Here is a 56954-nt window from a genome sequence, read left to right as displayed (position 1 = left end):
GCACCTCCAGGCCCAGCACCTCGGTGTAAAACCGTTTTGACGCGGCGTAATCGGAGCAGATGATGGCAATGTGATGGACGCGGAGCAGGGAAAGCATAGGAAACGCAGCAGGAGCGAGGCCGAAGGTGGCCCGGCAATATCGGCGAAAATGCGTTTCTTACTCCTGTCACTAGCCGCTGCCCCCATGAAACGACTCACCTCTGCGTGTCTGTTGGTTGCTGCCCTCTGCGCGAACCCGGCACCAGCGCAGGCACAAAAAGCCGTTACGTTTCAGACCCTGGATGGGCGCCGCCTGCGCAGCCCCAATATCGACCGGCTAGTGCAGCAGCTCATGGACTCAGCCCGCATACCGGGGCTGGCCCTGGCTCTGCTGGAAGACAACAAAGTGCGGTATCTGCACACCTACGGGCTGCGCAACCTCGAAACCCGCGCCCCCTTGGAGCCCAGCACCGCCATGTACGGCGCGTCTCTGAGCAAGGCGGTGTTTGCCTACCTCGTGATGCAGTTGGTGCAGGAAAAGCGCCTCAACCTCGATAGGCCTCTGCATGAGTATATGCCTAAGCCTCTGCCCGAATACGATGCCTACCGTGAGCTGGCCGGCGACGAGCGGTGGCGCCAGCTCACGGCCCGTATGGCCCTCACGCACACCACCGGCCTACCCAACTGGCGCTGGATTGAGCCCGACAAAAAGCTGCGCTTCAAGTTTGCGCCCGGTGCCCACTATTGGTACTCCGGCGAAGGCCTGCAGCTGTTGCAACTGGTGGTGGAGCAGATAACCGGGAAAAGCCTGACGGAGCTGAGTACCGAGCGAGTTTTTCAGCCCCTAGGCCTGTCGCGCACCAGCTACGTGTGGCAACCAGCCTTTGAGGGCAATTACGCCCTGGGTTACGACGAGCAGGGCCAGCCCCTGGAAAAGCGCAAGCGCACCAAGCCCGGCGCAGCCGGCTCCCTGGAAACCACGCCCGCCGACTACGCCGCCTTTCTGGCCGCCGTGATGCAGGGCCGCGGCCTGACGCCCGCCGCCAAACAGGAAATGACCCGTGGGCAGGTGCACATTCCCTACAAGGCTCAGTTTGGGCCGCTGGCCACCGTGGCCGCCCCCGACAGCAACCGTACCATCCGGCTGGCCTACGGGTTGGGCTGGGGCACATTTGAGTCGCCAAAGTATGGTCACGCCTACTTCAAAGAAGGCCACGACGACGGTTGGGAAAACCACAGCGTGGTGTTTGCTAACCAAAAAAAGGGCCTATTGCTGATGAGCAACAGCTCTAACGCCGACGGCATTTTCAGGCAACTTCTGGAGCGCCTACTCGGCGACACCGACACCCCGTGGCAGTGGGAAAACTACGTGCCGTACACCGCAAAGCAGGAATAGTACCCGGAAGCTGTGGCACCCAGGTACAGGCACTTCCGCGCATCAGCCTGACGTAAAATGAACCTGCTAGGCCACTCGTCTGGCTTCGCTGGCGGGTATCCACCTATCGGCTTGGCAGTTGGGGCAGGTGGCAGTGCCCCCGCGCGGGAGCTCCTGCACGTGGCCGCAGGTAGCACAGGCATATTTCCCGGCTTCTTCTACTCGTTTGCGGGTATGCTCCACGCGTTCCGGCCAAATAGGCATACCGGGCCGCACGGGTTCCTGCTCGTCGAAGAAGAAGATGCTGAGGTTGCCGGTGGCCTCAATGTAGGCGCGGCGTACCTGGCCTAGGTGTTCCACTTGGAGCTGGCGCAGTTCCCCAAACAGCTCCTTTTGCGTCAGGTTCTGCTTGCGAAAGTTTTCAAGTTGAATAAGCCCATTTTCTACCAGCAGTACCGGCTTGCCCTCCAGCCAGTCGCTGAACTTGGTAAACCTCTCTGTGAGGCGGTTGAAGAGCAAATAGAGCCCCGTAACCACGGCAAATACCACGACGGCATACAGCAGGGGAGTATCGTGGTAGAGCATGGCGTCGCCGGCGGCGGAGCCCAGGCCCAGAATAATGCTCAGCTCAAAGATGGAGAGCTGCCGCACGCCCCGCCGCCCCGTAACGCGCAGGGCGCCCAACATGAGCAGGTACGTTACCACGCAACGAAATACTACTTCCAGCAGAAAGAGCGGGGGCGCATCAACAGAAAAAAGGATTCGGTCCCAATCAAAGGGCTTGATATCAGCGGCAAGCAACATACAGGATAGCAGCAGGTAAAGAAGGGAAGCAGCCCCATTCTCCAGCCCTAACGCAACTGCTGTGCTTCCGGTTAGCGGAGTAGCACGCTTTATTAACGGCTACTCTAAGCTTACTCTTCCGGCGGCTTGGGCAGCGGCTGCATCATATGGAACGTGGTAGGTGCAAAACCCTGGGATTCCCAAAACCGGCGGCCGGCCGGGTTGGCTACTGCTACCTGCAGCTCCAGGTGGTCGGCACCCTGGGCTGTGAGCCACTCTTTGGCAACTCCAAACAGCGCCCGCCCCAGGCCCTGGCGCCGGTGAGCCTCCCGCACAATGGTCTCGGCAATGTAGCCGCGCCGGAAGTAGTGCATGCCGGTGCTGCCCACTTGGTACGTAGCCACCATCAGGCCTAGCAGACCGTAGCGCCCCTGGGCTACAAACATGCGGGTGTTGGTCTCGGCCAAACGGGTGCGCAACACCCGCTTCAGCTGGAAATCGGCGCTGGGGTGATACCCAAATACAGGATGAAACGTCTGGTGCTCATCCATTAGCTCGCACCACAGGCTGTAGAGTTCATCCAGGTCCTTGTGGGTAGCAATGCGAATGGTCATGCAGGGGTGAATATGATTAGCGCATAAGCAAGCTACAACCAGAACTCGACAGTACAAATTGAGCAGTGCGCAATGAGTAGTATACTCCATTGCGCACTGCTCATTATTCATTACTCATTGATTATGCGCTGGCCTGGCCTAGCTCCGAGAGGTCTTCGGGGCTCAGCTGTAGCTCAGTGGCTTTCAGGAGCTCCGTCACCTGCTCGGGGCTGGTGGCGCTGGCAATGGGGGCCGTGAGGCCGGGCTGGGCCATGATCCAGGCCAAGGCTACCTGGGCTTGGGTGGCCTGCAGGCGAGACGAAACTGCATCAAGAGCACCGAGGATTTTCAGGCCTTTGTCGTTGAGGTATTTTTGGCCTACGCCGCCGCCACGGGCGCTTTTCTTGAGGTCTTCCTCACGGCGGTACTTGCCGGTCAGGAAGCCTGCGGCCAGGCCGTAGTAGGGAATCACGCCAATGTTCTGCTCCTGCATGAGGGGCAGCAGGTCCTGCTCAAACTCGGTGCGGTCGTAGAGGTTATACAGGGGTTGCAGGCTCTCGTAACGTGGAAAGCCGTGCTTGGCGCTGGCCTCGATGGACTCGCGCAGGCGGGCCGCCGAGAAGTTGGAGGCCCCAATGGCGCGCACCTTTCCTTCCTTCACCAGCTGGGCATAGGCCTCCAGGGTCTCCTCCACGGGCGTGGTGGGGTCGTCTTTGTGTGATTGATACAGATCGATATAATCCGTCTGGAGGCGCTTGAGGGAGCCTTCCACGGCCCGCAGAATGTAGTCTTTCTTAAGGCCCTTGTTCTCGGGGTTTACTTCCCAGCCTACTTTAGTGGCGATGATGACGTCGTCGCGGCGGCCGCGCTGCTGCAGCCACTTGCCGATGATAGTTTCCGACTCGCCGCCCACGTGGCCCGGCACCCACACCGAGTAGCCATCGGCTGTATCAATAGTATTGCCGCCGCCCGCCACAAAGGCATCCAGGATGCGGAAAGAAGTGGCTTCGTCGGCGGTCCAGCCGAATACGTTGCCGCCCAGCACGAGGGGCGCAATCTGCAGGCCGGAGCGGCCCAGTTCACGATGTTGCATACTGTAGAATCGAGTGGATGATATAGTTAGCATAAACCCATTTGAAGGCTCCTGGGTTATGGCGCTTCGGTGTATTTTAGGGCATGGCCAGCAAGCTCGATACCCTGAAAGTAGTAGATGTGCCCGACCGAGCCACGTGGCGCGCTTAGCTGGAAGTGCACTACACGCAGCCTGCCAGCGTGTGGCTCACGCTGTATAAAAAGGAAAGTGGCCAGCGCCTCATGACCTACGCCGACACCGTGGAAGAAACCCTTCGTTTTGGCTGGGTTGACTCTTACCCTCGCGCGTAGATTGGGGGTAGGTGCAACATACCCGTCCGTCATGTCGAGCTTGTCAAGGCATCTCGCATGCTGACGCTAGAACGAGTAGAGGCGCAATATTTTGCGGCTCGTCGTTGAACGACCGGCTTATAACGATTGGCCTAGGACGGCTCAAGCTGCACAACATCAGCAATTAGCAGACGCAAAATATTGCGTCTCTACCCGTTCTGGCGTCAGCACGCGAGATGCCTTGACAAGCTCGACATGATGTTCTCTTTCAGTTGTCCCCACAGCTTGGTGTAGTACCTTCACTGCCATGCTACGAATCTGCCTTCTGCTTCTGAGCCTGGGGAGCATCCTGCTGCTGGGAGCCACGCCGGCGCCTATCATTACGGAGCGCAACTTTCAGGCGCACTTCGACCACTATGGCGTGAAGGGCTCCATCTTACTTTTCGAGAAGCCGGCCGGCCGGTATGTGGCCTATAACCTGCAACGCTGCCGCCAGGGTTTCCTGCCCGCCTCGACTTTCAAGATTCCCAATACCCTAATCGGCCTACAAACCGGCGCCCTTCCCGACACGGCTACTATGTGCAAGTGGGATGGGGTGCAGCGCAAGTTTCCGCAGTGGAACCATGATATGACGTACGCCCAGGCCTTGCGCGTATCGTGTGTGCCGTGCTACCAACAGCTGGCCCGGCGGGTAGGGGTGGAGTCCTACCACCAGTGGCTCCGGAAACTAGCCTACGGCCACATGGATGTTACGCCCCAGAATCTGGATGGATTCTGGCTGGATGGCAACTCCCGCATCACGCAGTTTGAGCAGCTCGATTTCCTGCAGCGCCTGCACGCTGAGAAGCTGCCCATTGCCACTCAGCACCAGCGGGCTGTGAAACGGATTTTACAGCTCCAGAAAACGCCTGAATACACGCTCTACGGCAAAACGGGCTGGACCTTCAGCTCTGCCACCAACGTTGATAACGGCTGGTTTGTAGGCTGGCTCGACCGCGCCGATGGCCGCACGATCTATTTCGCGCTAAACATAGAGCCACAATCAGGATCCGCAAATGACCAGTTCATCAACGCCCGCCGCGCCATCACCGAAGCGGTGCTTCGGGAAATGAAGTGGCTGTAGCTGAATTTCCTTATTGTAGAAACAAGAAAATATTATTTAGATGGATGATGTGATATATTTATTTCGAGGTGTAAGTATTAGCGGAGATAAATTAATTGGTGTATTAGAGTCAAAAGAATATGATGAAAGCGATGTTAGTGCTTTGCTTTATGTATTAAGGAAAACTGTTGATAACAGGCTCATTAATACAATATGCCTTGCCTTCGCTGGCCTAAAGTACAATGAATCTATACCAGATATGATGAGGTTATTGTCAAGTGAGATGACGAGAAATAAAAAGGGAACTATCTTATATTCAATGAAGGCGTTAAAGTATGAAAAGTATCTGCCGGATATATTTCGAATGCTCAATGATGATTTTTCCTTTGAGGCTTTTAATATGATTTACCTAATGATAGATGAGTGCAGTGCTACCAAGAATAATAAGATGTATTTGCGTGAGGTGCTAATTAATATTGAATCTAGGAATTTGAGAAGTGTTTTTATTCACCAAATAAGGCGTGAAATAAAATTGAAATTGTCTAGCCCTATCTCTTTTCCAATCAAGAAAGTGAGTAGAGCGAAGAGGAATTAATCCAGCAAAGAGAGTATACTGTACATTTACTCTATGCGCATACTCGCACTGCTTGGCTTTCTACTCCTCACGCGTCTAAGCTTGTCCCAGACGACGCCGGCGGATGTGCTCATTCGCAACGGCCGGCTCTACGATGGCACCGGTAACGCCTGGACGTATGCTGATGTGGCCATTAGGGCCGGGCGGATTGTGGCCGTAGGCCAGTTGCCCGCCGATTTTGCTGCTACTACCGTCATTGATGCGAAAGGCTTGGCCGTGGCGCCGGGCTTTATCGACGTGCACACCCACATTGAAGACGATGAAGTGCGCCAGCCTACGGCCGATAACTTCCTCTACGATGGCGTAACAACGGTAGTAACCGGCAACTGTGGCTCGTCAAGGTTGCCGCTAGGCCAGTATTTCCGAACCCTCGATAGTCTGCACCTCTCCGTGAATACGGCCTCGTTTGTGGGGCATGGCACTGTGCGCAAAGCCGTGATGGGCCGGTCCAAGCGGGCTCCTAGTGAGGCGGAACTGCGGCAGATGGAGGATCTGGTGGCTCAGGCCATGCAAGACGGAGCCGTGGGCCTATCCTCGGGGCTGATTTACGTGCCGGGTACGTATTCCCGCACGCCCGAAATGGTGCGGCTGGCCCGGGTGGCTGCCCAGTACCACGGTCTCTACGCCACCCACATGCGCAACGAAAGCGACAGTGTGACCTTTGCCATTCAGGAGGCGCTGCAAGTGGCCCGTGAAGCCGGCCTGCCCCTCGAAATATCTCACTTGAAACTAAGCGGTCAGCAGAACTGGGGCCAAGCCGATAAGCTGCTAGGCCTCATTGAGCAAGCCCGCCAGGCCGGTCAGCAAGTCACCATCGACCAGTATCCGTACACGGCCAGCTCTACCTCACTTAGCACCCTGCTCCCCGATGATGTACAAGCCGACGGTCGCGACTCCCTGCGCGTGCGGCTGCAGCGCCCGAAGGTGCGCGCCGCCGTGGAAGCCGATATGCTCCGGCGCCTGAAGCGGCGCGGCCTCAAGCACTTCAGCTACGCCGTGGTGGCCAGCTTCCCGCCAGATACCAGCTACCAGGGCCTCAGCATTGAGGAAATCAACCGCCGCCGAAAGCGCCCCCACAACGCCCGCGCCGAGGCGGCCACTATCATGGAGCTTGTGCTGGAGCATGATGCCGGCATGGTGTTTCATGGCATGAGTGAGCCCGATGTGCAGCAGATTATGCGTTACCCGCAGAACATGGTGGCTTCTGATGCCAGCATCCGGGTGTGGCAGCAGGGCATGCCGCACCCCCGCGGTTACGGCTCCAATGCCCGCGTGCTAGGCCACTACGTGCGCGAACTGCACGTGCTCACCCTCGAAGACGCCATCCGGCGCATGACCAGCCTGCCCGCCCAAACTATGGGCTTCACCGACCGTGGCCTGCTGCGCCCCGGCTACGCCGCCGACATCGTCATCTTCGACCCGGCCACGGTGCAAGACCGCTCCACCTTCACGCAGCCTCATCAATATTCGGTGGGTATGCGCTACGTGTTGGTAAACGGCCGCCTGACGGTGCAGGAGGGGAAGCATACTGGCCTGCGCAATGGGCAAGTGTTGTATGGGGGCGGTAAGAGGTAGTTTGCACATCGGGGCGCCTCACCCCCCGGCCCCCTCTCCGGAAAAAGAGAGGGGGAGCCGAGAGCCGAACATTCTTACTGCGTTGTGCGGGTGGATGTGCTGTTAGGGACAACAGGCTTTACCGTTTCTCCAGCACCCGCCAGCCATGAGCGGGTACGGGCAGGGTGTTGTTAGGCTGGAGTAGAAGTTGCTCTTCGCTGAAAACGTCGAGGTAGTTTCCGGCCGCTTCTGCTGGCAGCTCCAGCGTTTGTGGCTCTGCACTGATGTTTACGGCTACCAATACTGCCGCTGCGCCGTGGTGGCGGATGAAGGCATACACATCGGGGGCGGAGGGCAGGCGTTGGAAACGGCTTTCTAGCTGGCCGTTGTGCAGGGCGGGGTGGCGCTTTTTGAGCTGGAGCAGGCGGGTGTAGAAATCCTGGAGTGGGTAGCCTCGCCAGTCAATGGTATCCTTGTCGAAGAACTCCAGTCGCTTGTTTAGGGCTGCCTCCTGGCCTGAGTACACTAAGGGCATACCAGGGAGCAGGCAGGTAAGTACGGCAAATGGCAGTACGTTGGAGCCCAAGCGCTCGTACTCAGTACCGTCCCAGCTATTCACGTCGTGGTTGCTGGTGAAGTGCATGAGGTACACGCTGGGCGGGTACTTGGCGCGCTCGGCGGCTAGGTACACATCGATATCGTGGAGGGGCTGCTTTCCCTCAGCAATATGGTCGAGGAGGTAGTGCAGGCGCAGGCCAAACGTCATGTCGAAGGCGCGCTCCAGTAGCTTGGTGTCGCTGTTAAACTCCGCCCAGGTCAGGCCGCCGGAGGGGTAGAGCTCATCCCACTCGGCTAGCATAAACACTGGTTTCAGCTGGTCGAGCTCCTGGCGGGCCGCATCCCAAAAGTCGGTGGGCACCAGGCCGGCCACGTCGCAGCGGTAACCGTCGATATCGGCCTCGCGCACCCAGTAGAGCAGGGCGTCGGTCATGTAGCGGCGCAGGGCTGGCTGGTTGTAGTCGAGGTCGATGACGTCGTGCCAATCGGCTACGGGCGGCACGAACTGGCCTAGCGCATCTTTGGTGAACCACTCGGGGTGTTGCTCGGCCAGTGGGTTGTCCCAACTGGTATGGTTGGCCACCCAATCGAGCAGCACATACAGGCCTAGGGCGTGCGCAGTCTGCACGAGGTGGCGCAAATCATCTAGCGTTCCAAACTCAGGGTTTACGCCGTAGTAGTCCTGCACGGCGTATTGGCTGCCCAGGGTACCCTTGCGGTTCACCTGCCCAATCGGGTGAATGGGCATCAGCCAGACAATGGTGATGCCCATGGCCGCCAAGCGCGGCAGGTGTTCCTCGAAGGCCCGGAATGTGCCCTCGGGCGTGTATTGCCGGATATTTACTTCGTAAATGCTGGCGTGCGCCGCCCAGGCAGGGTGCTGCAATTGAAACAGGTGCGCGTTTGGGTGTAGCTCGGAGTAGGTCACGGAAGGAAGCAGAGTTGCGAAACAAACTCGTGTGCCTACGCAGAAATGCCCAAGCCGGCTACCGCCAGGCCAGGTTAGGTGCGCACTACGTCGGTATCAATGGGGGTATAGCCCAGCTGCCGGCTCATGCTCAGGACCTGGCCTTTGTGGTGAAACTCATGCGTTATTACGTGCGTGAAAAGCGCCAACGGCGTTAGCAGCACTGGCTCAGCGCGGTGCGGCACCCGCCAGGAATACTCCGTTTGCCACTGACCTTGAAAGTGTTCCAGAAAGTCTGCAACCAGCTCATCTGCCTGTGCATACAACTGGCCTGCGGCAGCTACATCCGGCACTGTGGCAGCATCAGGCAGTGGCCCCGACTGGCCGAGGGCCACATTCACAAGCCAGTGCTGGTAGGTGGCAGCTCCATGCACCAATACATCACGGATGCTACTGTGGTTGAAGTCCGGAAGAGGAGCCATAAAATCAGCTGGAGCCAGGGTGGCGCAATAGGCCAACAAAACTCCGCGGGCACTCCTGACTAGGTCGTATTGGGCAGTGAGAAGCTGGTGCATGATAGTTAGGCTACCTGTGTCGCCAAAAGGAAGTGAAGGGGTACTGCGAATCGCCAGCCCCGCCTGGCGCTAGGTGGAGCATTTTTGTGGCGGCTGGTTCAGGGGCTTCAGCTCTTCTGGGCAATTACCAGCACCGATTTTCCAAAATTGTGCAGCAGCAGCTTATCCGTGAAGCGGGAGATGGGCACCATCATTGTATCCCAGAACTTGATCTGCTTTAGCGTGGGGTTGCTTTGCTTCAGCAGCAGCTTGTTGGCGGTAGAAGCCAGCATGCCCACGCTATCCAGATAAGAAGCCTGCAGAATTTTGCTCTGAGGCGGCATTACGCGGAGCAAAGAGGTCCGCGAGTACCGGCGGAAGTGACCAATAGCTTTGTCAAACGGGCTGAACAGCCACTGGTGAGCCGGCACAATAATAAGCAGTACGCCACCGGGTGCCAGGTGCTCATAGGCCCTGGCCAGCTCAGCAGCATCGTGCTCAATGTGCTCAATCACATCAATGTAAAGAATGGCATTGTACAGATCAGTGGCGGGCAAATCGGCGAGTAGGCCAGTGTGCAGGCGGCAGCAGGCGGGCAGCTGCCCAGAGTTCAGCAGGTCCTGAATATTGGCCGCGAGGTCTGCATCGGGCTCCACGCAAAGCCAGTCGGCTTGGGTGCCATCGCACAGGGAGAGGGTGGTGCCGCCAATGCCGGCTCCTACCTCCAGTACACGTCCTTTTAAATGGGGCTTGAGTTTATTGCCGTAGTAGCTCTTCCAGTTGGTGGCTTTTTCAAAAAGCGTTAACTCATCACCGATATAGTGGGTAACGTCTGGTGCAGGCATGGAAACAGGCAAAATAGAGTAAGCAAAGGCCTCTTAATACTACAAAAAGTTTTGTCTGAGGCTTGGTGCAAGGGCAAAAGTAGAATAAGCTTCGGGATGAGGCTTACTTCTGATCTGGCAGGCGCTCATATACCCGGTAGCTGTGGGGCGGCAGCAGCACCCGCGAGCCCGAGCCCAGCTTCAGCACCTGCTCACTAAACAACTCCCGGTACACGCCTGGCCCCAGGGTGCGCATCGTGATTTCATGAGGAAGGCGGCTGAGGTTGGTGGCCACCACCACACCGGTTTCGCCCTTGCGCCGCACGAATACCACCACTTGCCGGTCGGTGCTGGCGGGCAGGCGCTCAAACTCGCTGCAGGCGTCGCCGTTGCGCAGGGCGGGGTGGCGCTTTTTAAGCTGCAGCAGGCGGGTATAGAAATCCTGCAGTGGGTAGCCGCGCCAGTCAATGGTATCCTTGTCAAAAAAGCGGAGCCGCTTTTTCAGCGCCGCTTCCTGGCCGCTATACACCATGGGCATGCCCGGCAGCAGGGCGGCCAGCACGGCCAGGGGTTGGGCATTGGCGCCCACGCGCTCATATTCCGAGCCATCCCAGCTGTTGATGTCGTGGGAGGTGGTGAAGTTCATCAGGTACACCTGAGCGGGGTAGCGGCGGCGCTCATCGGCCAGGTACTTATCGAGGGCGGCTACGGGCTTTTTATTGTTGGCAATGCTATCGAGCAGCGCGTGCAGGCGCAGGCCATAGGTCATGTCGAAAGCCTGCTCCAGCAGTTTGGTCTCGGGGTTGAAGTCTTCGCGCTTCAGGAAGGTGGGCGGAAACAGCTCGTCCCACTCCGCCAGCATAAATACCGGCTTAATCTTCTCTAGCCGCTGGCGGGTGTCGTTCCAAAAATCGGTGGGCACCAGTCCGGCCACATCGCACCGGAAACCATCAAACCCGACTTCGCGCACCCAGTAGGCCATGCTTTCCTGCATGTATCGGCGTAGTTCGGGCTTGCTGTAATCAAGGTCAATAACATCTTGCCAGTCAGAAACGGGGGGCTGAAACTGGCCTTGCTTGCTCTTGGTGAACCACTCAGGGTGCTCTTTTGAGAGCTTGCTGTCCCAGCTGGTGTGGTTGGCCACCCAGTCAAGAATAACGTGCATGCCCCGTTTGTGGGCCTCGTTAACGAGGTGGCGCAGGTCATCTAGATTGCCAAACTCGGGGTTTACGGCGCGGTAATCCTGAATGGAGTATTGGCTGCCCAGGGTGCCCTTGCGGTTAAGCTGGCCAATGGGCTGCACCGGCATCAGCCACAAAATGCCCACCCCCATTTTCTGCAAGCGCGGCAGGTGGGCCTCAAACGCCCGAAACGTGCCTTCGGGCGTGTACTGCCGGATGTTGACCTCGTAAATACTGGCAGAGTCGGCCCAGGCGGGGTGGCGAATGGTGTAGGCCTCCGGCAGGGGCACATCGCAGGGCGCAGTGGCGGCGTTTTCTGAGCCGGAACAAGCGGCTAACAGGCCTAGCAGTAAAACGCTGAGCAGACGAAAAGAGGCGGTTGACATAGCTGCAACATACCAGTTTTCTGGGTGAGGAGGCGGGAAGGCCTGTTCCGCCAAAACCACCCGAACGCGGCACTGCGGTAGCCAAAAGGCTACAACAGCACCGCGTCCGGCTGGTATATAGTTGGTATGGAGTGACCTATGAAGAGGTAGTAGCCCCGCTCGCGGAGCGGTTGGCGCGTTCCGGCTGATAGCGCACTCCTCCAAACAGATACAGCATTAGAGTGCGGGAGTAGCGCAGGCTGAGTGGGGTAAGGATAACAGCAAAAAAAGCCACCGCTGACACATACACCCAGGTGTCGGGGTCGTGGAGGAGGAAGTATACCAGAAAGCCCACTACCAGCATAATGGCGGTAGAAAAGGCGAAGGTGATATACATGGCTCCCCAGTAAAAGCCAGGCTCGGGCTCGTAGCGCTGCCCGCACACGGGGCAGCCCTCGGGCATATCGGCAAACTTCGTTACGTTGAAGGCACTGGTAGAAAACAAGGGCCCTTGGTGGCAGCGAGGGCATTTCTGCTCCAGCATAGCCAGGAACGTAGAATCGGTCTTTTGCATAGTAGTAAGCGCATCAGGAGCGTTGATACAAAGCTACTACGGCCAAACCGGGCGCGATAGATGCGTTTGCGGGATTGTTTGGTACAAATCAATTCTTGTTAAGTAATAGGGTGGTTAAGTAATGGAGTGAGGAAGTAAGGCGGGAGGTAAAGGGTGAGTCAGGGTTTGGCTAGCTCTACACCTCTCTATTCTTTATCATCACCTCATCACCCCATCACCTAGTTACTTAATCACCCTTCACCAATTACCTCATCACCTCCCCCGGCGAGTACCCGGTGTGCTTACGGAAGTAGCGGCTGAAGTAGGAGGCATCTTCAAACCCCAGGGCGTCGGCTACCTGGCCTACAGTGGCTGCGGTGTGGCGGAGCAGGCGGTGAGCTTCTACCAGTACCCGCTCCTGAATAAGCGCGCTGGCAGTTTTGCCCAGCTGGCGCCGGCAGAGGGCGTTGAGGTGGTTAGGCGAGATGTGGAGCAGATCGGCGTAGTGCTGCACGCTGCGCTGGGTGCGGAAGTGCTCATTGAGGAGCAGCCCAAACTCACGCAGTATTTGTTGCGCGTGCCGGGGCTCATCGGGCGCGGTGGCGGGCGGCGCGTGGTAGTGGCGGGCGGCCAGCTCCAGGCAAATGTGCAGGTAAGACCTGAATACCTCGTCTTGCTGCGGAGCCGGCGTGGTGTCTTCAGCCCACATCCGTTCAATAAGGGGCCCAATAGACGCATCGGTAGCGCCCAGGTGCAAGACGGGAGAGTACGCAGACGTGAAAAATGGGTAGTAGTAAAGGCGGGAGCCAGGGTAGCGGAACAGGTAGAACTCGGCCTCAAAAAACACCACGTAGCCTTGCGCATCCTCGGAGAGATCCCAGTGGTGCACCTGGCCCGGCGTCATGAAAAACAGGCTGCCCGGCTGCAGGTCGTAGGTTACCAGGTCAATGGTGTGCGTGCCGTGGCCCTGCGTGACGTAAAGCAGCAGGTAGAAGTTGTGGGAGTGCGGCTGACTGATGCCGGGGAAGTTGGCCACGTGCCGCTCCAGCCGCTCCAGGTACCAGGGGCGGTGCGGCCGGTTCTGCGGAAACGATTCGAGGGTGAAAACCGGAAGGCCAGGTGGTTTCATGAAGGAGGTAAAGAGGTAATGGGGTGATGAGGTGCGTTGGGGGCAAGCAATAAGTCTTCCTGACGCTGAGACGATCTTCTCAGGCGTAACCGACTGGCCTAGCTCCTCTTCTGGCCGAAGCATTTGCCTGCGCTGATGCCTGATGCGCAGGTTGCGCAGGATATCGTGCGAGAGCAACCGCTATAGTATTACCTCAGGGCTAGTCAAACTTACGCAGGCGCTTTTTGCTGAGCTCGTAGCTGATAATGGCGGGCACGTAAAAGGTAACATCAGCCAGCAGCTTGGCCAGCAGGATGCCCGCGCCAAAATGGCCTAGCCAGCGGGGCAGGTAGTACATAAGCGCCGGCCGAATCAGAAAGCTGTCGGCTACTTCAGCCAGCCCGAACTCTACCACCAAGGCCCGCACGTTCTGCCCAAAGGTGCCGGCGGTGTAGCGCAGTCCGCGGGCGCGCCGCAGTCGGTAAGCCAGCCAAACATCCTGCCCCAGCAAATACCCAAAGTAGGCCACATTGCCCGCCCAGGTGCCCGCCAGCGCCGCGCTAAGGGCACTATGGGTGACGTGCATAGCCACCAAAGCCCCCACCAGTGTAGCCACTACCGAAAGCCCTTCGGCGGGCAGGTAGCGCCGCAGCCATTCCCGAATTTTTTGCTTCATGTGAGCAGTAGGCTACGCCAGGCAGGAAACCAGTATTTTGGCAGTTGTTGGGCAAAGATACCAACTGGCTGCGGGCCTGTTGCCCGCTCTTACCTTTCTCAGTGTACTGCCATGCAGCTGCCGCTTACGCCCCTGGTTGTTGTTCTGTTTGCCGTGATAGCGCAGGCCGTATTTGCGGCGGGGTTGCTCTGGTTTGCGCGCCACAACCGGCTGCCCAACCGTTTTCTGGCGCTGCTTATGCTCAGTATTGCGCTATGGCTGCTGGATGGGCTATTTCGGGTGGGGAATATCTATGCGCAGAACCCCAACTGGTATTTTGCCCCTATCTATTACTCGCTCGGGTTTGGCCCCCTGCTATATTTCTACGTTCGCAGCCTGGTAAACCATGATTTCCGGCTGCGGCCGCAATACTTCTGGCATTTTGTGCCGGTGCTGGCGCAGGCCTTGTTGTATGGGTGCTTGCGGATACAGACCTACGAAACCCGCAACTGGTTCTGGCAGCACGTGCACCGGCCGTTTACCTACCGCCTGGAGTTTCTGGGCACCTGGTTGTCGCTGATAATCTACCTGGGGCTGAGCTTGCGTCTGCTAGGCCAGTACCGCCGCTGGCTAGCCGATAATTTCTCCGAAACCTCCCAGCTGCGCCTGTTGTGGCTGCGCACGTTGCTGATGTTGGTAGCACTTGTGAGTGCGCAATGGCTATTGGAGTTGGTACTCCGGGAGTTTTTCGGGCTATATTATAGCTATGACTACTCCACCGAGCTGCTGGGAGGAGTGGTGTTTCTGATTGGCGTGGTAGGCCTGCGGCAAGCCGATATGCAAGCCATCCATTTTGAGCCGGCTACCCAGTTGGCTGAGAGAGCAGAAGCCCTAGGCGGTCTGCCGACAACCGCCCCGGAAGCGCGCAGCAACGAAACGGCTAGGCCAGTTGAGAGGCCTGTGGCTGTAGCACCAGCAGAGCCAGAAGTAGCGCCAAAAGCCGCCGTAGATGAGGCCGCGGTGGCGCGCATCCGGTGGGCGCTGGAAGAAGAGAAGCTTTACCTGAATCCCACACTTACCCTGGCCGAGCTGTCGGCCCACACTGGCCTAGCGCCCCGCCTGATTTCTTTTACCGTCAACAACGGCTTCGGCCAATCCTTCAATGACTTGGTCAATAGGTACCGCGTGGCGGAAGTGAAGCGGCGCCTACGTACCCCCGACGCCCAGCGCCTCACGCTACTGGGTATTGCGTTGGATAGCGGCTTCAATTCTAAAACCACATTCAACCGCATCTTCAAACAGTTCACCGGCTACGCTCCGCGCGACTACCCCCTGGCCTAGCCACTGCCGGATAGCCGTTATGGCATAGTAAACGATAAGTCGGCGCTAATCAGGTTGGCGGTTAGGCCGGTGGTTTGCCGGTAATAGGCGTAGCGTAAGTCGAGGGCTTTGAACTTAGCTACCCGACCACCAAAAGGCGTTTTAAACCGCCCCAGGCCATATACGGGCGAATAGCGCAAGCCTAGGCCTGCTTTATGGGCTGAGAAACCTGCCAAATCATAATCAGAGGTATAAAACTCATCAAACACCGAGTGCTCTAAGTAGGGCGCGAAGTAGTTGGCAGCCGTTTGGGTATGGTAGCGGTAGAAGGGATACAGCACAAAAAAGGGCGTCACTTTCACGGGCGTTTCCAGCTCCAGAGTGTGCGCCGTAATGCCAAAGTTGTCGTTGTAGAAGCGGTAGTAGCCGCGCAGCTGCACCAGGTCGGTGGCGTAGTAGTTCAGGCGCAGGCCTACGGGATACTTGTAGCGCTGGCGGGGCAGGCGTTCGGTTTTGGCCTTACCCAGGGCTTCGCCCGTCTCGCGGAAATATACCCGGTGGAAGGGCGTACTCAGCAGCCCCCGCTGAGCTACCAACTCTGTGCTAATGGCCAGCTGCAGGCGCTGGGTGAGCACCTGCGAATACACCAGGTTCAGGTTGAAGCTTTGGCGGGTATCGAAGCCCGAACCGTGCTCCTGGCCGCCGCCCGTGCGGAGCTCCGCCGGCAAAATCAGGGTAGCCCTGTCAAAAAAGGCCTGGCCCGCTACGCTGAGCTCCCGGTTGCCATCCAGCGAAGCATGCGCCCAGGAGCCCGTAATGTTAAAGGAGAGGTAATCATACTCCTTTGAGAAGCCCCCGCCAACGCCTACAATAGTGCGCTTATCGGCCAGCTGCCGGGAGTAGCCCAGGTCTACGTGGTAGCGGGCATCGTGCGCGGAAGGCGACGACAGCACCTGATCAATCCGGTCGGTAGAGGCCGAAGCGTAGTAATCGACGCCCACGTTAGCCGACACGCGCGTGACCGAATCAAGCGGCACATTCAGGATGATGGTGGGGGTGAGGTCGGTAAGGTACTGAGTGCCCCGGCCGCCCTGCACGGCCCCATGGTCGCCATCCTGCTGGTAGTAGCTGGAGAGAATATTGACCTCGGTTTCGCCATGGTTGCTGGGGTCCGGTGGGGTTGGGGCCGTGGTGCTGGGGGCGCCGTAGCCATCTACGCGGTTGGGCGTAGGAGTGGCCTGGGCCCACACAAGAGCCGGCAGCAGTGCCAAGAGCGTGGCCGCCATAATGCGCTGAGTGAGTGAGTAGAAGCTGGAGGGCATAAGGAGAAGAGGTGCAGTACAAGAATGAACAATGAGCAGGGGGCAGAGAGCAATTAATCGGTGCCGAGATATACTTTTTTATCTTCCTCGACGCTTTTCACCGCTTAATTGCAGCCGCAGCCGCCGCCTACTTTACCGCCATTGGCCCCGCCGGCGCCTTCGCGGTAGCTCTCGAAGTTGGTTTCGTATACCTCAATGCGCTTGTTGGCCAGCTTCATGTCCTCATCGTTGAGATACATTTTTTGGTAGGCCGCCACCGATACGCAGCTGCTGAGGCCACTGCTGCCCACGAGCAGCAGCCCGCCCAGCACCACCCGCACCCGCGGAGAAAAAACAGTAGGGAGTATCATGGAGTAGGGGCCGCAGCGGTCTGCGGTTGTTGCGTGGAGTAGTAATTAACCGCCATGCCCCGGGAGGCCAGAGTGCGGCCATCGTTGGTAATGAGGGTGCAGTCAACGCCCTTGAGCTTGTTGATGAAGGCCAGCCCTTCTTCTGGTCCTTTCACAAACACCACTTCATCGAGGCCGTCGGCCAGCTCCACATCGGGGCAGATGATGGTGACGGAGCGAAGGCCCGTGGCGGGGTAGCCGGTGTGCGGATCAATGATGTGGCCGTAATACTTGCCCTGCACCGTGAAATACTGCTCGTAGTTGCCGGCCGTCACCACGGCCACATCCGTCACGGTGAGCCAGGAGGAAACAGACTGCGGGTAGACGGGGTCGCCAATGGCAATGCGCCACAGCGAGCCATCACTCTGCCGCCCCCAGCACGATACGTCGCCGGAGCCATTGATGAGGCCGCCCTGAATGCCCATTTGCCGCATAAGGGCCTGGGCCTTGCGCACGCCATAGCCCTGCAGAATGCCCGCCAGGTTCATGCGCATACCCTTGTCCTGGAGCATCACGGAGTGGGTGGCGGGGTCCAGCAGCACCTTCCGGTAGTCGATGCGGGCCACCGAGGCTTTCACCACTTCCGGGGCCGGGAGGCCAGCGTGCTCCTTGCGGTCAAACTTGTAGATTTTCTCGCCGCCGGCAAACGTAATATCGAAGGCCCCATTGCTGAGCGCCGAAAGCTTTAGGGTGCGCTGAATCAGGTCGTACACTTCCTGGTCTACCACCACTGGCTTGATGCCCGCCTGGCGGTTTACCTGGGTAATTTGGGAGGTGGAATCCCAATAGGAAAAAAGCCGGTCGATGCGCTGCGTTTCCCGAATGCCGGCCCGGATGGCGCGCCAAGCCAGGGAATCATCCTTCGATACGGCCGTGAAACTGAAGTGAGAGCCCATCAGGCGGGCATTGCGGGTAAAGTTGCGCGCTTTACCGGCCGGGGCCTGAGCAAAGGCCGCACCGCTGGCTACCAACAACCAGCCCAGTACCAGTAACTGGCCTAGGGCACTATAAACCAACTTAAAGGGGCCAAAAGAGGTGCGCATTCCCCTAGCGTTTAGTTAGCAGCTGAGACAGATAGGCATCATAGGCCGCTGGCCCACCCGGACGGTAGCCGGTTTTAGCCAGCACCTTGCCTTCCGGCGAAATGAGCACTACCAGCGGGAAAGAGCCCTCTTTGTTGAATTGCGCGGCCGCCGCCTCATTGAGCTTGGTCTGCTCAGCCGGAAGCTTATTTTTCTTGCTGCGCGGGAAGTCGAAGCGGGCCAGCACCAGCTTTTCCTGGGCAAACTTCTGAAACTCCGGCTGATCGAATACCTCCTGTTTAAGCATGATGCAGGGCTTGCACCAATCGGAACCTGAAAATACCGCCAGGATAGGCTTATTGGTAGCTTTGGCCTGTTGCAGCGCCTGGGTTAGGTTGGCATTCCAGGTCACGGCGGTTGTTTGAGCCTGACCCGTGAAACCAGCCAGCAGTGAAATCAATAAAACGAGCAGAAAACGCATAGGAAGTGGAAAGGGGTTGTGATTAAAACCAGATTAAAACACAAACCATTCCACCATACGGTAGCGGTTACTTTTCGGTGGCCTTAAGCACTACCTTTTCTCCCACTTCAGCCAGTTCTTGCTGATACCCCAAGCCGTTAGTCGTCGTTGCCCTGCCCTTTGCCCCGTTCGGCATCCAGAAAATAAGCACCGCGTAGCACCACGCGGGTGGTGTCGGGGATGGGGTCGAGGGGAGTTACGGCCACGTCGCCGTGGGCAGCGGCACCGGCTTTCATTTTTATGCGCCGGAAGGCGGCGGTGCTAGTAGAGGTGGCGCCAGTCTGCACGTAACCATAGCTCAGCTCCCCGGCCTGAATGAGCGCTTCTTCGGGTAGCGTGCGGGTCCGCTGCCCGGCCGTTTGAATGCGGGCGGCTACGTACTGACCGGGCAGGAGCGTTTCAGTTTCGGGACCTTCGAGGTGGGCATGCACGGTTACGGTGCGGGCGTCGTTTTCGAAGGCTTTGCCCACCAGAAACACTCGGGCCCGCATGATTTCCTGCGCCATCCGCCGGCTAGGCACCGTGAATAAGATCGACTGGCCTACGCGGATTCGGGCCACATCGCGCTCAAACACCTTGAGCTGCAGGTGCAGATCGGAGCGGTCTACTATTTCCACCAGCACATCCTGGGGGTTTACGAACTGACCGGGGTTGGTATTCACCGTGCGCACGTAGCCCGAGAGCGGGGTAGTAAGGCTCACGGTGGGCTGAATGCGACCTGAGGAAGCAAGGCGCTCGGCTGAAATATTCAACTGGCCTAGCTGGGCCGCCAGGCTCCGTTGGGTGGCCTGCTCGGTGGCGTAGTCGGCCTGGGCTTGCTGGAGTTTGCGCTTGGCTCCTACATCCTCCACATCCAGAATGCGCTGGCGTTCCAGCTCCTGGCTCAGGAACCGCACCCGCGCCCGACTTTGCAGGTAGGCTTCCTGCAGCTTTAGGTAGTCGGGGTGACGCAGCACGGCTACGGTAGTCCCCTTCTTCACGAACTGGCCCGGCAGCACCTGCACCTGCTGCACGTAACCGCCCAGCACCGCCGAAATAGAAACCAGATTTTGGGGCGGCACATCCACCACGCCGTTCGCCTGCACCTCCGAGGCCATGTTCTGGCGCGTGAAGCTGCCCAGGGCAATGCCAGCGGCCTGCGCCTGCGCCGCCGAAATTGTCACCTGCTCCGGGTCGGTGGGGGCCGCTGGGGCTGCGGGGCGCGCGGGCGTAGCGCCTTTCGCCTCGGAGGAAGCATCCTGTTTGCAGCCCGTAAGGCAGGAAGCCAGCAGGAGGGAGGCTAGCGGAAGCGAGATAGAAGGCGAAAGGAGAAACTTCATGGAAGCCAGCACCGAAGTGCAGGATAAGCGTGAAAAGAAATAATGGCCTAGCAGCTCAGGCGGTTACTCATCGGTGCCCGCCAAGGCTTGCAGGCTAATTACCAGCTCATTGTACTGGCCCACCTGGGTAAGGTAGGCCTGCTGAATTTGCCAGGCCGGCTCGGTATTCACCACGTAGGTCACGTAGTCGATGTCGCCGGCGCGGAAGCTTTTCTCCGCGGTAGTCAGAATGAGGCGGGCCTGGGGCAGGGCGTCGCGCTCATAGTAGTCAAGCGAAGCGCGGGCACGGCGCAACTGCTGGCGCAGGGCGGCTTGCTGGCCGGTGAGCTGGGAAGTGGCGTAGGCCAACTGGTTGTCGGCGGCTTGCTCACCGAGGCGGGCGGCGGCAATGCGGGCCTTTTGCGCCCCGCCCAGCAGCGGCACCGAAAGACCCGCCTGTGCTACCTGAAACCCTCTCTCCTTGTTAATGCTCTGGTTGAAGTAGCCCACGCGTACATCGGGGAGGCGGCGCAGCTGCTCCACCTGGGTCTGGCGCTGGCTCTGCGTCAGCTCCTGCCGCAGGAGGCCTAGCGTGGGGTTCGAGTCGGGGGAGAGGCCAGCGGTATCGGCGGGGGCCAGCACGGCCACAGCGTTTTCGGTGGTATCAATGCGGGTGGGGCTGGTGCCTAGCAGGAGGGCCAGCTGCTGCTGCTGCACGGCCACCGCGGTGAGGGTGTTGGCCAGCTGGTTTTGCAGCTCCCGCGAGCGGGCCTCCGCCGACACCTGCTCCAGTCGGTTGGTTTCACCCACCTGGTACCGGATTTTTGCGGCCCGGGCGGCGCGGCGGTAGAGGCTGTCTTGGCGGCGCAGGAGGGCGGCACGGCGGTACGTGAGCAGGAGCTGGTAGTAGCTGCTGCGGATGTTCTGGCTGAGCTCCCGGCGCTGCACGCGGCCGCGCTGCTCAGCCGTGAGGGCCTGGCTTTCCAGCAAGCGGCGCTGGGCGGCGTACACGTTGGGCAGGGAAGTCTGCTGAATTACATTGAAGCTCTGGTCAGTGAAAGGGCCGGAAAGCTGCCCCCGCTGATAGTCCAGCACGGTGCGCGGAATGTCATAGCCGGTGCGGGTGAGGGCCCGCTGCTGCTGGACCTGCAGAGCCGACGACTGCAACGACAGGTTCTGCCGTAGGCCAGTCTGCAGAGCTTGTTGGAGCGTGAGCGGAGTGCTAACAACAGCCGAAGAAGCGGAAGTAATTTGCGCCTGGCCTAGGCTGGGCAACGTGAGCAGCAGAAGCAGCAAGCTCAGCGCGGCCACTGGCCTGGCGGGTGGGCCGCTTGGTTCAGGGGGCGTACTGGGCGCCGGGTCTTCATCATCGGCGGTGAAGAAAGTGTAGAGCACCGGCAGCACCAGCAGGGTCAGAAGAGTGGCCGTAATCAGCCCGCCAATAACAACCGTGGCCAAAGGCTTTTGCACCTCCGCGCCGGCTGAGTTGCTCAGGGCCATGGGCAGAAAGCCCAGAGATGCCACCGAGGCCGTGAGCAGCACCGGTCGGAAGCGCTCAGCAGTGGCCTTCAGTACCCGTTCGCGCACGTTGCGCACGCCGGCCTCGGCCAGCTCGTTGAGGCTGGCCACCAGCACAATACCGTTAAGCACGGCCACCCCAAACAAAGCAATGAAGCCTACACCCGCCGAAATGCTAAACGGCATTCCGCGCAGCCACAGGGCCAGAATACCGCCAATAGTAGCCAGCGGGATACCCGTGAAAATCAGAGCGGCCTGCTTCACAGAATTGAAGGATAGGTACAATAGCAAGAAGATGAGTAGCAGGGAAATAGGCACCACCACGCTTAAACGGGCCTTGGCCTGCTGCAGGTTCTCGAAGGCCCCGCCGTACCGGATGCTGTAGCCCGTGGGCAGCTTCAGACCGGCATCGAGCTTGCCCTGAATTTCCTGCACCAGGCTCTGCACGTCGCGGCCACGCACGTTCACGCCAATATTGATGCGGCGGCGGGCATCATCGCGGGATATCTGGGCGGGGGCGCTCCGGTAGGCCACGGTGGCTACTTCCTCCAACGGTACTTTCTGGCCTAGGGGCGTATCCACGTACAGGTTGCGCAAGTCGCCGAGGCCCTGGCGGCTGGTGCTGTCGAGGCGCAGGACAAGATCGTAGCGCCGCTCCCCTTCGTACACCTGGCCGGCCACGTCGCCTGCAAAGGAAGTGCGCAATAGGGCGTTCAGGTCCGACACGTTCAGGCCGTACTGGGCCAGCTTCTGGCGGTCGTAGGTGACGCGCAACTGGGGCAGGGCCACAATCTGCTCCACTTTTAGGTCGCCCACACCCTCCAAGGGACGAATAAGAGCGGCAGCGTGGTTGGCTTTCTCGAAGAGCACGGCCAGGTCTTCGCCATAAATTTTAATGCTGATGTCCGACTTCGCGCCCGAAATCAGCTCATTAAAGCGCATCTGGATGGGCTGCTGAAACTCCACGTTCACACCGGGAATGTTGGCCAGGGCCTGGTTCATCTTGCCCGCCAACTCCTCCCGCGAGTCTGCCGACGTCCACTCGCCCTGGTCTTTCAGTACCACAATCTGGTCAGAATCCTCAAACGACATGGGGTCGGTGGGGATTTCGGAGGTGCCAATTTTGCCCACTACCTGCTCTACTTCGGGGAACTGCCGCAGCAGAATCTGCTGGACTTTAGTGGTGGTGGCAATGCTCTGGCTCAGTGAGGAGCCCGGCGAGAGGGTCACGTTCACGGCAAAGTCGCCCTCATCAAGCTGCGGAATAAACTCGCCGCCCATGCGCCAAAATAGCACACCCGCCAGCACCAACAGGCCTAGGGCCAGCGCCACCACGGCCCCGCGCATCCGCAGCGCGCCTTGTATCAGGGGCTGGTAGCCGCGCAGCAGCAGCTGCATAATGCGGTGGGCCAGCGTGCCTTCTTCCTTGATATCCTTGCGCAAGGCCCACGCCGACACGGCCGGCACGTAGGTGAGGCAGAGCAGCATGGCGCCCACAATGGCGAAGCTCACCGTGAGGGCCATGGGCCGGAACATCTTGCCCTCAATGCCGGTGAGAGCCAGGATGGGGAAGTACACAATCAGGATGATGAGCTGCCCGAACAGGGCGGAGCGCATCATGCGGGTAGCGGCGGTTTCGGCCACCTGGTCCATGGTTTCGTGCTCGGTCTGCTGCCGGAAGTGCACAATATGGAAGATCATGGCTTCCACGATAATCACGGCCCCGTCTACAATCAGCCCGAAGTCCAGGGCGCCCAGGCTCATGAGGTTGGCCGATACACCGAAGGTGCGCATCATGCCCAGCGCAAACAGCATGCACAGCGGAATCATGGAGGCTACCACCAGCCCCGCCCGGAAGTTGCCCAGCAGAATCAGCAGCACCAGAATCACGATAACGCCGCCCTCAATCAGGTTTTTGGTGACGGTATGAATGGCCTTGTCGATGAGTTTAGTGCGGTCAAGAAACGGTACTACTTCCAGGCCCGGCGGCAGGGTTTTCTCAATTTCCGCCACGCGGGCCTTTACGCCCTTGATAGTTTGCTCCGAAGAAGCGCCCTTGAGCATGAGCACAATGCCGCCCACGGTTTCGCCGGCGCCGTTGCGGGTCATGGCGCCGTAGCGCATGGAGTGCCCGAAGCGCACCTGCGCCACATCGCGTACCAGCAGGGGGGCGTTCTGGGTAGCCTGCTTGATTACGATGGCGCCAATGTCGTCCAGGGAGCTCACCCGGCCCTCGCCCCGAATGAAGTAGCCGTTGCGGCCGCGCTCCAGGTACGAGCCGCCCGTGTTGGCATTGTTGTCTTGCAGGGCGGTGAACAGCTCCGGCATGGTTACGCCGGCCGCGTTGAGCTGGTCGGGGTTTACGCTGACCTCGTACTGGCGCACGTAGCCGCCAAAGCTGCTCACATCTACCACGCCGGGCACGCCCGCCAGCTGGCGCTTAATGAGCCAGTCCTGTACGTCGCGCAGGGCGCTGAGGGAGTATTTCTGTTCAAAGCCCTTCTTGATGTGGATGCTGTACTGATAAATCTCGCCCAGGCCAGTGGTGATGGGGGCCATCTGGGGGGCGTCGCCGGTGCCTAGCTCGGCCTGGGCGGTGGTGAGCTTTTCGGCTACCAGCTGCCGGGTGCGGTAGGTGTCAATATCGTCCTCGAACACCACCGTTATCACCGAGAGGCCAAACCGCGAGATAGAGCGGATTTCCGTCACGCCCGGAATGGTGCGCAGCTGCAACTCCAGGGGTACAGTGAGCAGCTGCTCCACTTCCTGCGCGGCCAGGGCCGGGCTTTGCGTGATAACCTGCACCTGGTTATTGGTGACGTCGGGAATGGCATCGAGGGGCAAATGCGCGGCCGAATAGCCACCCCAGCCCACTAACGCTACCAGCAGCAGCACCACGAACAGCTTGTTATGAATGCTGGCTGCTATAATTTTTGAAAGCATCGAAAGTCGATTTTGCGTTGACAAAGAACGTAACCCCGGCCCTGGCGGGTGGACATAGTCGGCTTAAGATTGTCTTAAAATCACGGTGGTGGCTCACCGGGCTCTATCATCAACGGCCAAGAAGCAGTAGGTTCACAGCCTGAAAACTGTGGTGGTTTGCTCAAGCTAGCGGCTAGTTCTCCTCCTTGGAAAGGAGGGGACAAGGGTGGGTAACCTGTCATCGTTTATCCTGACGGTTATGTCGGGCTTGTCGGTACATCTCGCGTGCTGACGTTGCACCTCACCCCCCGGCCCCCTCTCCGGAAAAGGAGAGGGGAAGCCAGACGAAGCTGTAGAGATGTCTCGACTCCGCTCGACATGACGGGCTGGAGTAGTCACTCTAGGCCAGTCAACCACCCCTAACCCTTCCTTGCTTGATGCGCAACATCATCTGAGGAGGGGAATTAGCGTAGCCTCTAACACTACTTGCCTTTCCTCTGCTCTTAAATTCCAACATATCCTATGCGCATCCTGGTCATTGAAGACGAGCCTGGCATTGCCCGCTTCCTGAAGCAGGGCCTAGAGGAAGAGGCCTACGCCGTGGAAGTAGCTGATAACGGCATCGAGGGGTTGGCGCTGGCCCTGGAACAGGCCTACGACCTGCTGCTGGTGGACTGGATGCTGTCCGGCCTTTCGGGCCTGGAGGTGTGCCGGCAGCTGCGGGCTGCTCAAAATCACACGCCGCTGCTCTTTCTCACGGCCAAGGACACCGTGCAGGATACCGTTGCAGGCCTGCAGGCTGGCGCCAACGACTACATCAAAAAGCCTTTCCACTTTGAGGAGCTGCTGGAGCGCATCAGGGTGCAGCTGCGGCCGGCGGCGGGGCCACCCGAGCGGTTCACCGTGGGCCCCATTGCGCTGGATGTAGCTACCCACCAGGTGTTCCGCCACGACGAAGAAATACCGCTGACCCAGAAGGAGTTTGCTTTGCTGGAGTACCTGCTGCGCCACAAGGGCAATGTATGCCGCCGCCAGAGCATCATTGAAAACGTCTGGGACATTCACTTCGAGTACAATACCGGCGTGATTGACGTGTATATGAATGCCCTGCGCAAAAAGCTGCGCCTCAGCAAAGACGAAGACTACCTGCAAACCATCCGCGGCATTGGGTATGTTGCCCGCGACTAAGTGGGGAGTAATGAGTGGTGAACAGTGAGTGAGCTGTTCTTACTTCTCACTTCTCGTTTCTAATGATCATGGCCCTAACGTTTAAAAACCGCATTGCGCTGCACTACATGCTGGCCACCGCCGCGCTGGTGGCCGTGGCCTACACTCTGGTATTTCTGGTGGTGCGCCAGCAGGTGTACGCCGGCCTGGATGCCCGCTTGCGCTTTGAGGCTGCCAAGCACAGCAAGGAGCTGACCATTGTTGGGCATACCATTCACTTCGCTCATAAAAATGAATGGGAAGAGCGTGAGCACCGCGAGGTAGACGTGGACCCGCTCTTTATTCAGATAAACGACCTGTACGGGCACTTGCTGGACCGCTCCCCCAACCTGAAGGCCGATAAGCTGGTGTTTGACCCCCAACAGGCCCAGCAGCGGCTCCTGAACCTAGAGCTGCGCGGGAAAGCGGTGCGGCAGGTGCAGGAGACCGTGCTGCGCGATGGAAAGCCGGTGGGCTACGTGGTGGCGGCCATTTCCTCCGAAGCGGCTCAGCAGGTGCTTGACAGGTTGGGGGTGGCGCTGCTGCTCTCATTTCCGGTGGTGCTGCTGGGCCTGTTTGGCAGCGCGCGCCTGCTGGCGGGGCGCAGCATTGCGCCCATCAATGCCATTACGGCCACCACCAACCGCATCACGCGCAGCAACCTCGCCGAGCGGATTGCCCTGCCGCCCCGCCCCGATGAGCTGCACACGCTGGCCACCGCTATTAATGGGCTGCTGGAGCGAATTGAGCAGGCCGTAGAGCGGGAAAAGCAGTTTACCGCCGACGCCTCCCATGAGCTGCACACGCCCCTGGCCGTGCTCAAGGGTACCCTGGAAGTGCTCGTGCGCAAGCCCCGCACCGCCCCCGAGTACGTGGAAAGCATTACGCTCAGCATCCGGGAGATAGACCGCCTCACCCACCTCGTAGATCAGCTCCTGCTGCTGGCCCGCTTCGACGATTCCGGCATGCTGAGCCTGCGCCGCCAGGAGCTTTCGGTGCTCAGCAGTGTGCATGATGTACTCCACCGCCTCCGCGCCGACCTGGGGGCCAAGCGCATTCGCGTGGATGTGCAGGACCACGCCACCCAGGCCGTGGTCTCCGACCCCTTTATGGTAGATCTGATTCTGGATAATGTGGTGTCCAACGCCGTGAAGTATTCGCCGGCTGGCGCTACCATCGTCATCGAGCTGGCCGACGTGGCGGGTGGCCTGCGCTGCACTATCGCCGATGCTGGCATTGGCATCCGGGCCGATGATCTGTCGCGCATCTTCGACCCGCTCTACCGCTCCGACGCGTTGGCCCACAAGCATATTGGCGGTACTGGCCTAGGCCTCTCCATCGTAGCCAAAGCCTGTGCCCTGCTGGGCATACAGCTCTCCGTAGACAGCACGTTGGGCCAGGGCACCGTATTCACATTGCTGTTCCCGGCAAAATAGGGGCATGGCTTCTGCATCATACGCTAGGCTGCGCATAAGAGACTGAGCCTTGGGAAAGGGCTGAGGCTTTTACGCACGCAACAACGGCACCGCAACGAGTGGTAAAGCAGCAGGCGTTACAGCAGTAGCTGGGGCGGCTTAGGGCAGGAGTTGCTTGTGAAACTCAGCAAGCCGTAGCTAACGCTAGCAACCAGGGGTAGGGCAGCAGTAATCCGTTTGGTGGCAGCAGCACCTGATTGCTGGTGAAACTGAAGCAACCCGCCAGGCAAATGAGGGCTTAGCTGTGATGCTATAAGAGCCTGAAGCTGCTAGCCGTTTTGCCTGGGCTGCCGCGTGCCGCGCCAATACACCCCGGCCAGTGAGAGCACTGCCATTAGCAGAACCAGGAAGAATAAGGAAGTGGGTATCATGGTAGTGGGCATTAGCTGGGCCACGGGGCCGTGGAAAAATCAGGATACAGTAAAGCTCCTGCAGTAATAGGTATAAAATACTGATAATAATTGAGTTAAAGTATAGTATGGGCCGTGAGAGGTGACTCCGGAGCAGGCGGTTGCTTCCTGATTAGGGCCCAAATCATGATGTGGGGCGCCCCGATACCGGAAACGGGGCGTTTGGACGGCTGGGTGCTGTCAGCTTTGGGCCATTGTTCACCCCACATCATGACCATGAAAAAGCTTCTGCCTGCCGTAGCGCTCCTGGCAACTCTCACTCCTGGCCTGCGCGCCCAAACCACTCCGCCTCCGGCCTGGACCGACCACGCCCGTGCGCTGCCCGATAAGCTGCGGCAGGTGCCCGTGGGCCTCACGCTTTGGCACACCCCCAACCCCATTTACCCGGAGCCCAACCCCGCCCAACCCGGCGGCTACGTCTGGAAACACAGCACCATGCTGCGCTCCGAGGTAGGCGAGCTGGAAGTGGTGGAGTGCGGCAGCTTTATCTGGTACAGCGAGGCCGGCTGGCAAGCCAACATGCGCGAAACGCCCACCGAGTTTGCCGAGCTATTTCAGTGCCCCGGTGGCCGCTTGCTGCCCGGCCGCACCTACACCTTCGCGAAAAACTACCGCTACGCCGACAACGCCCAGCGCCTCTACGGGGGCGACGCGCTCTGGTACATTCTGGCCAAAGACAAGGCCGGCAAGCTTTATAAGGGCATGGGCCTGGTTGAAACCGAGGCCACCGTTCGCTAGGCCGGGTAAGTGCTTATGCGCAAGCAGCACCTCACGTAGCCGTGCTGACGGGCTCAAAAAGCAAACGGATATCCATTGACTTTCTTCTCAATTCTCATGAAACCATACTGCTTCTTACTCCTTCTACTAAGACTCTGGGCTTTCCAGCCCGCGCCAGCCACCTATCAACTTAACCCTGCTACCAGCCGCATCACCTGGACGGGCTACGCGGAGGTGGGCGGCTATGCTCCCAGTGGCACCGTGCAAATGAGGCAGGGCGAAATTGCCTACGATGGCCGCCGACTACGCCATGGCCGCGTTGAGTTAGATATGCGCACCATCACGCAGGAGCAGGCCCAGTTAGCTGAGCACTTGCGCGGCCCCGATTTTTTTGACGTGGCCCGTTACCCGGCGGCCGTGTTTGTGCTGCAAGAGATGAAAGGCAACAAAGCGCTAGGCCAGCTCACGCTCAAGGGCGTCACGAAGCCCGTGCAGTTTCCACTCACGCTTAGTGCGTTGCCCAATGGCCAGCTGCACCTGCGAGGCGTAGCCACCCTCGACCGCACCCAGTTTGGGGTGAACTACAACTCCAGCAGCTTTTTCCAGAACCTGGGCAGCTATGCTATTCGCAATGAGTTTCGGCTGGAGTTTGACGTGGTGGCCTCGAAGCATTGAGCCGGAGTGGCCTAGCGCTACGCAATGCCGCAACGCGCAACGCCGGCGGCTCCCTTGGCGTACAGTTTAGCAACATCTCACTCTACAACTCCCTTTCTGTACTATGGACCACGCTGCCCGCATCGAAGAAACTATCCAGGGTATCTACCACGCCTTTGAGCATCCTGGCCAGCACCCCGCCGACTCCGGCCTCACCGCCATCGACAACTGGATTCAGGCACTGGATGGCTTAGGTGGCTCGGCGCTGGCAGGCCTGCAGGGTGAGCTGCGCAACCTGCGCGGCCACGTACAGAACGACGACCGCCCAGCCATTGCCAACTCCCTCCAGCACCTCGGGCAGGAAACGTCCCTCATGGCCCGCAACATGCACGACGGTGTGGGTGACCACCTGCGCCACCTGGGCCAGGTGCTCATCACGGCCGCCGGCAACCTGAAAATGTCGTAAGAGGTGTAGTGGCTTCCTAGGCCACTGCGCCGCTGTGTACAAGCCTTGCCTCCCGTAGGCAAGGCTGTTTTTTGACGGCTGAAATCGGGCGCATTGCCTGAGGTAGCGTCGCCCTTTAATCAGCATTACCTTCTTTTCCATGGACTCCACTCACTCTACCTCGGGCCAGGAGCAGCCCGCCGGCTCCGTACTGGCGGGCAGCCAGCCTCACCTTGAAGCCACCCTCCACGCCCTGCAAACCACCCAGCTGCCCCACCTGCTGCCCGCCGCCGGCGACAACCTATACCGCTGGATGAACCTGCTGCAGACCGTGGAAGGCAACCAGTTTGCGCCCCTCATTCTGGAGCTGCAAAACCTCTACAACGCCATCGACCACGGCAACCCTAATGGCCCGCAGGTAAAGGACTCTCTGCAGAAACTAGCCGAGCTTACCACCCAAGCCGCTACTACCGCCGATGCCGAGTCGGGGGGTAAGTTGCGGGAGCTGGCTCAGGCGCTGCAAGCTGCCGCCAGCACGCTATAAGGTTCAGCTTCATGAGGCAAGCCCTATGTGGTATTCTTAGCCGGGGCCAACCCTGGGCGGAAGGATAGAGTACATAAAGGCTCCTGTTGTTTCACCCAACCCTTACCGTATGTCTATCTCAAATTCTGCCAGCACTGACCAGTTGGAGGCTTCCCTCCGTATTCTGCGTACCGAAGACTTAGGACAGGCGCTGAACTCAGCCTCCGAAAACATTGATAGCTGGATTATAATGCTTCGCGCTACCGGCGAGGCTGCCCATGCTACTCTTGCCTCCGATTTGCTGCAGCTGAAAGGCTACCTCAACGGCTCCGATCCTGCCCCCATCAGCGACATGCTGCAAACCTTGGCTGAGCATATCAATAGCTTCGTCGACAACGTCAATCCGCGCTTCCTCAGCTCCCTCGATGAGCTATCAAAAGCTCTCAGCAGCATAGCCCGTAAGCTGCAGTCAACTCAGGATGCCCAAAATTCCTAGAGTATCTTTCCATAAAGCAAGAGCCCCGCTGCTGGTTAACCAGTAGCGGGGCTCTTGCTTTATGGAAAGTATCTGCATCTAATACCCAGCGGCGGTATCGTCGCCGCGGGGGTCGGCACCGCCTTCTAGCTTGCCGCCGGGCAGCACCCGAATCACCTCTACCCGGCCCCAGGAGCCGCGTGGGTTCAGGGTATAGCCACGGGCCCGGAGCGAGTCTTGGGCAGCAGGGACTAAGGCACCGGCTTCCACGTCAATCTGGTCGGGGAGCCACTGGTGGTGCAGGCGCGGGGCGGCCACGGCCTGTTGGGCGTTAAGGCCGTAATCAACGGTTGCCAGAATCGACTGCAGTACGCTGGTAATGATGGTGCTGCCGCCGGGCGTGCCGGTTACCAGGGCCAGCTTCTTGTTTTTGGTCAGGATGGCGGGCGTCATGGAGGACAGCATGCGCTTGCCGGGCGCAATGGCATTGGCCGCGCCACCCACCAGCCCATACGAGTTGGGCGTGCCGGGCTTGCTGCTGAAATCGTCCATTTCATTGTTGAGCAGGAAACCGGCACCGGCTACTACTACTTTGCTGCCGTAGGCGCCGTTAAGCGTGGTGGTGCAGCTTACAGCGTTGCCCTGAGCATCTACCACGTTATAGTGCGTCGTCTGATCTGACTCATAGCCCGGTAGGCCACTCCCCGCCGATACCTGGGCGCTGGGTGTGGCGCGGTAGGCCAGTGTGGTAGCCATGCGCTGCTTGTTGTAGGGTTTCTCCAGCAGCTGCGCCACGGGTACTTTGCCAAAATCCGGGTCGCCGAGGTAAGTGGCACGGTCGGCGTATACGCGGCGCTCGGCTTCGGTAATCCAGTGCGTGGCCTGGGGCGAGTGCCAGCCGGCTTTGCCCAGGTTGTAGGGCTCCAGCATCTGCAGCATTTGCAGCAGCGCCACGCCGCCGGAGCTGGGTGGCGGAAAGGTCAGCACGTCGTAGCCGCGGTACTCGCCGTGCAGGGGAGTGCGCCACTTAGGCTGGTAGTTCAGCAGGTCTTGCTTGCTGATGATGCCGTTGCCGCGCTGCATTTCGGCTACTAATAAGCTGGCCGTTTCTCCCTCGTAAAAACCAGCCCGACCCTGGTCGCGGATGCGCTCTAGCGTACGGGCCAGCTCAGGATTTTTTGCCACATCGCCCTCATTGAAAGGTGCTGGCTTTAAGTAGGCATTGTAGGGATTGATTTTCGCGAAAGTTTCCCGCTGCCCGTTCAGGCCTGCGGCTTCCTTGTTCGTCAGTTTAATTCCGTTTGAGGCCAGCTCTACGGCGGGCTGCACCACATCTTTCCAGGGTAGCTTGCCCAGCTTCTTGTGTAGCTCCACCATGCCGGCCACCGTGCCGGGTACGCCGGCCGCGAGGTGGCCTAGTGTGCTTAGGTTGGGCACCACATTGCCCTGCTTATCGAGGTACATGTCGCGGGTAGCGGCGGCGGGGGCCGTTTCCCGGAAATCCAGGGCACCTTCCTGCCCATCGGCGCCGCGGTAGAGCAGGAAGCCACCGCCGCCAATGTTGCCCGCCACCGGAAAAGCTACCGCCAACGCAAACTGCACTGCTACGGCCGCATCATACGCATTGCCCCCCTTGCGCAATATCTCTACTCCAATGCGCGTAGCCTCGGGGTGGGCTGATACCACCATGGCCTGGTCGGTGACTACGGGCGTGGCCGCCGGCACGGGCGCCGTTAGGGAGGTGGCAGCAGTAGGGGAGGTAGTGGTTTGGGTAGTGGTGCAAGCAACCAGTACGGCCAAAGCCAGCGGGTAGAAGAGGCGTTTCATACAGGCAAGGTACGAAGAAGGAGAAGTCGTGAAATTGTGATGTGGTGAATGAGAGTAGTGCCATTGCCCGAACCCAGGACGACGCAATCATTCCGGCTCGTGTGCGCAGAGCGTTGACCTGTTTAGAGGGCAGTACGGCTACCATGGAAATACGAGCTTTTTTGTTTTTTCAGAAGCTCTGACACAGAAATAAGGAACCATTAGCTACTCTGGGTTACGGGGCTTTGCTCCGCTCGAATGGCAGGCGGCCTAGGCCTAATCTACTCTATCACTGTATAACCATTTCATCAATCGATATCCTAAATTCCTCAATCCGCGTAGCTTTGGACCACACCTACCTGTGCCTTTCGCTATGACGACTGATACCACCACAACCGCCACCGATGAAGTTGCTGACCTGCTTCCCATGGTGCAGCAGGACCCCTGGCTGACGCCCTTTGAGCCAGTGCTTCGGGCGCGACAGCAACGTTTGCAGCAGCGCCTCGATGAAATCAGGCAGCAATGCGGCTCCCTGAGCAAGTTTGCGCTGGCGCATCAGCGGCTAGGCCTCAACTACGATGCGCGCCGCAAGGGCTACTGGTTTCGGGAGTGGGCCCCGGCCGCCGAAGCGCTTTACCTGATTGGTGACTTTAATGGCTGGGACCGGCAGGCCACTCCGCTTACGCGCGGCACCGATGGCGTGTGGGAAGTGTTTCTGGCCGATAAGGAATATCAGAACCGCTTTACCCACCACTCCCTTTTCAAGGTGCATGTGGTAACCAGCAAAGGCAGCAAAGACCGCCTGCCGGCCACCCTGCGCCGGGCCGTGCAAAACTCCGAAACCCACGATTTCGCGGGGCAGGTGTGGCGCCCCGAAACCGCGTTTGAATGGACCGACCAGAAATTCCGGATTCCGAATTGCGTGCGGGAGCCGTTCATCTACGAGGCCCATGTGGGCATGGCCACTGAGGAAGGCCGCATTGGCACCTACCTGGAGTTTGCCGAGCACCTTCTGCCACGCATTCAGGCGGAGGGCTACAACTGCCTGCAGCTCATGGCCATCATGGAGCACCCGTACTACGGGTCGTTTGGCTACCACGTGGCCAACTTCTTTGCCGTATCGTCGCGGTTTGGTACGCCCGAGGAGCTGAAGCACCTCATCAATGAAGCTCACCGCCGCGGCATTGCGGTGCTGCTGGATGTGGTGCACTCCCACGCCGTGAAGAATGAGGCCGAGGGCTTGGCCGATTTCGACGGCTCAGGTGGGCAGTACTTTCATGAGGGCGAGCGGGGTAGCCACCCCGGCTGGGACTCTAAGCTCTTCGACTACGGCAAGCCCGAGGTGCAGCAGTTTCTGCTCAGCAACGTGCGCTACTGGCTGGAGGAATTTCACTTCGATGGCTTCCGCTTCGATGGCATTACCAGCATGCTCTACCACCACCACGGCGAGGGCGTGGCCTTCGGGAGCTATGAGCAATACTTTGGCGCCGATGCCGACGATGATGCCATCCTGTACCTGCAGCTGGTGACTACGCTGGTGCGCGAGCTGAAACGCAGCGCTATTCTCATCGCCGAGGACATGAGCGGCATGCCCGGCCTGTGTAGGCCTATTGAGGAGGGCGGCATTGGATTTGATTACCGCCTGGGCATGGGCATTCCGGATTATTGGATCAAGCTGCTCAAGCACACCCGCGATGAGGACTGGAACCTGCATGACCTCTGGCACGTGCTCACCAACCGCCGCTTGGGCGAGAAGACAGTGGCCTACGCCGAAAGCCACGACCAAGCCCTGGTAGGCGACAAAACCCTGGCCCACTGGCTACTCGACAAGGCCATTTACGAGCACATGCACAAAGACGACCCCGACCCCATTGCGGCCCGCGGCATTGCCCTGCACAAGCTCATCCGGCTGATTACGCTCAGCCTGGGCGGCGAGGCCTACCTCAACTTTATCGGCAACGAGTTTGGCCACCCTGAGTGGGTGGACTTCCCGCGCCAGGGCAACGACTGGAGCTACCATTTTGCCCGGCGCCAGTGGAGCCTGGCCGATAACCCCGACCTGAAGTTCCAGTACCTGCTGCGCTTCGATCAGGAAATGATTAAGGTAGCCAAAGCCACGCGCCTGCTCAGCCCCACCGCCGCCGGCATTGCCCGCGAGCTGAACATCGATACGAACAACCAGGTGCTCATCTTCGAGCGGGGTAACCTGCTCTTCGTCTTCAGCTTCCACGTAGACCGCAGCGTGCCCGACTACCGCTTCTACGTGCCGCTGGGTGGTCGCTACCGCATCCTACTCAACTCCGATGATACCCAGTTCGGCGGTTTTGGCCGCATCGATAACAGCCTCACCTACGAAACCTTTGAGGAAGACGGTGTAAACAAGCTCAGCCTCTACGTAACCAGCCGCACCGCCCTAGTGCTAACTAGGATATAAAACCAGGAGTGGCCTAGAACGACCAACGGCCAGAAATGAACGTCATGTTGAGCCCATCGAGCCATCTTGCGTGCTACGATTGTAAAGGTATCCGTCGTGCTGAACCCAGCCGAAGCATCTCTACCGCTTCGTTGTTGTTCTAGGCCAGGTTAGTAACCAGAGGTTGAGATGCTTCGGCTGCGCAGACGCCAGATCAAGCATGGCGTAGCTCCAGATAGCCTACTCTGGCAACATCAGTACGCGAAACGCTTCAGCTTCGCTCAGCCTCTCGTTCTTGGCTAACAATCAGAAGGCCCCGTTGCGACTAGCGCAACGGGGCCTTCTGATTGTTAGACTAGCCTGGGCCACTATTTAGCGCCGGTCTTGATGCGCTGTACGGCTTCCTGGGCGCGCTCGTCGCGGGTGTCGCCTTTCTTGGCGCGGCCTACCCAGTTGGCCAGCTCCTTGCGGCGGCCGTAGGGCAGCTCATTAAATTTCTGCTGCAGGCCAGCATATTCCAGGGCGTCGGTGAGCTCGGCGGGTACTTCTACGGGGCGTTCCTCGGTGTCGCGCTCCAGAATTACGTGCACCGTGCTGCTCCAGCTTTTGCCAATGGCGTTCCGAACTTCTTTGCGCACGGGCAGCATATGCTCGCCGTTGCCCAGCGGCAGCAAGCTCAACCGAATCGGGAAGCCATCAATGGTGCCGCGTATGGGCAAGGCCGCCGTGGTGCCGTACAGCTCCTGCACGTTAAAGGGAACAACCAGAAAAACACCATTGTCGGAGGCATCCATTTCCAGGTCGGCGTCGAATTCGTGTTGGGCGGTAGGTGTACTCATGTAAGGGAAAGTAAAAGACAGTCTAACGGCGGGCCCAGCCTGATTCCAGCTGGCCCAGCACGCGTTGTAAAGCAGCAGTATCATCAGAAGATACTACCTGAAGGTTTTGGGCGGCTGCCGGGTAGGCAGCGCGCACGCGCTCGGCTACGGCTTCAGACGCGGCCAGCACCACGTCGGCCCGGCGCATGGCAATGCGCTCCAGCTCCAGAATCCAGCCGCGGTCGGCGGGCGTATTGCGGTCCTGGGCCAGGCTGTGCACGTGCAGTACCAATGGCCGGCCCGTTTGCTGCCTGATTTCCATAGCCGCCAGCCACGTAGGCCAGTCCGAGGCATATATCACGGTAACGTCTTCCGCCGCTACCTGCCGGGAGGCTAGGCGGGCGTACTGAATTACCTGGTAGTTAAGGTCGGCCTCAGCAGTTGGGGTTAGTTGCAACGCCGCCAGGCTATCGGGCAGGCCATTGGTGGGGGCTGCTGGCGCTGAGTTTTCAGCGGCTGCAACGTTTGGCACCAGATCATCCTGCGGCTGCGAAAGGTCCTGTGCCTCAGTAGCGTCAGGCTCCGCCCCGTCATCCTCAAACTCATCGTGGTTTAGCAGGCCGCCCGTAGGGATAACTGGCTGAGGCAGTGACTGGGGCGTTTGCAAGGCAGCAATGCCGGCAGGCGCTGTGGGCTGGGTACCTTCAGTAGTACTTGGCGCAGTGGATATAGACGCTGACTGCGCCGAGCGGCCAATGTAGGGCTCAACGGGCGTAGCCAGTGGCGCTTGCCCACCAGCGGTGCCCGCTGCACCCGCTGAACTACCCAGGTAGGGCGCGGTCGGAACTTGCCAGCCGGCCGCATGATCCGGACGAGCCGGAAAAGCCTTGACTTGCTCAGGCGTGAGCTCCGATAATACGGTGATGTTAGCGTTCGGAGCGGCCGTGAGCGTGATGGACCGGCGAGGCAGCACAATGGCCAGTGGCGTGTGGGGCGCCAACGCCTGAACGAGCGTCAATACGGGCGGAGCAGACTGCTCGCCGGAGCGGGGAGAATCGTCCCAGCCGAGTAGCAGTACGTGGGATGCAGCAGGCGTCATAAGGGGGCATAACAGAAGGCGGGCACTAACCTAGTACGGCAAGGTAGAGAAAAATGCCGCCCGCCGTGTCCTAAAAAGGCCTTTTTCCGAAAAACTCAACCGTAGCCCACCCGAAGTCGCAGGAATCATTTTTACCTTGCAGGCTTAAACAGACTCTGCTGGCGCGGCCAGTGCTGGGTCTGTGTTACTTTCTCTCTCTTCATTACCATGGCCGATACTATTCAGGAGAACAATTACATGGTAAACGACTTGGCCGCACGGGCCAAGCAGGAGTTTTATCCTGGCCAAGTCGTTTCCTGTCAGCAGTCTGGGGCTGATTTTCTCTTTCAGTGCGACAACAACGTCCAGCTCCAGCTTCAGGTAATTACTGATAAAGTTCTGCGCTTCCGGTTCGCTACTGATAACGGGTTTGCCCCCGATTTCAGCTACGCTTTCCCTGAAGGAGTGCCGGCCCGGCAGGAGCCCGAGTTCCTGGAATTTCGGGAGAAGCTCGACCACTACCGCATCACCACCGACCGCCTCATTTGCACCATCTCGAAAGCCAACCTGGCCAGCCGCGTGCTCGACCGCTCCGGCTCGGTGCTGAGCGAAGACGAGAAAGGCTTTCACTGGGAGTATGAGTACGAAACCGGCAACGACATCGTGAAGATGAGCAAGCTGGTGCAAAGCGGCGCCCACTACTACGGCCTCGGCGACAAGCCCGAGAACATGAACCTGCGCGGCAAGCAGTTCACCAACTGGGGTACCGATACCTACGGCTACGTGAAGGGCTCCGACCCGCTCTACAAGAACATTCCGTTTTTCCTGGCCTTGCACCAGAAAATTGCGCACGGCATCTTCTTCGATAACACCTTTAAGGCTTCCTTTGATTTTGCCGCTGAGCGGGCCGACGTAGCCAGCTTCTGGGCGCAGGGCGGCGAGATGAACTACTATTTCATCTACGGCCCCTCGCTGCTGGAAGTAACCGAGGAGTACACCCGCCTGACCTGCCCGCCTGAGCTGCCCCCGCTGTGGGCCCTGGGCTACCACCAGTGCAAGTGGAGCTACTTCCCCGAGAGCCTGTTCAAGGGCATTGCCAAGGGCTTCCGCGACCGGCAGATACCCTGCGACGCGCTCTACCTCGACATCGACTACATGGATGGCTACCGGTGCTTTACCTGGAACCCCACCCACTTCCCCGACCCCAAGCGCATGGTGCGGGAGCTGGCCGAGGATGGCTTCAAGACCATTGTCATCATTGACCCCGGCATCAAGATTGACCCCAACTACAGCGTGTATCGCGAAGGGCTGGCCAATGACTACTTCTGCCGCCGCGCCGATGGGCCCCTGATGAAGGGCTCTGTGTGGCCCGGCCTCTGCAACTTCCCCGACTATACCCGCCCTGAAGTGCGCGAGTGGTGGGCCGGCCTGTTTAAGGGCCTGATTCAGGAAGACGGGGTGAAGGGCGTGTGGAACGACATGAACGAGCCCGCCGTGTTCGAGAAGGGCACCTTCCCCGACGATGTGCGCTTCAGCTACGACGGTCACCAGGCCTCGCACAAAAAGGCCCATAACATCTACGGCATGCAGATGGCGCGGGCTACGGCGGCCGGTGTGAAGCAGTTCAGCTACCCCAACCGCCCGTTCACCATCACGCGCAGCACCTACTCGGGTGGGCAGCGCTACTCCTCCGGCTGGACCGGCGACAACGTGGCTTCCTGGGAGCATCTGTGGCTGGCCAACATCCAGTGCCAGCGCCTAAGCATTTCGGGCTTCAGCTTTATTGGGTCTGATATCGGGGGCTTTATTGACACGCCCGATGGGGAGCTGTACGTGCGTTGGGTAGCGCTGGGAGCGTTCCATCCGTTCTTCCGGACCCACAGCTCCGGCGACCACGGCGACCAGGAGCCCTGGAGCTTCGGGGAGCAGTACGCCGAGCTGGCCAAGGGCTTTATTGAGCTGCGCTACCGCCTGCTGCCCTACATGTACACCACTTTCTGGCAGTACACGCAGCAAGGCACGCCCATGCTGCGCCCCCTGGCCTTCCTCGACCAGACCGACACCGATACCTACCTGCGGATGGCCGAGTTTGCCCTCGGCGACCATCTGCTGGTGTGCCCCATTACTACGCCCGGCGCCGATGGCCGCTGGATGTACCTGCCCCGTGGCAACTGGTTCTATTACTGGACCGATGAGGCCAAAGCCGGCGGCGCCGAAGTGTGGGCCAGCGCCCCCCTCGACCGGATTCCGCTGTTCATTAAGGCCGGTGCCGTACTGCCCATGTACCCGCTGATGCAATACGTAGGCGAGAAAGTGGTAGAAGAAGTGACCCTGCACGTGTACTACAAGAACGGAACGGAAACCAGTGTGCTCTATGAGGATGGGGGCGAGGGCTACGGTTACCAGAACGGCCAGAGCACTACGCGCCGCTTTAAAGTGAAAGGCACCGAAACCGGCCTGGTGCTGCAGCAGGAAACCGAGGGCGACTATCAGCCCACCTTTACCACCTACCGCGTGGTGCTGCACGGCCTGCCCTTTGCGGCCGCCGCGTTCAGCCTCGATGGTACTCCTGCAGACGGGGAAGAAACTATTACCGAAACCGGTCTCAGCCTACCGAGCGTAGTGGTTGGGGCTAGTTTTACGGAGTTGGTGATTGGGTAGAGGAGCTTGCTACTGCTTACAAAAAGGCTTTCAGCGCAGTGCTGGAAGCCTTTTTTGTGCTGCTGGAGGCAGGCGCAATCAGAGCAATAGAATAAATAATAAAGCAGCTAGAACAGTACTTCAGATAAACCAGCTGCGAAATAGATATATATTCGGCCTGCTTTATTTACTGATTGTTACGTGCTATCCATGATGCGTTTACCTGTGCTTATAGGAGCTGCTGCAGTGCTTAACTGCTATTCCGCTACTGCGCAAACACCCGATTCGGTGCCCGCAGCGGGCAAGTGGTATGTTGGGGCTGGGGCCGGGTACCACTATTATTATTCTATTAACCGGCCCTACGTTCGGGCTCGGCCAGTGTACCTGATGGGGGGCTACACCGTCACCCCTAAAGTGTCACTGCAGGCTGAAGTGCAGTATGGCCGGGTGGTCAATCAAACCCATAACCAGGGCCAGGTTGACGGGGAGCTGTATGATTTCACGTATCGTGAGGAAACACGCAGCACTGCGGTAACGCTCCTGGCTCGCTTTAACCGAAGCCAGCCGAGCCACCATCTGCAATTTGATTGGCTGCTAGGTCTGGCAGTGGTGAGCGGAATGCAAAAAGATGCGGCTTACCGCACCAGCACCACAACAGGAGCTAGCTCGGCCTATTATTATCAACCCATTCGTGAAACCACGCCTCACCTAGTGGGTGGCCTGGGCCTACGCTACTTGCTGGGGCCGCACCTTTCTATCGGTGGAGAACTGCTAATAAGCAAGAACACGAAAATTCCACCTGTCTCGGTTTGGGGATTAGCCCCCGGGTTCGGGGCTAATTTGGGGGTTAGCTACCGGTTTGGAGCCCCGGCTTACTAGGAGCTGATTACACAAGTAGCCGTACGTTGCCGCCTACGGGGTGGCCTACGCAGGTCAGCGTGAGGCCCTGGGCAAGGTCACGCTCAGTCAAGACCTCGTTGTAGGAAAGCCACACGTGCCCCGATACGCACCGGGCTACGCAATTGCCGCACACGCCGGCCTCGCAGCTGTAGGGCAAGGTCAGGCCTTGCTTGCGGGCGGCTCGCAAAATGGTATCGGGGAAGGCGACGGGGAGACGGTGCGTGTGCCCGCCTACTTCCACCTCCACAGTGCGCGTGGCCGTATCAGGCGGAAGAGCAGGCCGGGTAGAAGGGGGCGGCACAAAATTCTCTCGCCGAATGCGGTCGGCCGATAGGCCTAGGGCATGCAAACCATACGTGCACATCCGCATGTAATCGAGGGGGCCACATACGTAGGCCAGCATTCGGGCCGGGGTGGTGGTAGCGTGCTGCTGCACAAGTGTTACGAGCAAGTCTTTGTACAGCCGCGCCCTTGCTAGATCAGGGTAATTGCTGAAGAGAAACTCCACGTGCAGCCGACCGGGGTAACGCGCTGCCATCTTTCGTAACTCTCGCCCAAAAATGGCATCCTCGGGGGTGCGGTTGCTGTAGATGAGCAGCACCCGCACTTCGGGCTGAGTGTGCAGCACCGACTTTAGCAGGGAGAATACCGGCGTGATGCCGCTGCCGGCGGCAAACAGCAGCAACTGCTCGTAGGCCACTTCTGAGTGCGTGGGCAGCGTAAACAACCCGCCGGCTCCCAGTGTGAGCACCTCATCGCCCACGGCCGCTTCATCAATCAGCCACCGCGAGAATAACCCATTGGCCACCCGGCGTAGCGTGATGGTCAGGCCACTATCCACCTCCGGCGCCGATGACAGCGAATAGGACCGCCGCAGCCCCGGGTGGCGCGGATGGAGCAGCGTGAGGTATTGCCCGGCCCGGTACTGAATAGAGTAGGGCGGCTCCAGCCAGAACGTTTTGGCCTGCGGGGCTTCTTCTTGAATATGCGTAATGCGCAGTGGAATGGTCACGAAAGCATGTGTTCGGTTTCTTCTGGAAGGGCAAGAGCTGCCACGTATGAGTAATCAACAAAGTGGGAGGAACCTTATCCGAGACCTGATAGCGTCACTCATTGCTCATACCTTGTAGGGGGCCACTTGCGGTGTGAGTCAGGTTTACGATGTGCGTTATTGTGCCACCACATCGCGCAGGTAGGCATATACTTCGGGGTTGCTGAGCAGGGTGCCGTGGTGGAGCTTGGGGTACACTTGCGTGCTAATACGCAGGTCGGGTGGGGCGGCTGGGTCGCGGAAGATGCGGCCGTGAGCACTGCCGGCCCCCACCAGCCCGTCGCCGAAATACTCATGCAGCACCGAGGTAGCCGACTTCAACAGGGAGCCCACCAGAATGTGGTAGTGCACGCCGGGTAGGGGCGGCACCACCGTGCGGGGCGGAAACAGGTCGTCGGCGTGTGGGTTCTGCCAGTCCTGCTCCACCAGCCGGGCGTGGCGCAGGTCTTTGATGCCGTTGCTGCGCTGGTCAATCAGGCCACTCACAAACCGCGTAGGCCACAGGTTGATTTTGCGCAGAATCAGGGAAGTGAAAAAGCTGTTCTGCTCTAAAAATGAGCCATCGTTGGGTACGCCCAACAGTAGCACGTCGCGGAGGTGGCCTAGCCAGCTGGCGGGTTGGGTAGGCTCCAGACCAGGCCCTTCTGCCGTAGCCGTCTCACTGCCGCTCCGGGCCTCCTGCTCAGCGTAATACCCGGCGCTCCGGATAACCAGGCCGCCCATGCTGTGGCCTACCAGCACCAGCTCGCCCACTGCAGCCGGAAAGGCGCGCACCAGTTCGGTTAGCAGTTGGTGTAGCTGCTGCCCATTTTCTGAAATATGCAGTCCCGAGTTGTAGCGCACGTAGAGGCAGCACGCGCCTAAGTCCTGCTGAAGCGCGGGGCCGTAGCGCGGGCCCGTGGTAGAACCCGCCTGCCAGATAATTTCATCGCCCATAAGGCCGTGCAGAAATACCACCGTTTTCTGGGGCCGCCCCGTAGGGCCTGGGGTGAGGCGCAGATCTGCCACGGGTACGTCCGCCTCATGACGCCGGAAGCTCATCTGAATGGTCCGGGAATCCTGGCGCGCCGCAAGCTGGTCGCCGAAGGCACCGTTGAGCACCGGCAGGGTAAAGTGCATGTTCTCCTGCCCGGCCCGGTACAGAAACTCGGCCCCCACCAGTGGGGCCCGCGCAACGCGCCCGGCCGCGGCGGCCACCCGGCGCCACCGGCTGCCGCCAGCTGCGGAGGTAGATGCGGTAGAGTCTGGCGTTTCTGACACGGGGTAACGAGTTGCGGGTGATAGAGGAAGCAAGTAAGTATTACTTCGGCAGAACATGCCCCACGGGGCGTGGGTCACTGAACAGCAAACAGTGCACCCGTAAAAAAGTCCGGCCGCTGCTAACTGCAGTGGCCGGACGAGAAGAGGAAACGGAAACCGCGGCGGCTATTCAACTACCAGTTTACGCACAATGTGGCCTTCTGGAGTTTGCAGGCGTAGAGTGTACAAACCAGGGCGTTGGCCGCGTAAGTCTACCAGTCGGCCGTGCGAGTCGGCGGGGGAGGCTGCCGCCTGGCGCAGTACCTCACGCCCCGTAACGTCAGACACTATGAAGGGCGCCGTTGAGATGGCGGCATTACCCAGAGAGGCCAGCGAGAATTCTCCGCCTTTGCTGGGGTTGGGGTAAATCTGCAGCGCCGACTCGGTGGCCGGGTTGCGGGAAGCCGTAACTACGCCCGCCAGGGTTATATCATCCACAGAGAGCTTGTTACCAACGGTGACGTTCTGCAGGTGGCTGCTCGTGAAGAACATCTGCATGGTGTCGGGCGCAAAGGTTTGGTAATAGGTAATGGGCACATCTACAAGCGTGTAGGTAGATGCCTCCGGCAGCAGCCCGTCAATGTAGGCCACCTCCTGGGTAGTGCCACCGTTCGTTTTCAGCAGCTGAATGGCAAAGGCGGGCTTATCGGCCGCATTAGGCGCAATGGTGGCTTTATACCAGAACTGCAAGCGCGTAGGACGACTGGTGTAGGGGATACCCCCAAAAAAGTCGCCGCTGCCATTAGGGTTAAGCCGGGTGCCCAAAAACATCTGGCCTGGTACCGACTGCTGAATGGCGGCAAATACCTTGGTTTCCAGCTGAGCGGCAAAGCTGCCACCATGCGCATCCGAAGACTTGGTCATGGTGAGGGAAGACACCGGCAAGCTGGGCACGTCGGCGAGGTAAGCAATAACGTCATCCACGTTAAGCCAACTCTGCGGAACCTCGCCACTGTTGCGCGTTACCCAAGTCTCCATTGCACCGTTGGGCACGGTGGGGGCCGTTTGCGCTAGCGCCGCAGAAGAGTAAAGCAGCGCTGCCAGCGCCGCCGTCACAGTACGTAGGAGTAGTTTCATAAAATGGAAGGGAAAATAAAAAGCCCAATGGCCTCTTGTACGGATGATAAGGTAGACGAGCAGTATTCGTGGAAAATATACAACACAGACAATAAAGTGTTCTGAAAGCTGCACAATGTGTATGCTCTCACAGACTTATCCGAACGGCATTGCCTCCACCAATTACAGATTATAACGAGTTATAAATGAACTTGTTTACCAGGCCAGATCCAGCCCAGCACAAAACCCGTGAGGAGGCCGCCCACGTGGGCGGCATTGTCGGTGGAGTAGGCCTCCAGGCCACCCGCGAGGCTGCTGGCCATCAGATAAAACACCAGAACTAGCACGGTGCGGCGGGCAGAGCGGTCGAAGGATGTAGGGTGCCCCGCCAGCGTAGCCAGAAGCAGCCCGTAGAGCCCAAAAATGGCGCCCGAAGCTCCTACTGACAGTACGCCCTGGCTGTGCCACCACAAACTGAGCAGGCCCCCACCCACCCCGCTTAACAAGTACACCAGCAGCAGCCGGCCGCGCCCCGTCAGGCTCTCCGTCATCAGCCCCAGAAACACCAACGACGACATATTCATAAGCAAGTGCCCCGGCCCGCCATGCAGGAAGCAGCTGGTAAGCAGGCGCCAGGGCTGCCCATGCAGGGTAAGTGGGGTGAAATTGGCACCCCAGCGCACCAGATCAGGCGCGGTGGGGTTGAGGGGGTTCTGCCCAACCAGGGCCAGCAGCACGTAGGCCAGTAGGTTAAGCCATAGCAGTAGAGGTGTAACAAAATAGCCGGGGCGCGGCCAGAAAACCCCGCGGCTGATCTGGCGCAGAAAAGCCCAGCCCGTTAGGTCTGGCGAAGCCGAAGGCTGCGGCCGAACCGGTGGCCCCTGCGGCAGCTCCTCCGGAATCAGGCCCCGGCGCTGCAGCTCCTGCACGGCCGCTTGCGCTACCGCCGCCGGATAGCGCTGGGCGTGCTGCGCCAGGTAGAGCAGCTCGGCATCGGTTTTTTGCGCAAAGTAGCTGGTGGGGTCAGGGGCCGACATGAGCGAAGGGCGCGGAGTAGCACGCCAATACGTTTGGGGTGCTACTTCGCGCCCTTAGTGGGCGTCATAAATCCTGCCAGGGCCAACGCACCTGACAGGATTGCGGGCGCAGTGGCCTAGAGGTCGGTGATGTTGCCCTGAATAGGGGCCCGCTCAGAGGCTTTGCCCCGCAGCTCATTACTGATGTCGCGCGCCTCAAAGTCGGCCCGGTTCATGTCGCGGTCCATCATGGGCTGGTCGCTTTCGTAACGCGATTTAAAGTTCAGCAGCGAGTTTTTGCGCAGTACCAGGGCCTGCTGCATCAGGGTCAGGCGCTTTTCCATGATGGGGTGCAGGTGCTGGTTGTAGGCCTTGGCTTTCATAAACCAGCTGATGCGCTCCAGCGTGAGGTCAATTTGGCCAGGAAACGTGGCGGCGGCAGAGTCGCCCTGGGCAATTTGCGTGAGGTAAGCGGCCTGGTTTTCGGCCAGAAAGTAGCGGCGGGCCATGCGTAGGTAGCGGCCGGTGGCCGTTGTATCAGCACGGTCGGCGGCGGGCAGCTGCTGGCGCACCTGCTGTACCTGGGCCTTGGTGGTGGCCTCAAAATCAGGGAGGCGCTGCGTTTTTACGGCTTCCAGTACCACCGGGGCCGTACTTGCCGGCTTTATAGCGGCAACGTTCTCTTTGGGGCGTAGAATGAGCCAGCCCGCCAGGCCTAGTAGCACCAGCCCGAGCGCCACGGGCAGCCAGCGCCGCCAGGCCGCCGGCTCCGGTTCCTCATAGTCATAGGGGAGGAGGGCGGGGGAGGGCTCTGCGGGAGCCGTGGGCAGTGCAATGCCGCGCCGGCGCAGCTCCTGCGTGGCCGCCATTATCAGGGCAGAATGGTAAAACTCAGAGTGCTGCACTAAGTAACGCAGCTCGTCATCGGTTTTTTGCAGGAAGGTATCGTTGCCGTGGGCAGACATACTGACTAGAAATAGAAAGCGGTAGAGTAGCAGGCAAGTGGCCTAGCACGCGCAGAAGGCCCTGGCAGGCAAGATAAGGCGTGCGCCGCGGCAAAAAAAGCAGCAGAGCCCCCAGAGCCCAACCGCAGCCCGGCACTGGCGTATAGCCAAAGCCAGGCCCGGCCTGGTTTTCCTGAGGCATCATCATTTCTTACTCCTTTTCTATGAACACGCCCACCCCCAACTCTGCTGAACAACCCAATAAGCAAAAAGCTGAAAACCAGTCCGGTGAAACCCCGCAAACCCACCAAAGCGACCTTGCCCAGGACGAGGGCGACGGCATCCGGGGAGGCTACGGTGATGCCGACCAGACCAACGGCCTGGAAGGCGGCGCCGAATCTGGCCCTGATGGTGGCCCCAAGCACACCAGCTAAGGTATAGCGCCATCATGTCATTCCGGGCACCGGAAGAAACCTGAGTTAATCTGCTTACAGATTGGCCTGGTTTCTTCCGATGCCCGGAATGACCGTTTTAAGCCGGGCCGTGCTTGCTGAGCAGCAGCGTGTAACTTGCCGTATATGGAGGTGTTTTCTCAGTTTTTCTGCCGGATTGGCTGCCTGAGTGGCCTGGCGCTGCTGCCGGCGTTAGCGCAGGCTCAACCCGGTAACCCCCTGCGGCGCCTGCTGCGGCAAGATGCGGCGCTGGCCCCGGTAGTACGCCAGGCCAAGGCCCACCGGCTCCAGATCCTGTACACTCAGATTACCCGCGACGCGCAAGGGCAGCCCCACTTTCGGAGCTACCAGTTTCGGGTGCGGCCGCGGGAGTACTTTTACCCGGCCAGCTCCATTAAGCTGCCCACCGCAGTTCTCGCCCTGGAGAAGCTGCGCGCGTTATCAGCCTCTATTCCGGGGCTCACGCCCGAGTCGCCGTGGCGAATTGATTCGGCGTTTGCCGGCCAGACGCGTGTGCTACACGATACCAGCAGCGCCACGGGGCGGGCCAGTTTAGCGCAATATCTGCGTAAAATGTTGCTGGTGAGTGATAACGACGCCTACAACCGACTGTATGAGTTTGTAGGCCCGGCGGCCCTGAACGAAGGCTTGCAGCGCCACGGCCTGCACCACACGGTGCTGCGCCACCGCCTTTCCGTGGGCGACCAGGACCCCGGCGCCCGGCACGCAAACCCCATCACAATTTATGCTGATACTGCCCTGCAGCGCCCGTTATATGGGCAGCCGGCTGCTGTCTTCGCGGGCGAGTGGCCTGGCGTGCGGCAGCGTAGGTTGCGCATTGGGCAGGCCCACTTCCAGGGAAACCAGCGCCTAGAGGAGCCCCTAGACTTCTCTACCAAAAACACTACCTCCCTGCCCGACCTGCAGTGGGTGCTGCGGGCCATCCTGTTTCCGGAAGCAGTGCCTGCCTCACAGCAGCTGGCCCTTGACTCCGCCGACACGCGCTTCCTGCGGCGCTACCTGAGCATGGTGCCCCAGGCCAGTCAACACCCGCGCTACTCTCCAGCCGCCTACCCCGATAACTACGCCAAGTTCCTGCTGGCCGGAGGAGCCGCTGGCCCGTTACCGGCCGGAGTACAGATCTTCAACAAGATTGGACAGGCCTATGGCTTCCTGATTGACAACGCCTACATCCGGAACCCTGAGCAAAACGTAGAGTTTTTGCTGAGCGCCGTGGTATATGTGAATTCCGATGGCGTGCTGAATGATGATAAGTACGAATACGACACCGTAGGCCTGCCTTTCCTGCATCGGTTGGGAGAAGTGGTGTACGAGTATGAGCGGAAGCGGAAGCCCCAAAAGCGACGGTAGGTGAGGGGCTTGTAGGCGTTATTGCATAACCGTAGCGCTTGAGGGGCGTACAGATAGAGCTACCTGTGTTAGAATTGAAGTTGAGGTTACCTAGTGTATGTCTGAGTCGTCTTACGGGCTTTCCGTCATTACTTCCGTAGAGGAATACCAGCAGTTGGTGCAGACCAGGGCGGGACAACGGCTCGTGGACCTAACCGAGCGGATTCCCTCCCTGGTGCTCGACATACGTTACGCCACCCCTGATAACCTGCTAGGTGAGGCCGTGTACTCCGAGGCACGGGCCTTCCTGCGGGAGCCGGTGGCCGATGCTCTAGCCCAGGTGCAGGAAAGCCTAAAAGCGCGTGGCCTGGGCTTATGCGTGTATGATGCCTACCGCCCCTACAGCGTAACGGTTCGCATGTACGAGCAGATTCAGGACGAAGACTTCGCGGCGCCGCCCTGGCGCGGCTCCCGCCACAACCGAGGCTGCTCCGTAGATGTGGGCTTGGTGAAACTAAGCAACGGAGAACGGGTGCCACTGCCCACCGACTTTGACGAGATAACGCCCGCCGCCCGCTCCCGCTACGGCGACCTGCCCGCCCACGTAATGCTTAACCGCAGCATCTTGCTGGCTACTATGCACTACTATGGCTTCGTTAACTACCCCGGCGAGTGGTGGCACTTTGACCATGAGCGCTGGCCCGAGTTTGACTTGCTGGATTTACCGTTTGCCGCCGTGAAGGTGTAGCACGGCCTGAGCATATGGAGTTGCTGGCTTCTACCAGAGGCAAGCAGGTAGCAGAACCCTGGCACCGCCTGCTGAAAGTTGGAAATGATAGGTTGCAGGTTCGCGTAGAAGCCGAGGCCCAGCTGTGACGGCAATAGCAAGGCTGCAGCGTAAACTTCATAAATTCTCAAATTCACCTCCCGCCCTCCCGTGAATCGCGTAATTTTGAGGCAATGTTTCGATTACTTGCCCCCGGCCGCTTCCCGTTTCTTGCCTTTCTGATCCTCACCTGGTTACTGCGTAGCCAGTTGGCTACCGCTGCCGATACACCGCCCAAGCGGGAACTCCGGGGCGTTTGGATTGCCACCGTAGAGAATATTGACTGGCCCAGCAGCCGTAACCTCACCCCCGAGCAGCAGCGCCGCGAGTATCGTCGTATTCTCGATGAGCACCAGCGCAGCGGCATCAACGCCGTATTTGTGCAGGTGCGGCCCGCTTCTGATGCCTTCTATCAGAGCAGCCTAGAGCCCTGGAGCAAGTGGCTCACGGGCACCCAGGGCAAGGCCCCCACGCCGCTCTACGACCCCCTGCCGTTCCTGATTGAAGAGGCGCACAACCGGGGTATGGAGTTTCACGCCTGGTTTAATCCGTACCGCGCCTCCATGGACTCCGTGACGCGGCGCCTGGCTCCTAACCACCCCTTCCGGCAACACCCAGAGTGGTTCCTGCGCTTCGGAGGCAAGCTGCTGTATAATCCTGGTCTGCCTGAAGTGCGCAACTATATTACGCAGGTAATTCTGGATGTAGTAAAGCGCTACGATATCGATGGCGTCCACTTCGATGACTACTTCTATCCGTACCCCGAAGCGGGCCTGACTATTCATGATGAGCAGGCCTTTACCCAGTACAACCCCCACAGTCTGGGCCTGGCAGACTGGCGGCGCGAGAATGTGAATGAGCTCATTCATACCCTCCACGACACCATCCAGAGTACCAAGCGCTGGGTGAAGTTTGGCATCTCGCCCTTTGGCGTGTGGCGCAACCAAACCACCGACCCCAATGGCTCGGCTACCAAAGCCTTCCAGGGCTATGATGGCCTCTATGCCGATGCGCTGGAGTGGCTGCGCCAGGGCTGGGTTGATTACGTGCTGCCCCAATTATACTGGAGCAGCAACTTTAAAGTGGCCCAGTACCCGGTGCTGGTTGAGTGGTGGGCCCGTAACAGCAACGGCCGCCACCTGTACATTGGGCATGGAGCCTACCGCATGCTCGAGAATACCCGCGCCGATACTACCTGGCGCAACCCCCGCGAGCTGCCCCGCCAGGTGCGCCTCAACCGCACCTTCCCCACGGAGGTGGGCGGCAGCGTATTCTTCAGCTCCAAGTCGTTGCTCTCCAACCCCCTGCACACTACTGATTCTCTGCGCCAGCATGAGTTTCGCTACCCGGCGCTGGTGCCCGCCATGCCCTGGCTGGATGGTGTGCCCCCGCGCCCCGCGCAAAGCCTGACTCTAACGGCCTCTGCCGCCGCTAACACGCTTACCTGGCAGCCCAGCCCCGTTGCCCCCGACGGCGACATAGCTGCTTATTACGTGCTCTACCGCTTTGATAGCAGTACCCAACCTACCCCCGACGATCCGCGCAATATTCTGGCCGTGCTACGCCCCCAAACCGGGCGGGGCTTGTTTTTTGCCGATACTACCGCCCTCCGCGGAGTGGCCTACGCCTACTACCTCACGGCCGTTGACCGCCTGCACAATGAAAGCGCGCCGGTGCGGGTGCTCAGCACGGGGCGCCCAGCCGAAATTGTGGTAGCCCAAGCTCCTGCACCTACGCCCACGCCGCCGATTTCAACGCCGCCACCCGCCGCCCCTGCGCCCACAGTACCTGCTAGGCCAGTGCCTGCCCCACGGCCCACCGTGAGCGGTAACGCTCCCACTAAGGTCAAAGTCAAGACGAAAGCTAAACGCAAGCGCGGTGGCTTCTTTGATCGTCTGTTTGGTGGGCGCTAAACTCTGGTTAGGTAAAGCATAAAAGCAAAGAGGTGGCCTGCTGTAGGCCACCTCTTTTCTTTTTCGTCGTCGTCGCTAGGGTTATAGAAATACCTTTTTCAGCAAGGTCAAACACCAGAGGCAACCAGCGCTTAGTAACTTTTCAGTCTTTTTTTGTATAAGATTTCGAGGTATTTTCTTACACAAAGCTAGAAATAAGCCTAAGTATTTACCACCGGTTTAGGCAGGTATGCGTAACACTAATTACCCGTTTATTAAGGGTTTGTACTGAGAAGAAAGCGAAGTATTAGGTGCTAAGCTGAACCATTCGGCGTTACTCTTGAGAATAGGATGGAGGACTGGTTAGGCTAACATCCGGTCCCGTGCTTGCGTAAATCTGGTTGCCTGGAGTATTTGATTATTCCAATACAGATCTTACTGTAAGTACTAGAATATGACTGACGTTCAACAAAATATATACGGAGAGGAATATCTTTCTTTTATAAAAAAGAAGGAGTTTCCCTGCGTTGCTGCCAAAACTGCCCTTACTTTTCAACAGATTAAATACTTGGTGGTTGACCACTTAGCCTGCCCCAAGGACGATGCCGCCATTTTGGAGTTTATCTACGAGTTCGTGGATACCTACCGGCAGTCTGAGAAACTGTACCACAGTGCCGCCGTTATCTTCAAAGGCCCTGAGGCCCCCAATGAGGCCATGTTTGAAGAACTGTTCTGGCAGCGCCTACAAGCCCTCTCCAACCTCGATGCCCAGCGCTATGGCTACGACCGGCGCGTGGTCGCCGACCCCTCGTCGTCGGACTTTAGCTTTAGCTTGAAGGAAGAAGCGTTTTTCGTGATTGGGCTGCACCCGGGCAGCTCACGGGCGGCGCGGCAATTTGCTTATCCTACGATGGTGTTTAACCCCCACGCGCAGTTTGAGCAAATCCGGAATAACGGCCGCTACGACAGCATCCGTAACACCATTCGCACGCGCGATGTGGCCTACTCCGGCTCCATCAACCCTATGCTACAAGACTACGGTGAGGCATCAGAGGCCTACCAATACAGCGGAAAAGCGTATGATGACTCTTGGAAATGCCCCTTTATAAGCCAACATGGATCAACTAACCATCATACCGCCGCGTAGCGGTACCGCTTTCATTCTGCGCCAAGGCCAACGGCTTAAAGTAGTTGACATTGAGGGCGAGCAAGTATCAGACTTCGTGTGCTACAATCTCGATGACCGGGCTGAGTACCTCTCATCAGGCCGCACCATTGATTATGCCGAAACGATTTTCCTGACCAAGGGCCACCCATTTTACTCCAACCGCAGCAACATTATGTTTGAGCTGGTGGAGGACACTGTGGGCCGGCACGACTTTCTGCTTACCCCCTGTAGCGCCGATACATTTCGCATTATTTACGGCCACACGCATCCGCACCGCGGCTGCTTTGGGAACCTCTGTGAGGCGCTCAAGGAGTACGGCATCAGCCCCGATGCTATTCCCATCTGCTTTAACATCTTCATGCACGTAACCGTGGATGGCGAAACGGGCAAAGTGGATGTGCTGCCACCCAAGAGCAAAGCCGGCGACTACGTGATTCTGGAAGCCAAAACCGACCTGCTGATTGGCATGACGGCCTGCTCGGCTGAAATGTCGAATAACTATTCCTTCAAGCCAATTGGCTACCAGATCTTGAACTAGCTGACGCTCTGCTAGGCCTGGTTTCTGCTTGCATGCATAGCCTGAACCTAGCAGTAGTGGCCTGGCAAGCAACAAAAAAGCTCCTCCCGAGACCGGGAGGAGCTTTTGCTTTCTAACTAGTCCAGACCTAAAGGCTGCGATACTCAAACCGCACCCGGCCCGTAGAGCCACCGGTGCTGTTTTTGGTGCCTACTATGCGAATCAACATCGTTTCGCCGGTGCCGCGCACCTTCACGGCATACACGTCGTTTACGGCTACTGCGCCCAGATCGGCGGCAGTGGTGTTCTGATAAATGAGAGTGCCTACGTCATTGGCCGTAGCCTTGGTATAAAAGCCATTGGCTACCTGTGCCGCTGGTACCTTGTAATAACGCGTGCCATTTGCGGCGCTCAGCACCAAGGTATTACCCGATACACCACTTACAAACAGGTCCTTGGCAGTAACCGGGTTGGCGGCTGGCTCGTTCAGGCCGGTTTTCAGGTTAAAGGCCAAAGAGTCGGGCGCCGAGTTGGGGCCGAAACTCACCCGGCCGGTGCGGGTAGTAGCCAGGGCCGTGGTGCCTCCAATAGCAATTGGAGCTGAGGTAACGGTAGCCGAGGTAGATTGGGCGTAGGCCACAAACACAAAGTTGATGGTTTTGCCGCTGGCGGCAGCTGGCACCACAATATCAACGGTGCGAGTGTTGGCGGCGCCGGCCGTGGGGTTTCTTACTACGCCCAACCGAATGGGCGCCTGCGTGCCTTCGCGGTAGTAATACGCGAGGCTATCAACGGCCTTAAATAAGGTGGCGTTGGGCGTAGCCGCGGGTGCAGGCAGGGTAGAAATACCACCTTCGTTGATGATAACAGAATACCCAATAATGTCGCCGGTGCTCTGGGCGGTGCCGGCTAGGCCATTGCGGTAGGTAGCGGGCGTAGCGCCAAACTTAAGGGTAGGGGAGCTGGCTACCGTGTAAGTGAAGCGCCGCATGCGCTTGCTGCCGTTGGCAAAAGTCAGGGTCACGTCTACCCTCACGGGTGTTTTATTGGCCAGGTTAGCGGGCACTACGTAGGGCACTGCCTGCGTAGTGAGCTGAGCCGATTGCAGGAACTGCCCATTGGCGGGGTAGGTGCCTACTACAGCCGAGTCCTGCTTATTAATAACCTGGAAAACCGTAATGTCCTTCGGCGACTCATTGGCATTGTAGCCAATGATAACCGGAGCAGTTTCACCAGGAGCGTATTTAGCGGCCAGGCCAGCGTTGGGTAGTCCCAGAATGGTGAAGCCCGATGCATCCTGCACCGTGTAATGATTATCAAACGGCTCCTTTTCGCAGCTGGAGGCCGCAAAGCAGAGCAAACCGAGCGCTGGCGCCACCAGGGCATTCAGCCAGGGCCGGGCAGTGGTATATAGTTTCATGAAAAGCAGAGTTGAACGGTGAATGACAGACTAGATTAGGGACGGTCCCACCAGAGGGGCTTGGTAATGTAGTCGTCGTTGCTGGTTGCGCCGGCCTCAGCGAAGAGCTTGGCCACAGCCTGAGGGTTGTAGAGCACTTCTGTGGCGCCGGGCAGCATCCGGCGGGGCCACCGGTCTTTGTAGTCGACTTTTGCTGCCAGCGTAGCGTTAGCGTTGTTCGGGTACTTCAGGTTCACGTAAATCGTGGGGTCGAAGTCATAGCGGCGCAGGTCCGACCACGATTCGGGGTTCAGGAACATGGCAATGTATTTCTGTTCCATGATCCGTTTGATGGTCAGGTCAGCGGGCGTTTGAGCCACGGCCGCGCTGCTCAGGTAAGCATCTATCTGGGCCTGCGAAATCACGGGGAAGGTAACGGGTGGGTTAGCATTGGTGCCGCCTACGCCAATCTTCTGCATATGCGCCCGAATGCCCTCCTGATACGCCCGAAGTGCACGGGCCTTGTCGCCGGCATTGAAGGCCGCTTCTGCCTCAATAAACTTCAGCTCGTGGTAAGTAAGCACCTCAAAATACCCCAGGTCGCGGGCGTACCAGGAGCTGTAGAAGTCCGTGAAGCCATTTACCACGTTACCAGTAGACGTAACGCCGGGGTCGGCGCCGGTGCTGGTAGTGGTGGCCATAATAGGCAGGCGGGGGTCAGAAACGCCGGGGTACGTGGCACCGGCTACGCTGCCATTGAGGTACTTAATGATGTTGCTGGAGAAAGTAGCCGTTGCGTAGTTATTACGGGTGGTACCAAAGATGTTGGTAGTACCCGTAAGCGGAGCTACAGCCAGCTGGTACTGCAGCTGCGCATCATCGGCTGAGCTGGTCATGCTCTTGTCGATGAGGGCCAGGATCTGCTGCGGATTGTACACCCCCTTCTTCTTGATGAGGTGGTTGAGCTGGCGAGCCTTTAGGCCATTGGCAAACTTAATCCACTTCTGCACGTCACCCTTAAACAGGATGTCGCCTGAAATGCTGGGAGACGTAACATACAGGGGCCGGAAGTTCTTGTCGGCGGGCGTCTGCATCAAGGCAATGCCTTCGTCGCAGAGCGTCTGAATGGTCTGGTAAATCTGCTCCTGTGGATCGTACTTGGGCGTGTAATTCGCAGCACCCTGGTAGGCTTCGGTGTACGGAATATCGCCCAGCATGTCGGTGGCGTGCGCCAGATCCATTGCCTGAATGATTTTGCCCGCCCCGATATAATACGGAGAGCCTTCCTGCTCGGCAGCAGCAGTCATCGTCGGGATGTTGCCTCCGGAGTAGTAGTAGTTGTAGTTAAAGGTATTGGTGCTGTTGCCGTTCGAGAGCGTAAACTGGTCGGTGCTGCTGGCGGGCGATTTACGCACTGTGTATTGGCTGATGTACGTGGTAGTGAGCGACGTAAACATCTGCGCCTGAATGCCCTGAGAAATAATGCCGGGCAGCAGGTAGTTCGGCGTAGAAGTAGTAGGGTTGTTAGGGTCGGTATTGACGTCGAGGAACTTCTCGCAAGACGTTAAAGTGGCACTACTGCCCAGCAGCAGGCCTAGAATGAGAAGGTATCTTTTCATGAGAAAGTATTGGGGGAGGATGAAAGCAGGCCGCAGCTGCTGTGTAGCACGCTGTTACCTGCAAGCATCCAATCAATAGTTAAAAGTTCACCCGCAGGCTCATGTCTACGCCCCGCGTGCCGGGTACGCTGCCGTAATCGAAGCCCCCGGAGCCACCGCCGCGCACACCCGCACCAGCTGCCGCCGTTTCGGGGTCCACGCCGCTGTATTTGGTAAACAGCAACAGGTTGCGGCCCGTGAGGCCCAGCTCAATGCCCCGTACCGTTTTGGAGTTGGTAAATAGCGTGGTGGGCAGGTTGTAGGTCAGCGTCACATAGCGTAGGCGCGTCCAGGAGCCGTCCTCAATAAAGGGAGTTCCAATGGCGCCCAGAATATTGGCGTAGTAGGTCTGGGTGAGCTCCACGGCCCGCGTATTGGGCGTGTACGACACGGTGCCGTCGGCGCCGGTGCTGGCCACCACGCCATCAAATACCACCTGCTGGTTGCGGTCGAGGGTCCGCTCGCTCAGGCCGTTGCGGGTCGTGAGCCAATCGTTGCCATTCACTACCATGCCGCCCTTCCGGAAATCGAGCAGGAACGTGAGGGCCAGCTGGTTGTAGCGGAGCGTGTTGGTTACCTGCACCGTGTAGTCGGGGGCGCGGTTGCCGGCGTACACAAAGGTGCTGGTGTTAATCAGCGGGAAGCCGGTAGTGGGGCTGATCAGGATTTTACCATCGGGGGAGCGTTGGTAATCTGTAGCGCTGATGGAGGTAAGCGGCTTGCCAGGGAAGGCGCCGCCGCGGGCCACGTCAATGATGAAAGCATCAGACTGGTACACTTCGGTCAGGAAGCCGGGCAGCTTGGTAGCCTTGTTGCGGTTGGCGTAGAAGTTGGCATTAATGTCCCAGTTGAAGCCCGTAGCACTTTGTACAGGGGTGCCGCGCAGGGCTATTTCAATGCCCTTGTTGGTAACAGTGCCACCGTTAATGTACTGCAGGATAAAGCCGGTAGCCTGGCTTACGCGAGGCGCAATCAGCTGGTCGCGGGTGTCTTGCTGGTACACGTTGGCCTCCAGGCCCAGGCGGTTGCGCAGGAATTGCAGGTCAATACCAATTTCATACGCGCGGGTGCGCTCTGGCTTGAGCAGACGGTTAGAGCCGAAGAAGCCATTGCGGAAACCACCTCCAATGTAAGTGGCCTGCGCCAGTGGCGAGTCAACGCGGTAAGGGCCCGTGTCTTTGCCCACCTCTGCAATAGAGCCTCTGATCTTGCCGTAGTTCAGCCAGGGGTTTTGCTCCAGGCCTAGCAGGTGCGTGAACTGCCAACCCAAAGCCACCGAACCATAGCCGAACAGCTTACCGAAGTTCTTGCTTTCGTCGGGGCGGGGCAGGGTGGAAGATTGGTCGACGCGGCCGTTCAGCTCAAAGTTTACCTGCTGCAGCAGATTTACGTTCAGGCGGGCAAAATTACCAACCAGGCGCCGCTCAGTATTGGTAACAAGCGTGTTGCGGTTTACAGTGTTGTTGATGGAGGGAATAACCGGATTGGGATTCAGGAAAATCAGGCCCAGGTTATCCGTGGTTTCAGAGCGGCCCATTTCTACGGTGTTACCCAGCACCAAAGAGCCGTTTAGGTTCTGGTTTACCTCATGCTTCAGAGTTACCAGGAAGTTGGAGTTAAGCAAGCGGCTGAGAATGGCTGTTTCGCCCACTCCACCATCCTGGTTGCCGGCCTGGGAAGTGCCCACCGCCCGAATAGAGCGGTCCTTTTCCACGTAAAAGTCGGTGCCAATGTTATAGCTCAGCGCCAACCACTTATACAGATCCAGCGTAGTTTGCACGTTGCCAATAAAGCGGTTGGTGCGGCTGGTCTGGGGGTTGCGGTTGATGGTGAAGTAGGGGTTGTCGGCATCGCTGGCTGAAGTGCCCGTGCCCAGCAGGCGCCGGCGGGTACCATCGGGGTTCAGGTAGTTGCGGGCATCATCGTTGCGAGGCCAGCTCAGCAGGCTCACCAAGAAGCCGCCGGTGCTGCCAAACAGGCCGGGGCCCTGCAGCGGAGTGCGGCCGCCCGTGTTCAGGTACTGAGCCGATGAGCTGACGCTCAGCTTATTGGTGAGTTTGGCCGTGCCGGCCAGGCGCAGCGTAGTTTTGTCGTAGAGGCTGGTGGGTACTACCCCCGAAACATCCGTACGGGAGCCCGAAAACAGGAACGAAGTCCGGTCTGTGCCGCCCGACATGGTGAGGTAATGCTGCCAGCTTTTACCCTTCTGGAAGAAGTCGCCGAGGTTATCATATACCTGGTCGCCGGGCTGGAAGCGTGGGCCGAAAGAGCTGCGGGTGTTGGAGTCAAACACGCCGTTGGCGCCCTGTTTGTACTGATTCTGGAGCTTGGGCAGGCGGCTCACCTCATCTACCGAAAACTGCGTGCG

The 56954-nt window shown here is 59.0% G+C and carries 49 protein-coding genes (2 of these 49 only partly in view); 21 read left to right on the top strand and 28 right to left on the bottom strand.

Annotated features, from left to right (window positions below):
* On the bottom strand, nt 1–97 hold the start of the coding sequence (gene gloA2 / locus HMJ29_RS01550; RefSeq protein ID WP_171589836.1) for an SMU1112c/YaeR family gloxylase I-like metalloprotein. It extends 293 nt beyond the left edge of the window; only the first 97 of its 390 coding nucleotides appear in the window; it begins with the start codon at nt 95–97; its stop codon lies beyond the left edge, outside the window.
* Between the two features lie 87 nt (nt 98–184).
* Between gloA2 and HMJ29_RS01545 the strand changes: the two genes are divergently transcribed.
* On the top strand, nt 185–1375 hold the full coding sequence (locus HMJ29_RS01545) for a serine hydrolase domain-containing protein (protein ID WP_171589835.1): 1191 nt from the start codon (nt 185–187) through the stop codon (nt 1373–1375).
* A 66-nt stretch (nt 1376–1441) separates the two neighbouring features.
* Here HMJ29_RS01545 and HMJ29_RS01540 read toward each other — a convergent pair whose 3' ends face one another.
* The 3 genes from HMJ29_RS01540 to HMJ29_RS01530 all read right to left on the bottom strand — a co-directional run bounded on the left by HMJ29_RS01540 (nt 1442) and on the right by HMJ29_RS01530 (nt 3823).
* Entirely contained in the window at nt 1442–2158 is a 717-nt protein-coding gene (locus HMJ29_RS01540) for a DUF421 domain-containing protein (protein WP_171589834.1), read from the bottom strand.
* 110 nt (nt 2159–2268) lie between these two features.
* Nucleotides 2269–2751, bottom strand: a complete 483-nt coding sequence (locus tag HMJ29_RS01535; protein WP_171589833.1) for a GNAT family N-acetyltransferase — start codon at nt 2749–2751, stop codon at nt 2269–2271.
* 121 nt (nt 2752–2872) lie between these two features.
* Entirely contained in the window at nt 2873–3823 is a 951-nt protein-coding gene (locus tag HMJ29_RS01530) for an aldo/keto reductase (protein WP_171589832.1), read from the bottom strand.
* A gap of 155 nt (nt 3824–3978) precedes the next feature.
* On the opposite strand from HMJ29_RS01530, the gene HMJ29_RS20580 reads away from it, so the two are divergent.
* The 3 genes from HMJ29_RS20580 (at nt 3979) to HMJ29_RS01520 (ending at nt 7403) form a co-directional block, all read left to right on the top strand.
* Nucleotides 3979–4113 (top strand): YdeI/OmpD-associated family protein, encoded by a 135-nt coding sequence (locus HMJ29_RS20580; RefSeq protein ID WP_262922195.1) that lies wholly within the window; start codon nt 3979–3981, stop codon nt 4111–4113.
* Nucleotides 4114–4399: 286 nt separating this feature from the next.
* The gene (blaOXA, locus tag HMJ29_RS01525) at nt 4400–5215 is read left to right on the top strand and encodes a class D beta-lactamase (protein WP_171589831.1); all 816 of its coding nucleotides are present in this window, start codon (nt 4400–4402) and stop codon (nt 5213–5215) included.
* Between the two features lie 607 nt (nt 5216–5822).
* Nucleotides 5823–7403 (top strand): N-acyl-D-amino-acid deacylase family protein, encoded by a 1581-nt coding sequence (locus tag HMJ29_RS01520; protein WP_171589830.1) that lies wholly within the window; start codon nt 5823–5825, stop codon nt 7401–7403.
* Between the two features lie 118 nt (nt 7404–7521).
* Here HMJ29_RS01520 and HMJ29_RS01515 read toward each other — a convergent pair whose 3' ends face one another.
* From HMJ29_RS01515 to HMJ29_RS01485, 7 genes are all read right to left on the bottom strand, one after another.
* On the bottom strand, nt 7522–8868 hold the full coding sequence (locus HMJ29_RS01515) for an alpha-amylase family glycosyl hydrolase (protein ID WP_171589829.1): 1347 nt from the start codon (nt 8866–8868) through the stop codon (nt 7522–7524).
* Nucleotides 8869–8942: 74 nt separating this feature from the next.
* Nucleotides 8943–9422, bottom strand: a complete 480-nt coding sequence (locus tag HMJ29_RS01510; protein WP_171589828.1) for a DinB family protein — start codon at nt 9420–9422, stop codon at nt 8943–8945.
* Between the two features lie 107 nt (nt 9423–9529).
* Nucleotides 9530–10246 carry a class I SAM-dependent methyltransferase gene (locus HMJ29_RS01505; protein WP_171589827.1) on the bottom strand — a complete coding sequence of 239 codons (717 nt, stop codon included), beginning with the start codon at nt 10244–10246 and terminating at the stop codon, nt 9530–9532.
* Between the two features lie 103 nt (nt 10247–10349).
* Nucleotides 10350–11792 (bottom strand): alpha-amylase family glycosyl hydrolase, encoded by a 1443-nt coding sequence (locus HMJ29_RS01500; RefSeq protein ID WP_171589826.1) that lies wholly within the window; start codon nt 11790–11792, stop codon nt 10350–10352.
* Nucleotides 11793–11928: 136 nt separating this feature from the next.
* Nucleotides 11929–12345 (bottom strand): DUF983 domain-containing protein, encoded by a 417-nt coding sequence (locus HMJ29_RS01495; RefSeq protein ID WP_244678700.1) that lies wholly within the window; start codon nt 12343–12345, stop codon nt 11929–11931.
* 244 nt (nt 12346–12589) lie between these two features.
* Nucleotides 12590–13630 (bottom strand): AraC family transcriptional regulator, encoded by a 1041-nt coding sequence (locus tag HMJ29_RS01490; protein WP_171589825.1) that lies wholly within the window; start codon nt 13628–13630, stop codon nt 12590–12592.
* A gap of 22 nt (nt 13631–13652) precedes the next feature.
* Nucleotides 13653–14108 carry a hypothetical protein gene (locus HMJ29_RS01485; RefSeq protein WP_171589824.1) on the bottom strand — a complete coding sequence of 152 codons (456 nt, stop codon included), beginning with the start codon at nt 14106–14108 and terminating at the stop codon, nt 13653–13655.
* 111 nt (nt 14109–14219) lie between these two features.
* On the opposite strand from HMJ29_RS01485, the gene HMJ29_RS01480 reads away from it, so the two are divergent.
* Nucleotides 14220–15428 (top strand): helix-turn-helix domain-containing protein, encoded by a 1209-nt coding sequence (locus HMJ29_RS01480; protein ID WP_171589823.1) that lies wholly within the window; start codon nt 14220–14222, stop codon nt 15426–15428.
* A gap of 17 nt (nt 15429–15445) precedes the next feature.
* Here HMJ29_RS01480 and HMJ29_RS01475 read toward each other — a convergent pair whose 3' ends face one another.
* The 6 genes from HMJ29_RS01475 to HMJ29_RS01450 all read right to left on the bottom strand — a co-directional run bounded on the left by HMJ29_RS01475 (nt 15446) and on the right by HMJ29_RS01450 (nt 24419).
* Complete coding sequence (locus HMJ29_RS01475) at nt 15446–16729, bottom strand: DUF3570 domain-containing protein (RefSeq protein ID WP_171589822.1); 1284 nt, start codon at nt 16727–16729, stop codon at nt 15446–15448.
* A gap of 104 nt (nt 16730–16833) precedes the next feature.
* The gene (locus tag HMJ29_RS01470) at nt 16834–17079 is read right to left on the bottom strand and encodes a DUF4266 domain-containing protein (RefSeq protein WP_171589821.1); all 246 of its coding nucleotides are present in this window, start codon (nt 17077–17079) and stop codon (nt 16834–16836) included.
* Nucleotides 17076–18161 (bottom strand): FAD:protein FMN transferase, encoded by a 1086-nt coding sequence (locus tag HMJ29_RS01465; protein WP_171589820.1) that lies wholly within the window; start codon nt 18159–18161, stop codon nt 17076–17078. The genes HMJ29_RS01470 and HMJ29_RS01465 overlap by 4 nt, the downstream gene beginning before the upstream one ends.
* Before the next feature lie 4 nt (nt 18162–18165).
* A complete protein-coding gene (locus HMJ29_RS01460) occupies nt 18166–18621 on the bottom strand; it encodes a thioredoxin family protein (RefSeq protein ID WP_171589819.1) in 456 nt (151 codons plus the stop codon).
* Nucleotides 18622–18758: 137 nt separating this feature from the next.
* Nucleotides 18759–19979 (bottom strand): efflux RND transporter periplasmic adaptor subunit, encoded by a 1221-nt coding sequence (locus tag HMJ29_RS01455; RefSeq protein ID WP_171589818.1) that lies wholly within the window; start codon nt 19977–19979, stop codon nt 18759–18761.
* 63 nt (nt 19980–20042) lie between these two features.
* Nucleotides 20043–24419, bottom strand: coding sequence for a CusA/CzcA family heavy metal efflux RND transporter (locus tag HMJ29_RS01450; protein ID WP_171589817.1), 4377 nt, complete (start codon nt 24417–24419; stop codon nt 20043–20045).
* A gap of 501 nt (nt 24420–24920) precedes the next feature.
* On the opposite strand from HMJ29_RS01450, the gene HMJ29_RS01445 reads away from it, so the two are divergent.
* From HMJ29_RS01445 to HMJ29_RS01415, 7 genes are all read left to right on the top strand, one after another.
* A complete protein-coding gene (locus HMJ29_RS01445; protein ID WP_171589816.1) occupies nt 24921–25586 on the top strand; it encodes a response regulator transcription factor in 666 nt (221 codons plus the stop codon).
* A gap of 68 nt (nt 25587–25654) precedes the next feature.
* Nucleotides 25655–27040, top strand: a complete 1386-nt coding sequence (locus HMJ29_RS01440) for a sensor histidine kinase (RefSeq protein ID WP_171589815.1) — start codon at nt 25655–25657, stop codon at nt 27038–27040.
* A 665-nt stretch (nt 27041–27705) separates the two neighbouring features.
* The gene (locus tag HMJ29_RS01435) at nt 27706–28227 is read left to right on the top strand and encodes a hypothetical protein (protein WP_171589814.1); all 522 of its coding nucleotides are present in this window, start codon (nt 27706–27708) and stop codon (nt 28225–28227) included.
* Between the two features lie 96 nt (nt 28228–28323).
* The gene (locus HMJ29_RS01430) at nt 28324–28881 is read left to right on the top strand and encodes a YceI family protein (RefSeq protein ID WP_171589813.1); all 558 of its coding nucleotides are present in this window, start codon (nt 28324–28326) and stop codon (nt 28879–28881) included.
* Nucleotides 28882–28984: 103 nt separating this feature from the next.
* Entirely contained in the window at nt 28985–29326 is a 342-nt protein-coding gene (locus tag HMJ29_RS01425; RefSeq protein ID WP_171589812.1) for a hypothetical protein, read from the top strand.
* A gap of 139 nt (nt 29327–29465) precedes the next feature.
* Nucleotides 29466–29849: a hypothetical protein gene (locus HMJ29_RS01420; RefSeq protein WP_171589811.1), complete on the top strand. Its 384-nt coding sequence runs from the start codon at nt 29466–29468 to the stop codon at nt 29847–29849.
* A 109-nt stretch (nt 29850–29958) separates the two neighbouring features.
* Nucleotides 29959–30324, top strand: a complete 366-nt coding sequence (locus HMJ29_RS01415) for a hypothetical protein (protein WP_171589810.1) — start codon at nt 29959–29961, stop codon at nt 30322–30324.
* A 78-nt stretch (nt 30325–30402) separates the two neighbouring features.
* Here the strand turns inward: HMJ29_RS01415 and ggt are convergent, their stop codons facing one another.
* Nucleotides 30403–32130 (bottom strand): gamma-glutamyltransferase, encoded by a 1728-nt coding sequence (gene ggt / locus HMJ29_RS01410; protein ID WP_171589809.1) that lies wholly within the window; start codon nt 32128–32130, stop codon nt 30403–30405.
* Nucleotides 32131–32482: 352 nt separating this feature from the next.
* On the opposite strand from ggt, the gene HMJ29_RS01405 reads away from it, so the two are divergent.
* Entirely contained in the window at nt 32483–34543 is a 2061-nt protein-coding gene (locus tag HMJ29_RS01405; RefSeq protein WP_171589808.1) for an alpha amylase C-terminal domain-containing protein, read from the top strand.
* Nucleotides 34544–34890: 347 nt separating this feature from the next.
* Here HMJ29_RS01405 and HMJ29_RS01400 read toward each other — a convergent pair whose 3' ends face one another.
* Nucleotides 34891–35361, bottom strand: a complete 471-nt coding sequence (locus tag HMJ29_RS01400; protein ID WP_171589807.1) for a YdeI/OmpD-associated family protein — start codon at nt 35359–35361, stop codon at nt 34891–34893.
* A gap of 22 nt (nt 35362–35383) precedes the next feature.
* Nucleotides 35384–36439: a glycosyltransferase family 4 protein gene (locus HMJ29_RS01395; protein WP_171589806.1), complete on the bottom strand. Its 1056-nt coding sequence runs from the start codon at nt 36437–36439 to the stop codon at nt 35384–35386.
* Between the two features lie 207 nt (nt 36440–36646).
* Between HMJ29_RS01395 and HMJ29_RS01390 the strand changes: the two genes are divergently transcribed.
* Nucleotides 36647–39079, top strand: a complete 2433-nt coding sequence (locus HMJ29_RS01390; RefSeq protein WP_244678695.1) for a glycoside hydrolase family 31 protein — start codon at nt 36647–36649, stop codon at nt 39077–39079.
* Between the two features lie 189 nt (nt 39080–39268).
* Nucleotides 39269–39937, top strand: a complete 669-nt coding sequence (locus HMJ29_RS01385) for an outer membrane beta-barrel protein (RefSeq protein ID WP_171589805.1) — start codon at nt 39269–39271, stop codon at nt 39935–39937.
* A gap of 7 nt (nt 39938–39944) precedes the next feature.
* Here the strand turns inward: HMJ29_RS01385 and HMJ29_RS01380 are convergent, their stop codons facing one another.
* The 5 genes from HMJ29_RS01380 to HMJ29_RS01360 form a co-directional block, all read right to left on the bottom strand.
* Nucleotides 39945–40970, bottom strand: a complete 1026-nt coding sequence (locus HMJ29_RS01380) for a ferredoxin--NADP reductase (RefSeq protein WP_171589804.1) — start codon at nt 40968–40970, stop codon at nt 39945–39947.
* Nucleotides 40971–41126: 156 nt separating this feature from the next.
* Nucleotides 41127–42269 carry an esterase/lipase family protein gene (locus tag HMJ29_RS01375; protein ID WP_171589803.1) on the bottom strand — a complete coding sequence of 381 codons (1143 nt, stop codon included), beginning with the start codon at nt 42267–42269 and terminating at the stop codon, nt 41127–41129.
* 165 nt (nt 42270–42434) lie between these two features.
* Nucleotides 42435–43385, bottom strand: coding sequence for a T9SS type A sorting domain-containing protein (locus tag HMJ29_RS01370; RefSeq protein WP_171589802.1), 951 nt, complete (start codon nt 43383–43385; stop codon nt 42435–42437).
* A gap of 179 nt (nt 43386–43564) precedes the next feature.
* Nucleotides 43565–44401, bottom strand: a complete 837-nt coding sequence (locus tag HMJ29_RS01365) for a rhomboid family intramembrane serine protease (RefSeq protein ID WP_171589801.1) — start codon at nt 44399–44401, stop codon at nt 43565–43567.
* Between the two features lie 116 nt (nt 44402–44517).
* Nucleotides 44518–45345 (bottom strand): hypothetical protein, encoded by an 828-nt coding sequence (locus HMJ29_RS01360; RefSeq protein WP_171589800.1) that lies wholly within the window; start codon nt 45343–45345, stop codon nt 44518–44520.
* Nucleotides 45346–45548: 203 nt separating this feature from the next.
* Between HMJ29_RS01360 and HMJ29_RS01355 the strand changes: the two genes are divergently transcribed.
* The 6 genes from HMJ29_RS01355 (at nt 45549) to HMJ29_RS01330 (ending at nt 51550) form a co-directional block, all read left to right on the top strand.
* Nucleotides 45549–45758: a hypothetical protein gene (locus tag HMJ29_RS01355; protein WP_171589799.1), complete on the top strand. Its 210-nt coding sequence runs from the start codon at nt 45549–45551 to the stop codon at nt 45756–45758.
* Nucleotides 45759–45902: 144 nt separating this feature from the next.
* Complete coding sequence (locus HMJ29_RS01350; RefSeq protein ID WP_171589798.1) at nt 45903–47147, top strand: serine hydrolase; 1245 nt, start codon at nt 45903–45905, stop codon at nt 47145–47147.
* 97 nt (nt 47148–47244) lie between these two features.
* A complete protein-coding gene (locus HMJ29_RS01345; RefSeq protein WP_171589797.1) occupies nt 47245–47874 on the top strand; it encodes a M15 family metallopeptidase in 630 nt (209 codons plus the stop codon).
* A gap of 212 nt (nt 47875–48086) precedes the next feature.
* Nucleotides 48087–49865 (top strand): glycoside hydrolase family 10-like protein, encoded by a 1779-nt coding sequence (locus tag HMJ29_RS01340; protein WP_171589796.1) that lies wholly within the window; start codon nt 48087–48089, stop codon nt 49863–49865.
* Nucleotides 49866–50298: 433 nt separating this feature from the next.
* On the top strand, nt 50299–50991 hold the full coding sequence (gene gntA / locus HMJ29_RS01335) for a guanitoxin biosynthesis heme-dependent pre-guanitoxin N-hydroxylase GntA (protein ID WP_171589795.1): 693 nt from the start codon (nt 50299–50301) through the stop codon (nt 50989–50991).
* Nucleotides 50960–51550: a DUF1989 domain-containing protein gene (locus HMJ29_RS01330; RefSeq protein ID WP_171589794.1), complete on the top strand. Its 591-nt coding sequence runs from the start codon at nt 50960–50962 to the stop codon at nt 51548–51550. The genes gntA and HMJ29_RS01330 overlap by 32 nt, the downstream gene beginning before the upstream one ends.
* 127 nt (nt 51551–51677) lie before the next feature.
* Here HMJ29_RS01330 and HMJ29_RS01325 read toward each other — a convergent pair whose 3' ends face one another.
* The 3 genes from HMJ29_RS01325 to HMJ29_RS01315 form a co-directional block, all read right to left on the bottom strand.
* Nucleotides 51678–52949 carry a hypothetical protein gene (locus tag HMJ29_RS01325; protein ID WP_171589793.1) on the bottom strand — a complete coding sequence of 424 codons (1272 nt, stop codon included), beginning with the start codon at nt 52947–52949 and terminating at the stop codon, nt 51678–51680.
* Between the two features lie 35 nt (nt 52950–52984).
* Nucleotides 52985–54547, bottom strand: coding sequence for a SusD/RagB family nutrient-binding outer membrane lipoprotein (locus tag HMJ29_RS01320; RefSeq protein ID WP_171589792.1), 1563 nt, complete (start codon nt 54545–54547; stop codon nt 52985–52987).
* Between the two features lie 79 nt (nt 54548–54626).
* Nucleotides 54627–56954, bottom strand: the 3' portion of a protein-coding gene (locus HMJ29_RS01315; RefSeq protein WP_171589791.1) for a SusC/RagA family TonB-linked outer membrane protein. It continues 816 nt past the right edge of the window; the window shows 2328 of its 3144 coding nt (coding positions 817–3144); its start codon lies off the right edge, out of view; the stop codon is at nt 54627–54629.

The sequence above is a fragment of the Hymenobacter taeanensis genome (assembly GCF_013137895.1).
Lineage (GTDB): Bacteria > Bacteroidota > Bacteroidia > Cytophagales > Hymenobacteraceae > Hymenobacter > Hymenobacter taeanensis.
Note: the sequence above shows the minus strand (reverse complement) of the source record. Positions and strands in the feature narration are given on the sequence as shown.

Excerpts from the sequence above, each read along its gene's own strand:
- HMJ29_RS01480 (WP_171589823.1), top strand. The coding sequence starts at position 14,220 with ATGCAGCTGCCGCTTACGCCCCTGGTTGTTGTTCTGTTTGCCGTGATA.
- HMJ29_RS01535 (WP_171589833.1), bottom strand. The coding sequence starts at position 2,751 with ATGACCATTCGCATTGCTACCCACAAGGACCTGGATGAACTCTACAGC.
- HMJ29_RS01505 (WP_171589827.1), bottom strand. The coding sequence starts at position 10,246 with ATGCCTGCACCAGACGTTACCCACTATATCGGTGATGAGTTAACGCTT.
- HMJ29_RS01425 (WP_171589812.1), top strand. The coding sequence starts at position 28,985 with ATGGACCACGCTGCCCGCATCGAAGAAACTATCCAGGGTATCTACCAC.
- HMJ29_RS01495 (WP_244678700.1), bottom strand. The coding sequence starts at position 12,345 with ATGCAAAAGACCGATTCTACGTTCCTGGCTATGCTGGAGCAGAAATGC.
- blaOXA (WP_171589831.1), top strand. The coding sequence starts at position 4,400 with ATGCTACGAATCTGCCTTCTGCTTCTGAGCCTGGGGAGCATCCTGCTG.
- HMJ29_RS01530 (WP_171589832.1), bottom strand. The coding sequence starts at position 3,823 with ATGCAACATCGTGAACTGGGCCGCTCCGGCCTGCAGATTGCGCCCCTC.
- HMJ29_RS01405 (WP_171589808.1), top strand. The coding sequence starts at position 32,483 with ATGACGACTGATACCACCACAACCGCCACCGATGAAGTTGCTGACCTG.
- HMJ29_RS01435 (WP_171589814.1), top strand. The coding sequence starts at position 27,706 with ATGAAAAAGCTTCTGCCTGCCGTAGCGCTCCTGGCAACTCTCACTCCT.
- HMJ29_RS01420 (WP_171589811.1), top strand. The coding sequence starts at position 29,466 with ATGGACTCCACTCACTCTACCTCGGGCCAGGAGCAGCCCGCCGGCTCC.
- HMJ29_RS01470 (WP_171589821.1), bottom strand. The coding sequence starts at position 17,079 with ATGATACTCCCTACTGTTTTTTCTCCGCGGGTGCGGGTGGTGCTGGGC.
- HMJ29_RS01330 (WP_171589794.1), top strand. The coding sequence starts at position 50,960 with ATGGATCAACTAACCATCATACCGCCGCGTAGCGGTACCGCTTTCATT.
- HMJ29_RS01475 (WP_171589822.1), bottom strand. The coding sequence starts at position 16,729 with ATGCCCTCCAGCTTCTACTCACTCACTCAGCGCATTATGGCGGCCACG.
- HMJ29_RS01510 (WP_171589828.1), bottom strand. The coding sequence starts at position 9,422 with ATGCACCAGCTTCTCACTGCCCAATACGACCTAGTCAGGAGTGCCCGC.
- HMJ29_RS01500 (WP_171589826.1), bottom strand. The coding sequence starts at position 11,792 with ATGTCAACCGCCTCTTTTCGTCTGCTCAGCGTTTTACTGCTAGGCCTG.
- HMJ29_RS01540 (WP_171589834.1), bottom strand. The coding sequence starts at position 2,158 with ATGTTGCTTGCCGCTGATATCAAGCCCTTTGATTGGGACCGAATCCTT.
- ggt (WP_171589809.1), bottom strand. The coding sequence starts at position 32,130 with ATGAAACGCCTCTTCTACCCGCTGGCTTTGGCCGTACTGGTTGCTTGC.
- HMJ29_RS01450 (WP_171589817.1), bottom strand. The coding sequence starts at position 24,419 with ATGCTTTCAAAAATTATAGCAGCCAGCATTCATAACAAGCTGTTCGTG.
- HMJ29_RS01460 (WP_171589819.1), bottom strand. The coding sequence starts at position 18,621 with ATGCGTTTTCTGCTCGTTTTATTGATTTCACTGCTGGCTGGTTTCACG.
- HMJ29_RS01415 (WP_171589810.1), top strand. The coding sequence starts at position 29,959 with ATGTCTATCTCAAATTCTGCCAGCACTGACCAGTTGGAGGCTTCCCTC.
- HMJ29_RS01485 (WP_171589824.1), bottom strand. The coding sequence starts at position 14,108 with ATGAAGCAAAAAATTCGGGAATGGCTGCGGCGCTACCTGCCCGCCGAA.
- HMJ29_RS01445 (WP_171589816.1), top strand. The coding sequence starts at position 24,921 with ATGCGCATCCTGGTCATTGAAGACGAGCCTGGCATTGCCCGCTTCCTG.
- HMJ29_RS01325 (WP_171589793.1), bottom strand. The coding sequence starts at position 52,949 with ATGAAACTATATACCACTGCCCGGCCCTGGCTGAATGCCCTGGTGGCG.
- gntA (WP_171589795.1), top strand. The coding sequence starts at position 50,299 with ATGACTGACGTTCAACAAAATATATACGGAGAGGAATATCTTTCTTTT.
- HMJ29_RS01365 (WP_171589801.1), bottom strand. The coding sequence starts at position 44,401 with ATGTCGGCCCCTGACCCCACCAGCTACTTTGCGCAAAAAACCGATGCC.
- HMJ29_RS01430 (WP_171589813.1), top strand. The coding sequence starts at position 28,324 with ATGAAACCATACTGCTTCTTACTCCTTCTACTAAGACTCTGGGCTTTC.
- HMJ29_RS01340 (WP_171589796.1), top strand. The coding sequence starts at position 48,087 with ATGTTTCGATTACTTGCCCCCGGCCGCTTCCCGTTTCTTGCCTTTCTG.
- HMJ29_RS01355 (WP_171589799.1), top strand. The coding sequence starts at position 45,549 with ATGAACACGCCCACCCCCAACTCTGCTGAACAACCCAATAAGCAAAAA.
- HMJ29_RS01465 (WP_171589820.1), bottom strand. The coding sequence starts at position 18,161 with ATGCGCACCTCTTTTGGCCCCTTTAAGTTGGTTTATAGTGCCCTAGGC.
- HMJ29_RS01350 (WP_171589798.1), top strand. The coding sequence starts at position 45,903 with ATGGAGGTGTTTTCTCAGTTTTTCTGCCGGATTGGCTGCCTGAGTGGC.
- HMJ29_RS01440 (WP_171589815.1), top strand. The coding sequence starts at position 25,655 with ATGGCCCTAACGTTTAAAAACCGCATTGCGCTGCACTACATGCTGGCC.
- HMJ29_RS01385 (WP_171589805.1), top strand. The coding sequence starts at position 39,269 with ATGATGCGTTTACCTGTGCTTATAGGAGCTGCTGCAGTGCTTAACTGC.
- HMJ29_RS01455 (WP_171589818.1), bottom strand. The coding sequence starts at position 19,979 with ATGAAGTTTCTCCTTTCGCCTTCTATCTCGCTTCCGCTAGCCTCCCTC.
- HMJ29_RS01395 (WP_171589806.1), bottom strand. The coding sequence starts at position 36,439 with ATGACGCCTGCTGCATCCCACGTACTGCTACTCGGCTGGGACGATTCT.
- HMJ29_RS01345 (WP_171589797.1), top strand. The coding sequence starts at position 47,245 with ATGTCTGAGTCGTCTTACGGGCTTTCCGTCATTACTTCCGTAGAGGAA.
- HMJ29_RS01520 (WP_171589830.1), top strand. The coding sequence starts at position 5,823 with ATGCGCATACTCGCACTGCTTGGCTTTCTACTCCTCACGCGTCTAAGC.
- HMJ29_RS01400 (WP_171589807.1), bottom strand. The coding sequence starts at position 35,361 with ATGAGTACACCTACCGCCCAACACGAATTCGACGCCGACCTGGAAATG.
- HMJ29_RS01320 (WP_171589792.1), bottom strand. The coding sequence starts at position 54,547 with ATGAAAAGATACCTTCTCATTCTAGGCCTGCTGCTGGGCAGTAGTGCC.
- HMJ29_RS01370 (WP_171589802.1), bottom strand. The coding sequence starts at position 43,385 with ATGAAACTACTCCTACGTACTGTGACGGCGGCGCTGGCAGCGCTGCTT.
- HMJ29_RS01360 (WP_171589800.1), bottom strand. The coding sequence starts at position 45,345 with ATGTCTGCCCACGGCAACGATACCTTCCTGCAAAAAACCGATGACGAG.
- HMJ29_RS01545 (WP_171589835.1), top strand. The coding sequence starts at position 185 with ATGAAACGACTCACCTCTGCGTGTCTGTTGGTTGCTGCCCTCTGCGCG.
- HMJ29_RS01390 (WP_244678695.1), top strand. The coding sequence starts at position 36,647 with ATGGCCGATACTATTCAGGAGAACAATTACATGGTAAACGACTTGGCC.